Genomic DNA, 57,439 nt, shown 5'->3' with positions numbered 1-57,439 from the left:
CAGCAGGCCGCCACGACGGTCCCGAAGCCGTCGGCCGCCTGGTACGAGAACGTCTGGGAGTCGCTGCGGTTGGCAGGCAACCCGGGCGACGCGCCGCCGCCGGTCACCCCCGGTCTCGGCTCGTCCGGCACCAGCTCCAGCAGCACCCCCTAGCCCCCCAGCGCACCCCGAGAAGGCAGGCCGTGAGCTCGACCCCCGCCACCCAGGCCGATCTGGACAGCATCGCCGGCCGGCTGGGCCGGGTCCCGCGCGGTGTCGTCGGCATCGCCCACCGCTGCCGCTGCGGTCGCCCGGACGTCGTCGAGACCGCACCGCGACTGCCGGACGGCACGCCGTTCCCGACGACGTACTACCTCGTGGACCCGGTCGCCGCCGGGGCCATCAGCACCCTCGAGGCGTCGGGCCTCATGCGCGAGATGACCGACCGGATCGCCGCCGACCCCGAGCTCGCGGCCGCCTACCAGCGCGCCCACGAGGACCTGCTGCGCCGCCGCGCCGCGCTGGGCGACGCCGACGTCCCCGAGATCGCCGGGATCTCCTGCGGGGGGATGCCCACCCGCGTGAAGTGCCTGCACGCGCTCGTCGGGCACGCCCTCGCCGCGGGCCCGGGCGTCAACCCCATCGGGGACGAGACGCTGGAACGGCTCGCCGCCGACGGCGGCTGGCCCGCCACCTGCCCGCACACCCCGTCCGACGCGTGAGCGCCGTCCGTCGCGTCGCGGCCGTGGACTGCGGCACGAACTCCCTGCGCCTGCTCGTCGCCGACGTCGACCCCGCCACGGGGGCCGCCCACGAGCTGGAACGGACGATGGAGGTCGTCCGCCTCGGTCAGGGCGTCGACCGCACCGGCGCGTTCGCGCCCGAGGCGCTCGAGCGCACCTTCGCCGCCCTCGACCGCGCCGCGGAGCTCGTGGCCCGGCACGCACCCGAGGCCGTCCGCTTCGTCGCGACGTCGGCGTCGCGGGACGTGTCCAACCGCGAGGAGTTCGCCGCAGGCGTCCGCACCCGGCTGGGGGTCGACCCCGACGTCGTCACCGGGGAGGAGGAGGCGGCGCTGAGCTTCGCGGGCGCCACGGCCGACCTCGCGCCCGAGGAGTCCCCGTACCTCGTCGTCGACCTCGGCGGCGGGTCCACCGAGCTCGTCCTCGGCGACGACGTCGTCCGCGCGGCCCGGTCCCTCGACATGGGCTCGGTCCGGATGACCGAGCGCCACCTGCACGGCGACCCGCCCACGCCGGACGAGGTCGCCGCCGCCCGTGCCGACGTGCGGGCCGTCCTCGCCGGCAGCGACGTCCCCGTCGAGCGGACGCGCACGCTCGTCGGCGTCGCCGGGTCCGTCACGACGCTCACCGCCGCGGCCGTCGACCTCACCGAGTACGTGCCCGGCTGCCTGCACGGCGTCCGGCTGCCGCTGGAGCAGGTGCTCGCGGCGTGCGAACGGCTGCTGCACGCCACCCGCGCCGAGCGCGCCGCGATGCCCTTCGTCCACCCCGGCCGCGTCGACGTCATCGGCGCCGGTGCCCTCGTCTGGGCGAGCGTCCTCGAGCACGTGGCCGGACGGGCGGGCGTCACCGAGGTCGTCACCAGCGAGCACGACATCCTCGACGGCATCGCCGTCGCCCTCGCCCGCACCCTCTGATCAGCGCCGGGGCAGCAGGGCGCGCAGGTGGTCGGGGAGGGCGAGCTGCAGGCGCTTGCCCGCCGTCCGGCGCCACGCCTCCAGGACGACCGACCGCAGCTCCACGGGGTCGGCGCTCGCGAGCCGCACCTGCACCCAGCCGAAGCGGCCGACGTGGGAGGCGATCCCGTACGTCCCGCCGTCGCCGGCGATGAGCTCGGCCTGGTCGGCCTTCGACGCCTTCACGGACGCCGTGCCGTCCTCCTCGCGGAGGATGACGAAGATCTTCGCGCCGACGCGGAACGTCGCCGCGCCCCACGTCTCCTCCTCGTGCGTCCCGGGGGGCTCGAGCGCCCAGCCGCGCAACGTGCCGCTCGTCACCATGCCGTGGAGCCAACCGCAGTTCTGGCAGGGTGGGAAGCATGAGCACCGTGACCGCCACGACCACTCGACGCATCGACGCGCCCGCCGCGCGCGTCCTCGCCGCACTGGCCGACTACCGCGGCACGCGGCCCCGCCTCCTGCCCGAGCAGTTCACCGACTACGAGGTGGTCGAGGGCGGGCAGGGACCGGGCACGCAGGTGCGGTGGAAGCTGCACGCCACGAAGAAGCGCGTCCGCGACGTGCACGCGACGGTCAGCGCCACCGACCGGCACGCCCTGGTGGAGAGCGACGCGAACTCCACGCTCGTCACGACGTGGCGCGTGGAGGACGACGGACCGGACGCGGCCGAGGTCGTCGTGACGAGCGAGTGGAACGGCGCGTCGGGCATCGGCGGCTTCTTCGAGCGCACCTTCGCCCCCCGCGGGCTGGACCGCATCTACGGCGAGCTCCTCGACAACCTCGCGGACGCCGTGGCCCGCTGACCGCCCGCTGACCCCGCCCCGTGACGATCCCCGCCGAGCACCCCGGGACAGGGGAGCCGTACGCGTCCCCCGTCCCGCCGGGGACCGGGTGGCCGGGGGACCCGTCGTCCCCGCGGACGCCGGTGGCGCGCTCGGCCGAGGACGTCCGCGAGCTCGCGCGGACCGACCTCGCGGAGCTGTCCGCGCGGACCTGCGTCTGCCGCGCCTGCCCGCGACTCGTCACGTGGCGCGAGGACGTGGCGCGCACGAAGCGGCGGGCGTTCCGGTCCGAGCCGTACTGGGGTCGTCCCGTCCCCAGCCTGGGGGTCGCGGACCCCCGCGTCCTCGTCTGGGGACTGGCCCCCGCGGCGCACGGCGGGAACCGCACCGGACGGGTGTTCACGGGCGACCGGTCCGGCGACTGGATCGTCCGGGCCCTGTTCCGGGCCGGCCTGGCGAACCAGCCGACGTCGGTCCACGCGGCGGACGGCTTGGAGCTGCTGGACACCCGGATCGTCGCCCCCGTCCGGTGCGCGCCCCCGGACAACCAGCCGTCCCCCGCCGAACGCGACACCTGCGCCGGGTGGCTGGACGCCGAGCTCGCCCTCGTCGCGGGCGACCTGCGGGTCGTGCTGGCCCTCGGCGCCTTCGCCTGGGCCAGCGTGCTGGCGGCGGCCCGCCGCGGCGGGTGGCACGTCCCCCGCCCGCAGCCACGGTTCGGCCACGGTGCCGAGGCCGAGCTCGGCGGGCCGCACGGACCCGTCCGGCTGCTGGGCAGCTACCACGTCAGCCAGCAGAACACCTCCACGGGACGGCTCACCGAGGCCATGCTCGACGCCGTCGTCGCCCGGGCCGCCGTGCTCGGCCGCGGGCCGCGCGAGCGGCACGGTGCCGGCTCGTAGGCTCTGGCCGTGCCCCGGTCCGCCCCCACCCGCGTCCTCGTGGTGGGCGGCGGCCACGTCGGGCTCACCACGACGCTGCGGCTCCTGCGCCGGGCCCGGCCCGGCGACCTGCGCGTGACGGTCGTGGACCCCCGCGGCTACATGACGTACCACCCGTTCCTGCCCGAGGCGGCCGCCGGCTCGATCGACGCCCGCAACGTCGTCGTCTCGTTGCGGCGCAGCCTGTCCGGCGTGGGGGACGGAGCCGAGGTCGTGACCGGGGACGTCGTCCGGCTCGACCACGCGCAGCGGCGGGCGGTCGTCCGGACCGGCGACGGCGCCGAGCGCGACCTCGACTACGACGTCGTCGTGCTGGCGCCGGGTTCGGTGGCGCGGACGGCCCCTGTGCCCGGCCTGGCCGAGCACGCCGTCGGCTTCAAGACCGTCGAGGAGGCCGTGCACCTGAGGAACCACGTCCTCGGCCCGCTCGACCTCGCCGAGGCGGCGACGGACCCGGCCGTGCGGGAGCGTGCGCTCACCTTCGTCTTCGTCGGCGGCGGGTACGCGGGGGTGGAGGCCGTCGGGGAGCTCGAGGACATGGCCCGCTACGCGCTGCGCCTGCACCCGGGCCTGACGGCGGCGGACCTGCGGTTCGTCCTCGTCGAGGCCACGGGCCGGATCCTGCCGGAGGTCGGGGAGGGGCTCGGGCGCTACGCCCTGGGCGTGCTGGCCTCCCGGGGGATCGAGGTGGCGCTCGGCACGACCATGACGTCCTGCACGGGCGGTCGCGTCGTGCTGTCCGACGGGCGGGTCTTCGAGGCCGGCACCGTCGTGTGGACGGCGGGGGTCAAGGCCCACCCCGTGCTGGAGGCGACCGACCTGCCCCTCGACGAGCACCACCGGCTGCGGGTGGGGGCCGACCTGCGCGTCCAGGGGGTCGAGGGCGCCTGGGGTGCGGGCGACAGCGCCGCCGTGCCGGACCTCACCCGGCCCGGCGCGACGTGCGCACCGAACGCCCAGCACGCCGTGCGGCAGGCCCGCCGACTGGCGGACAACGTCCTCGCCGTGCTGCGCGGCGGACGGCCCCGCGAGTACCGGCACGCCGACGTGGGGTCCGTGGCCTCGTTGGGCCTGCACCAGGGCGTCGCCGAGCTGCGGGGGGTCCGCGTGCGCGGGTACCCGGCCTGGCTGGTGCACCGGCTCTACCACCTGTCGAAGGTGCCGACCCCGAGCCGCAAGGCCGGGGTGCTGCTCGGCTGGGTGCAGGCCGCGCTCTTCCACCGCGAGGCCGTGGCGATGACGGCGCTGTCGCACCCCTTCGCCGAGTTCGAGCGCGCGGCCCGGTCCTGACGACCCCTGCCCGGTGGCACGACCGCGGCTGGCAGGATGACGGCACGCGGTGGTGGGCGTGAGCCCGGGTGGTGTGACTGGTAGGCGCACGGGGCTTGCACCCCCGCGCCGTCCGCGGCGGCACGCCGGGTGCCAGGATGAGGCCGACGCGGTGGGTGGGCGTGAGCCCGGGTGGCGTAACTGGTAGGCGCACGGGGCTTAAACCCCCGGGCCGTTCGCGGCGTGCGGGTTCGATCCCCGTCCCGGGTACTCCATCGTGATGATCCTGTGACCGGACTCCGGAACCGTTCCAGGGTTCGGGGCGTTGGCACGGACAACAGCACCCGCTCCGGAGGGGAGCCATGGAGAGCAAGAACCCGGTCTTCGCGCGCAGCAACGAGTGGAAGCGGAACGGTTACGCCACGTTCGACGCGCCCAGCTCGGCGCAGCGTCGCCCCGTCGACGCGCCCGACGCCTCCGCGCGCACGCTCGAGGACTGGTACCAGAAGCCGTCCGCCACCGCTGCGCAGTCGCGCCGCATGACCCTCGACGACGTCGTCCTGCGGACCGCGTCGCTCTTCGCCGTCCTGCTCGTGGGCGCGGGCGTCGGGTACCTCGGTGTGACGCGCACCGACCTCGGGTTCGGGCTCGTCATCGTGCCGGCCCTCGTCGCCATGGTCCTCGGGATCTGGGCGCAGGTGTCCAAGAAGGTCCGCCCGGGCGTCATGTTCGCCTACGCGGCCCTCGAGGGCGTGTTCGTCGGCGCCATCTCGACGTTCTACGCGTCCCTGTACAACGGGATCGTCCAGCAGGCCGTCCTCGGCACGCTGGCGGCGTTCGCCGGGATGCTCATCGCCTACAAGACGGGCGTCATCCGCAACAGCCCGAAGTTCACCAAGGTCCTGCTCATCGCGGGTGTCGGGTACCTGGTCTTCGGCCTCGTGAACCTCGGGTTCGCGCTCCTCGGCGGTACGAGCATCTACTCCGGCGGCGGTCCGCTGGCAGTCCTCGTCAGCGCCTTCGGCGTCGTCCTGGCCTCGCTGTTCCTCGTCCTGGACTTCGACTACATCGAGCAGGGCATCAAGAACGGCCTGCCGGTCAAGGAGTCCTGGCGCGCGGGCTTCGGCCTCATGGTGACGCTGGTCTGGCTGTACCTGGAGATCCTGCGCCTCATCGCCATCCTGCGGGGCAACGACTGACGCCCAGTCGCGTGAGCACCACCGACGAGCTCGGTGCGCCGGAGTCCCGGCGCACCGAGCTCTCGCGTCTCCTGGCCCTGCAGACCGACCGCATCCGCGGGCTCCCTCTCACCCGCCTGGACCGCGCGCGACCCGGCGAGGACGCCTCGGCCGCCGACGTCGTCCGCGCGGCCGCGCAGGAGTTGGCCGACCTCGCGGCCGACGCCGAGGGACGGCCGCGGCGGACGGTGCCGCGGCTGGCGACGCACGGCCTCGGGGACCAGCTCGCGGTCCTCGGCGCGGACGTCCTGCGCTGCGGGGACACCACCGCGCTGGAGGCGGCCCACGACGTGCTCGTCCGCGTGCGGAGGGCCCTGTAGCTCCTGGGATGATGGGGCCATGCGCTACGCCGAGACCGTCGTGGACCTCGTGGGCGGAACCCCGCTGGTCAAGCTCAACAAGGTGACCGAGGGCCTGGCCTGCACCGTCCTCGCGAAGGTCGAGTACCTCAACCCGGGCGGCTCCGTGAAGGACCGCATCGCCACCCGCATGATCGAGGCCGCCGAAGCCGAGGGGTCCCTCAAGCCCGGTGGGACGATCGTCGAGCCGACGAGCGGGAACACCGGTGTCGGCCTCGCGCTCGTCGCCCAGCAGCGCGGGTACAAGTGCGTCTTCGTCTGCCCCGACAAGGTCAGCGTCGACAAGCGCAACGTCCTCAAGGCCTACGGCGCCGAGGTCGTCGTCTGCCCGACGGCCGTGCCGCCGGAGGACCCGCAGTCCTACTACTCGGTCTCCGACCGCCTCGTCCGCGAGATCGAGGGCGCCTGGAAGCCGGACCAGTACAGCAACGTCCACGGCCCCCGCAGCCACTACGAGACGACCGGTCCGGAGATCTGGGCCGACACCGAGGGCAAGGTCACGCACTTCGTCACGGGGGTGGGCACCGGCGGGACCATCACGGGCACCGGGCGCTACCTCAAGGAGCAGGGGCCGGTCCGCGTCGTCGGCGCCGACCCCGAGGGGTCGGTCTACTCCGGCGGCACCGGCCGCCCGTACCTCGTCGAGGGCGTGGGGGAGGACTTCTGGCCCACGGCGTACGACCCGTCCGTCCCGGACGAGATCATCGCCGTCTCCGACGCGGACTCCTTCCAGATGACCCGCCGCCTGGCCCGTGAGGAGGGCCTGCTCGTCGGCGGCTCCTGCGGCATGGCGGTCGTGGCGGCCCTGCGCGCGGCGAAGGACCTCGGACCGGACGACGTCGTCGTCGTGCTGCTGCCGGACTCCGGTCGCGGGTACCTCGGCAAGATCTTCAACGACGACTGGATGGCGTCGTACGGCTTCCTCGACTCCGAGGAGGGCGGAACGGTCGCGGACGTGCTGCAGCAGAAGACGTCCGGCTTGCCCGCCCTGGTGCACACGCACCCGACGGAGACCGTCCACGACGTCATCGAGATCATGCGCGAGTACGGCGTGTCCCAGCTGCCGGTCGTCGGCGCCGAACCGCCCGTGATGGCGGGGGAGATCGCCGGCTCGGTGAACGAGCGCGCCGTCCTGGACGCGCTGTTCACGGGCAAGGCGAAGATGTCGGACGCGGTCAGCGCCCACATGGGCCCGCCGCTGCCGCTCGTCGGTGCGGGCCAGTCCGTCGCCGACGCGCGCGAGGTGTTCTCCACCGCGGACGCGGCCGTCGTGGTCGAGGACGGCAAGCCCGTCGGCGTCATCACCCGCCACGACCTGCTGGCCTACCTGGCGCTCTCGCACTGACGCGCGGGCTGCGGCCCGCCCCGGCTCAGCCGGGCGCGGGCCGCAGTCGCGGGCGCTTCACGGGCGCCGGTCCGATCGACTCGCGGGGCAGGAACGTGTGCACCGACCGCGGGTCCGGGGCGGGAGGTTCCTCCCCGCGGATCAGCGCCACCAGCCGCTGCACCGCCTCGCGGCCCTGGCGCTCGACGTCGTTGGCCACCGTCGACAGGGGCGGTGTGCTGAACCGCCCGCAGTCGTGGTCGTCCCAGCCGAAGACGCTGAGGTCGCGCGGCACGCGCCACCCGCGCTCGACCGCGGCACGCATCGCCCCGAGGCCGGAGTGGTCGTTGCCGGCGACGACGGCCGTGACGGGGGTGTCCCGCGGCAGACCCATCACGGCGTCGTACCCCGAGCGACCCTTCCAGTCGCCCGCGACGACTGTGGCGGACAGGCCCAGCTCGGCCGTGGTCTGCAGGAAGACCTGCTGGCGGTTGCGGGCCGAGGCGTACTCCGCCGGGCCGCTGACGTGCAGGAAGTGCCGGTGCCCGAGGTCGGCCAGCGCCCGCACGATCTGCCCGCAGACGGCGCCGTCGGCCAGGGCGCCGCGGGTGCGCATCTCGTCGTCGTAGTGGGCCACCGCCACGACGGCCGTGGTGCCCGTGGCCTGGGGGGTGTGCGGTCCGGACCCCAGGGTGAGGACCCCCTCGAACTCACCGGAGTCGGCGACGTCCTGCCAGTGGTCGGCGCCCGCGCCGGCCGTGCCCGCCGCGCCTTCGCGGCCGATGAGGTCGACGGCGTAGCCGGCGTCGTGGGCGCCCGCCACCACGGCCGAGATCAGCCGCAGCGGGAGCCCCGTCGTGGACGGCACGAGCAGGGCGAGGCGCCCGGTGCGGCGCGTGCGCATCGACCGGGCGATGAGGTTCGGCCGGTAGTTCAGCTGGCCGATGGCGGCCTCGACCCGCTCGGACGTGTCCGGTCGCAACCCGCCGTTGCCACGCAGGTAGCGGGAGACCGTCTGGTGCGAGACCCCGGCCAGCGCCGCGACCTCGTAGATCGTCGGCTTCTTCGCCGGCGTGCTGGTCTGCGTGCTCTGTCGCACCACGGCCATCCTCTCGGGAAACCGCTTCCCGAATGTCGTTGACACCTCGAGTGATCGATAACTACAGTACCCGCAGTCAACGAAGATTATCGATCACTCTGGTGGTCGACACCGCCTCCGAGATGGGACCCACGGTGAGCACTCCTCCCCAGGACCGACCCCTGCGGTTCGCTGCGGTCGGTCTGGACCACCCCCACGCGCTCGGGCAGATCGCCGGCCTGCTCGGCCAGGGCTGCGAGCTCGTGGGGTTCGCCTCCGACGACCCCGCCGCGGCCGTCGCCCGCACCGTCGCGCAGCGCTGGCCCGACGTGCCGTGGTTCGACGACGCCGACGCGCTGCTGACCGATCCCGACGTCGACCTGGTCGTCACCGCGGCCGTCCCCGACCGCCGCGGCCCCATCGCCGTCCGGGCGCTGCGGAACGGCAAGGACGTCGTCGCCGACAAACCCGGCTGCGTCACCCTCGAGCAGCTCGAGGAGGTCGAGAAGGCCGTCGCCGAGTCGGGCCGGTTCTGGTCGGTGACGTTCTCGGAGCGGTTCGAGGTCCGCGCCGCGGTCAAGGCCGGGGAACTGGTGCACGCCGGGCGGATCGGCCGTGTCGTGCAGACGATCGGGCTGGGTCCGCACCGCGAGGGCGACCGGGCCCACCTCGCCGGCGGGAACGGCCGGCCGGAGTGGTTCTACGACCGGCACCGCACCGGCGGGATCCTCACCGACATCGCCAGCCACCAGGTCGACCAGTTCCTCTTCTACACCGGCTCGAGCACCGGCGAGGTCGTCGCGAGCACGGTCGCGAACTACACCCACCCCGAGTCCCCGGGGATGCAGGACTTCGGTGAGATGACGCTCGCCTCCGACCGCGCCCACGGGTACGTCCGGGTGGACTGGTACACCCCGCAGGGGTTGCCGACGTGGGGCGACGGGCGGATGACGATCCTGGGCACCGAGGGGTTCATCGAGCTGCGCAAGTACGTCGACCTCGCCGGCCGCGAGGGCGGGGACCACCTGTTCCTCGTCGACGGCGAGACGACGCAGCGGATCGACTGCTCGGACGTGGACCTGCCGTACTACCCGGCCCTCGTCCACGACGTGCGCCACCGCACCGAGACGGCCTGCCCGCAGGCCCACACGTTCGAGGTGATGCGCATCGCCCTCACGGCACAGCGCGACGCCCGGATGACGGGGGCGGCGCAGTGAGCGCCGGGGGGGACGACGTGCTCCGTGTCGGGATCGTCGGGTGCGGCGGCATCGCCCGCTCGCACGGCCGCGCCTACGCCGCCGACCCGCGCGTCGAACTCGTCGCGGTGCACGACGTCGACCCGTCGGCGGCGGAGACCTTCGCGGCCGAGGTGGGTGCCCGCGCCTGCTCCTCGGTGGCCGACCTCGTCGCCCAGGACGTCCAGCTGGTCTCCGTCTGCACCCCGCCCGGCACGCACACCGACACCACGGTCGAACTGCTCGGGCTCGGCACCTCGGTGCTGCTGGAGAAGCCCCCGACGGTCAACCTCGCCGACATGGACCGGATCGCGCAGGCCGAGTCGACGAGCGCGGGCGCGGTGTTCGTGGTCTTCCAGCACCGTCACGGGTCCGGGGCCAAGCGGGCCCACCGGCTCCTGGCCGAGGGGACCCTCGGGGTTCCGCAGGTCGCCGTGTGCGAAACCCTCTGGTACCGGCCGGACAGCTACTTCGACCCCGCCTGGCGGGGGAACTGGGCCGGGGAGGGGGGCGGTCCCACGCTGGGGCACGGCATCCACCAGATCGACCTCCTGCTGCACCTGCTGGGGGAGTGGCGGACGGTCGACGCCCGCGCGACCCGCGTCGCGCGGCCCGTGGAGTTCGAGGACGTCTCCACCGCCTCGGTGACGTTCGCCAGCGGGGCCGTCGCCTCGGTGACCACGAGCCTGCTGTCCCCGCGCGAGACGAGCCGGATCCGGATCGACACGACGGGGGGAACCCTGGAGGTGGAGCACCTCTACGGGTACACCGACGCCGACTGGTCCTGGTACCCGCTGCCGGACGCGCGGACCGCGGCGGCCAACGGCACCGACCCCGGTGCCGGGCAGCGTTCCACCGGCGCCTCGGACGCGACCGACGTCTGGGCCGCCTCGGCCGGGCAGGACGTGCCGTCGAACCACGCCGCGCAGATCCACGACCTCGTCGGCGACCTGCTCGCGGGCCGCCCGCACCCGACGACCCTGGCGAGCACCCGTCCCACGATGGAGTTCGTCACGGCGCTGTACGCCTCCTCCCTCGAGGGCGAGACCGTCGCCCGCGAGGACCTCACGAGCGACCGCGCGTTCTACCACCGCCTCGACGGCGGGTTGCCCGCCGAACGGGTCTCCGCCCGGATGTCCCGGGCCTGAGACCTCCGTCCCACCCAGCACGCGCACCCCAGCCCCACCCCCTCGACTCGACGACGACCGGAGAGGTGTGTCCATGTCCCACAGTCGGTCCCAGCGACCGTCCGTCCTGGCGCGCGGGAGGTGTCCGCGGTGAGCGCCATCTCCGAACTGTCCACCCTGCGCTCGGGGCGCGGGCGGGCCCGCACGCCGCAGGAGAAGGCGGCGCTGCGCCGGGAGAACAACCGCGACAACAAGGCCGCGTACCTGTTCCTCGCACCCTGGTTCCTCGGCCTGGCCGTCATCACCATCGGGCCGATGCTGGCCAGCCTGTACCTGTCGTTCACCAAGTACAGCCTGCTGCAGCCGCCGGAGTGGATCGGCGTCCAGAACTACGTGGACATGCTGAACGACGACCGGCTGCACCACTCGCTGAAGGTCACGTTCACCTACGTCGTCGTGGGCGTGCCGCTGCAGCTGGCCTTCGCCCTGGCGGTGGCGATCGTCCTGGACCGGGGGATGCGCGGGCTGGCGCTGTACCGGTCGATCTTCTACCTGCCCTCGATGCTGGGCGGGTCGGTCGCGATCGCCCTGCTGTGGCGGCAGATGTTCGGCACCGAGGGGCTGGTGAACCAGCTCCTGGGGGCGGTGGGGGTCCAGACGTCCATCGGATGGGTCTCGGACCCCAGCTACGCGCTGTGGACGATCATCCTGCTGCACGTCTGGACGTTCGGGTCCCCGATGGTGATCTTCCTGGCCGGTCTGCGGCAGATCCCCGTCATGTACCACGAGGCGGCGGCCGTCGACGGGGCGACGCGGTGGACGCGGTTCCGCCGCATCACGCTGCCGCTGCTGTCGCCGATCATCTTCTTCAACCTCGTGCTGCAGCTCATCAACGCCTTCCAGTCCTTCACCCAGGCGTTCGTCGTCTCGGGCGGGACCGGTGGGCCGGCGGACTCCACGATGTTCTACTCGCTGTACCTGTACCAGAAGGGCTTCGGCCAGTTCGAGATGGGGTACGCCGCCGCGATGGCGTGGCTGCTCGTCCTCATCGTCGGCGTGCTGACGGCTCTCAACTTCCTGCTGTCGAGGTTCTGGGTGTTCTACGATGACTGATCTCCAGGAGAGCCCCGCCCCGCTCGCGGCGGTGCCCCAGCCGCCCGCCCCCCGCCGCCGTCCCGGCCGGTCACTGGCGCGCTCTACCGTGAAGCACCTGGTGCTGATCGCGGTGAGCGTCGTCATGATCTACCCGCTGCTGTGGTTGCTCGTGTCGAGCTTCCGCCCCACCGACGTCATCTTCCGGACGCCGGGGTTGTGGATCAACGGCCTCGTGCTGGAGAACTACACCGGTGGCTGGACGGCCCTGGCCCAGCCGTTCGGGCACTACATCGTGAACTCGGCGATCGTCGTCGTCGGTGCCGTGGCCGGGAACCTGTTCGCGTGCTCGCTGGCGGCCTACGCCTTCGCCCGCTGCCGGTTCCGGTTCCGGACGCTGTGGTTCGCGATCATGCTGATCACCGTCATGGTGCCGATCCACGTCGTCCTGGTGCCGCAGTACATCCTGTTCAACAACCTGGGCTGGACGAACACGTTCGTCCCGCTGATCCTGCCGAAGTTCCTGGCGACGGACTCGTTCTTCATCTTCCTCATGGTGCAGTTCATCCGCGGGATCCCGCGGGAGCTGGACGAGGCAGCGCGCATCGACGGCTGCGGCCACGGCCGCATCTTCCTGCGGGTGATGCTGCCGCTCATGGGGCCGGCGCTGGCGACGACGGCGATCTTCACGTTCATCTGGACGTGGTCGGACTTCTTCACCCCGCTGATCTACCTGACCGACCCGAACGCCTACACCGTCCCGGTCGCCCTCAAGCAGTTCCTGGACGCCACGAGCGGCAGCAACTGGGGTGCGATGTTCGCGATGTCCATCGTGACGCTCGTGCCGCTGTTCCTGGTGTTCCTGTTCGGTCAGCGCTTCCTCGTCAAGGGGATCGCCACGACCGGCGGCAAGTGATCCCTGCTCCGCACCTCCCGCACGACCCACCGCACCGCTCACCCTCGACGAGAACGGCCTCGCTGACATGACCGACGTGCCCCAGAACCCCTCCACCTCCTCCACCTCCACGTCCGGCCCCTCCCGCCGCCAGGCTGTCACCGCCCTGGCCGCCGCGGGGTCCCTCACCGCCCTCGCGGCCTGCGCCCCCGGCAGCTCGGGTGGGTCCTCGGCCTCCGGGGACGGCACCCTGCGCGTCTCGACGTGGGGCAACGACTCGCGCCTGAAGCTGACGCAGCAGGCGGCGGCCGCGTTCGAGAAGGCCAACCCGGGCATCAAGGTGTCCGTCGAGAACTCCGAGTGGACCTCGTACTGGGACAAGCTCGCGACGAGCACGGCCGCCAACGACTCGCCCGACGTGATCCAGATGGACGAGGCGTACATCGCGGCCTACGGCACGCGCGGCGCCCTGCTGGACCTCGGGACCGTCGGGGACGACCTGGACCTGTCGGAGATGGACTCCAAGGTGCTCGACACCGGCAAGGTCGACGGCAAGCTCGTCGGCGCGCCCATCGGCGTCGGCAACTTCTCCGTGGGGGTGAACCCGGTCCTGCTGCAGCAGGCCGGCATCGCGATGCCCGACGACAAGACCTGGACCTGGGAGCAGTTCCGCGACATCGCGGCCCAGGTCTCGGCCAAGCTGGGGGCGCAGGGCGTGGTGGGCTTCGACATGTACGGGGCCGGTGCGGCCGAGTTCGGCGCGTGGATCCGCCAGTTCGAGCAGGAGGTCTTCCCCCGCGACGACGAGACGCCCGCCTCGGTCGCCAACGCGCAGACCTACTTCGACTACGCCGACTCCCTCGTCTCCTCCGGCGCCTGCCCGCAGGCCTCGGTCCAGAGCGAGAACACCACGGCCGCCCTCGACGCGTCGCTCTTCGCGACGAACAAGTCCGCCTTCCACCTGCAGTTCCACACGCAGATCTCCGCCTACGCGGCGGCGAGCGGGAACGAGCTGAAGCTCCTGCGGCTGCCGGCCCAGAAGTCCGGGGAGTCCCCGCGCATGGTGAACAAGGCGTCGATGTACTGGTCGGTCTCGGCGCGCAGCAAGCAGAGCGCGGCCGCCGCCAAGTTCATCGACTTCATGCTGACCAACCCCGAGGCGACGAAGATCCTCACCACCGAGCGCGGCATCCCCGCCATCCCGAAGGTGCAGGAGGACATCGCCTCCGTGCTGACGCCCCAGTCCAAGATCGCCCTGGAGTTCTCCCAGGCCATCGCCTCCGAGGTCGTCGACCCGCCGCAGGTCACCCCGGCCGGGGCCTCGGCCTGGAACACCGAGTTCACGACCCTGGGCACGGAGCAGCTGTTCGGCCGCACGAGCCCGGCCGACGCCGCCCAGAACGCGGTGACGACCTCGAAGGGGATGCTCTGACCACCTCGGGGACCACGATCACCGACGCCCGGGTGGTCGTGAGCTCACCCGGGCGCAACTACGTGACGCTCGTCGTCGAGACGAGCGACGGTGTCGTCGGGGTGGGGGACGCGACCCTCAACGGACGTGAACTCGCGGTCGCGAGCTACCTGCGCGACCACGTCTGCCCGCTGCTGATCGGTCGTGACCCCGCCCGCATCGAGGACACCTGGCAGTACCTCTACAAGGGCGCGTACTGGCGGCGGGGGCCGGTCACCATGACGGCCGTCGCCGCGGTCGACGTCGCGCTGTGGGACGTCAAGGGCAAGACCGCCGGGCTGCCGCTGTACCAGCTGCTCGGCGGCGCCTCCCGCGACGGCGTCCTCGTCTACGGGCACGCCGACGGCCGGGACGTCCCCGAACTCCTCGACCGCGTCGCGGCGCACCTGGAGCAGGGGTACCGCGCGGTGCGGATCCAGGCCGCCGTCCCCGGCGTCGTCGGCACGTACGGCGTCAGCAAGCACGACGGGCGCATCTACGAACCGGCCAGCGGCGCGCGACCGGAGGAGACGACGTGGGAGACCACGTCCTACCTCGACTTCGCGCCCACGGTGTTCGAGGCCGTCCGGGAGCGGTTCGGGTTCGGCGTGCACCTGCTGCACGACGTCCACCACCGGCTGACGCCCATCGAGGCGGCCCGGCTCGGCAAGTCCCTGGAGCCCTACCGGCCGTTCTGGATCGAGGACGCGACGCCGGCCGAGGACCAGACGGCGTTCCGGACCATCCGCGCCCACACGACCACCCCGCTGGCCGTGGGGGAGGTGCTGAACTCGATCTGGGACGTCCAGACCCTCATCACCGAACGGCTCGTCGACTACGTCCGCACGTCCGTCTCGCACACCGGCGGCATCTCGCACCTGCGCAAGGTCTACGCGCTGGCCGAGCTGTACGGGGTGCGCTCGGGTGCGCACGGGGCGGGGGACCTGTCCCCGGTCGCGCACGCCGCGGCCCTGCACCTGGACCTGGCGATCCCGAACTTCGGGATCCAGGAGCACATGGGCCACCGCGACCCGGCGGGGGAGGTGTTCCGCTCGTCGTACTCCTTCGCCGACGGGTCCATGCACCCCGGGGACGCCCCGGGCCTCGGGGTGGAGTTCGACGAGCGGGCCGCGGCCCGGTTCCCCTACGAACCGCGCTACCTGCCCGTCGCCCGACGGCTGGACGGGACCCTGCACGACTGGTGAGGGTCCCGCCCGGACGGCATCGGCGCGGTCAGTAGCGGATCGCGTCGATGACCTTCGCCCGCACGGCCATCGTCGCCGGGACGAGCCCCGCGAGGGCCCCGACGGCGGTGGCCGCCAGCAGCCCCTCGACGGCCGCCGAGAGCGGGAACGGCGGCACGTCCTCCAGGGTGACCCCCGCGGGCAGCACGGCGTCCAGCGGGAAGTTCGACACGAGGATGATCGAGAGCATCACCGCGAGGAAGCCCGCGACGAAGGTCGCGGCCACCGACTCCAGCAGCACGGCGAAGAACACCCGCGCGCCCGTCGCGCCGAAGCTGCGGCGCACCCCGATCTCGCGGATCCGCTGCCGCACGGTGACCAGGCCGACGTTCAGGACGCCGATGCCCCCGAGCAGCAGGGCGAACACCCCGACGCCGCGGACGCCGTAGGCCAGCACCGTGTCCATGATCCCGAGTTCCTCGCCCGAGTCCTGGCGCCAGACCGAGACGGAGTACCCCGGCAGGCTCGCCTGGACCTCGGTCTGCAGCGCCGCGACGAGGGCGTCGGCGTCGGCGTTCGGCACCCACATCTCCAGGGTCGGCGGTGACGTGTTCGCCGGGTCGCCGGTGAGGTTCCACCGGCTGACGTCGGCGTTCAGGACGTAGGCGCCGGGCGTCTGCGCGTCGTAGCTCGCCCCCGCGGAGATCCCGACGACGGTCGCCGTGACGGGCGTCTGGCCGCCGAGGACGACCGTGGGCGGGCGGGCCGGGTCGAACCCGCCGAGCTGGTCGGCGAACGCCTGGTTGACGACCAGGCGCGGCGAGAACGCCTGCGTGTCGGCGCCGGTAAACCAGCGACCCTGGTCGGTGATGACGCGGTGCATGGTGCCGTAGCTGGGGTCGACGCTGTTGGCCTGCACGAGCTGCGTCCCGGCCGGGAACCGGACGGTCAGCTGCCCGCCGCCCTGCGAGGCCAGGCCCCACCACGCCGTCTCGTGCCGGACGGCCGCCTCCCGCAGCGCGGTCTGCGCCGTCCGCGTCGTGTCCGCGGACACCGCCCCGTTCGGGTAGGCGTTGACGTTGAGCGTCGCCGGCCGGCCGGCCGCGCGTTCGCTGCTCTCGCCGACCATCTGCCGGGCCATGTTCCCCACGGCCGTGATGGTCGTCATCGCGAACACCGCCAGGAACACCCCGACCAGGGAGAGCACGACCCGGACCCGGTGGACCCGGATCTCGCTCCACGCCTCGGTGACGGCGGCCAGCAGGCCGGTCAGCACCGACGTCACGCCTCCCATCAGAGCGTCTCCCGGTGTGCGGTGGCGGTCGCCACGGCGTCGGCCGTGATCTCGGTCAGGACGCCGTGGTCGAGCCGGAACTGCCGGTCGGCCCGCGCGGCGACGGACAGGTCGTGGGTGATGGTGACGAGGGTCGTCCCGTCGACGCGCACGAGTTCCTCGAGCACGTCCATGACGGCCGACCCCGTGTCGACGTCGAGGGCGCCGGTGGGTTCGTCGGCCAGCAGGACGCGGGGGCGGCGGACGAGGCTGCGGGCGAGCGCCACGCGCTGCTGCTCCCCGCCGGACAGCTTCTCGGGCATGGTGTCCAGCCGGTGGCCCAGCCCCACGCGGTCGAGCATGTCGCGGGCGGTGCGCCGGCGACGCAGGAACTCCCGGCCCGTCCCGTACAGGAGGGGGTTGGCGACGTTCTCCGTCGCCGAACGCCCGGGCAGCAGGTTGAACTGCTGGAACACGAACCCGAACGTCTGCCCCCGCAGCTTCGCGGTCCGGCGCGCGGACCGTCCCGTGACGGGGGCGCCGTCGAGCAGGTACCGCCCGCTCGTGGGGGCGTCGAGCAGGCCGATGATGTTCAGCAGCGTCGACTTCCCGGACCCCGACCGGCCGACGACCGCGACGTGCTCGCCGCGGGCGACGTGCAGGTCGACGCCGGTGAGGATGTGCAGGTCCGAACCGTCCGGGAGCCGGACGCTGCGCGAGACGTCCGTCAGAGAGACGACCGGTCCGGCCGGACCGGTCCCGGGCGATCCCATCAGAAACCCATCCCGTACATGCCGTTCGGGTCGGTGGGGGTGTCGGTGCCCGGGACGAACTGCAGGACCTGCTGGCCCTCGGTGACGCCGCCGGTGATCTCGACGTTCTGGCCGTCGGTCAGGCCCAGCGTCACGGGGGCCTCGGTCGTGCTGCCGTCCTCGGCGACGGTCCAGACCTTCCCGGTGCCGACGGTGCCCTGGACGGCGGTCACCGGGGCGAGCAGGACGCCGCTGGCCTGGCCGGCCGTGACGTCGACCGCGGCCGACAGGCCCGGGAACACCTGGACCCCGTCCGGGACGGCGCAGGTGACGGTCGCACCCGTCGTGGTGCTCGAGGGGTCCACCGGCATGCCGGAGTACGGGTCGACGCCGCCGGAGCCGCCCGTGGACCCGCCCTCGCCGGTGGCCGGGGTGCCGGTGCGCAGGCCGGTGCACTCGAAGGCCCCCGGGCCGCCGGGGACGGTGACCTGGGCCGACGTCGGGGGCTTGAGCAGGCGGTACTGCTGGGCCTGCGTCAGCGGGGCGGACACCGTCAGGGTCCCGGGGCTCACCGTCGCGACGGCCTGCCCGACCGTGACGTCCTGACCGGCGAGGACGTCGAGGGTGGCCAGGGTGCCGGCCACGGTCGACGTCACGGTGACGGTCTTCGTCGTGGCGGTGGGTGCGGGGGCCGGGGTCGCGGGGTCCCCTGTCGTGGTCGTGGTGGTGGTCGTGGGTTCGACCGTCACGACGACGGTGAACAGCGGGGTGCCCTTCTCGACGGCGTCGCCGACCTCCGCGCGCACCTTGCCGACCTGACCCGCGGCCGTCGCCTTGACGGTCGTGGCCGGGTCCGCCTGGATCGTGCCCTGCAGGTCCACGGTGTTCACCACGTCGCCCTTGGTGATGGCTGTGGCGGGCGGCTGCACGACGGCCGAGGGGCTCGCGGCGGCGTCGGCGTCCCGGCCCGAGGGGCGCACGAACGCGATCCACAGCAGGGCGAGCGCGATGAGCGCCCAGACGACGAGCCTGAGCGCGGGTAAGACGACGGTCCGGACGACACCCACGGCGACACCTCTCTCGAACAGCCGGGGGTCGCTGGTGCACGGTGCGTTCGCCGTTCCCCCGAGCGGCTGGGCCGGAACGTAGCAGCGGCTGTGAGGGGGGTGGGGGAGGAACAGGGTCCCTGAAGTCAGCGCGTCGGCCGTGCGGCGCTCAACCACTCCCGCAGCGCCGACGCCTCGCGGTCGAGCACCTCCGGGTCGTCGCCGGGCACGAACTCCAGCAGGACGTCGTGGTCGCGCCCGTGGCCCGCCAGCGCGTCGGCCACGCGCGTCCAGAGCGGTTCCCTGCTGCGCAACGGGTTGCGCGTCGTGCCGGGTCCCCAGGAGAACGCGTGGACGGTGCTCACGCGGTCGGCGAGCTCCGCCAGTTCGGCCAGCGCCTCCTCGTCGGTCGCGTCGACGGTCGGCTGCCAGTACGTGGTGAGGGTCGGCCGCCCGACGAGGTCGTCGACCTCCTCCAGGAGCTGCAGGGTGGAGGCCGTCGTGTCGGTCAGGGTCCCGCCGTGCGACTCCGTGCCGAGCTGGAGGCCGAGGTCCTCGGCGCGCCGGACGGCGTCGGCCAGGGCACGGACGACGGGGGTCCGGTCGCCCGTGCCGGCCGAGCCGGTCTCCCCGGCCCACACCCGCACCCGGGGCGCGCCCAGGGCCCGGGCGGTCGCCAGCACCGGCCCGACGTCCTCGGGGCCGGCGCGCCAGTAGGAGCCGTAGGAGGCGACGGCCAGCCCGGCGTCGGCGGTGCGGGCCGCGACGTCGCGGGCGGTGGCGAGGTCGCCGACGGGCACGTGGACGTCCGCACCCCACTCGACGGCGGCCAGGCCCGCGCGGGCGGCGAGGTCGAGGAGGGCGGGCGGGTCGAGCTGTCGGAAGGTCACCGAGCACAGTCCCGGGGTCAGCACGCGATCGATCCTTGCACGCACGCGGTCTGCTGGCCTAGCCTCTGGAAAGCGCATTCCCAACGGAACAGGAGGAGGCCGCGATGACGCAACGCCTCGGGGTGGTCATGAACGGCGTGACGGGTCGCATGGGGTACCGGCAGCACCTGCTGCGGTCCGTCCTGGCGATCCGCGAACAGGGCGGGGTCGAACTGCCCGACGGTTCCCGCGTGCAGCTCGAACCGCTGCTCGTCGGCCGGTCGGAGGAGAAGCTGCGCGACATCGCCCGGCGCCACGGCCTGGAGAACTTCACCACCGACGTCGACGGCGCCCTCGCTGACGACGACTACCCGCTCTACTTCGACGCCCAGCTGACCTCGGCGCGGCAGGAGTCGATCCTCAAGGCGATCGCCGCCGGGCGCCACGTCTACACCGAGAAGCCGACGGCCGAGACCCTCGAGGGGGCCGTCGCCCTGGCCCGCGCCGCGACGAGCGCCGGGGTGAAGAACGGCGTCGTGCACGACAAGATCTTCCTGCCCGGGCTGGTGAAGCTGCGCCGTCTCGTGGAGTCGGGGTTCTTCGGCGAGATCCTCTCCGTCCGCGGGGAGTTCGGGTACTGGGTGTTCGAGGGGGACTGGCAGCCCGCGCAGCGGCCGAGCTGGAACTACCGGGCCGAGGACGGCGGCGGGATCGTCGCGGACATGTTCTGCCACTGGAACTACGTCCTGGAGCAGACCATCGCCCCCGTCGAGGCCGTCACCGCGCGCGCCGTCACGCACGTCCCGGTCCGCCACGACGAGAAGGGTGAGGCGTACAAGGCCACCGCCGACGACGCCGCCTACGCCATCTTCGAGCTCGAGGGCGGCATCGTCGCCCAGCTGAACTCCTCCTGGGCCGTGCGCGTCGACCGCGACGAACTCGTCGAGTTCCAGGTCGACGGGACCCTGGGCAGCGCCGTCGCCGGGTTGTTCGGCTGCAAGGTGCAACCCCGCTCGGCCACGCCCAAGGCCGTGTGGAACCCCGACCTGCCCGAGGCGCACCGCTACCGCGACGACTGGCTGCCCGTCCCGGACAACACGACGTTCGACAACGGGTTCAAGACGCAGTGGGAGCAGTTCGTCTCCCACGTCGTCGCCGACACCCCGCACCCCTACGACTTCCTCTCCGGCGCCCGCGGGGTCCGGCTGGCCGAGGCCGGACTGGCCTCGTCCGCGCAGGGCCGCCGCGTCGAGCTCGAGGAGATCGTGCTGTGACGATCACCGCGGACCGGGCGCTGCTCGGCGAGGTCGTGCGGGTGCCGCGGCGCTCGCCCTCGGGCGCCGTGGAACTCGTCGACCACGCCGTCTCCGCGCCCGTGGCCTGGGAGGTCCCGACCGGACCGGCGGCCTCGCGCACGGTGTTCGCCGCGGCGCACGTCGTCCCGCGGGTGGACGCCGAGAACGTCCCGGGCGCCCCCGCGGTGCTCGACTGGGACGCCACCCTGGCCTTCCGGCACCGGCTGTGGTCCCTGGGGCTCGGCGTCGCCGAGGCGATGGACACCGCGCAGCGGGGGATGGGCCTGGACTTCGCAGCGACGGCGGACCTGGTGCGCCGCAGCGCCTCGGAGGCCGCCTCGGTCGGCGGGCGGATCGCGGCCGGCGTCGGCACCGACCAGCTCGCACCCGGCCTGCACCCCCTCGCGGCGGTCCGTTCCGCCTACGAGGAGCAGCTGGCGCTGGTCGAGGACGCGGGCGCCCAGCCGATCCTCATGGCCTCGCGCCACCTGGCGGCCGCCGCGGCCGGCCCCGAGGAGTACCTCGAGGTCTACTCCGGACTGCTCGCGCAGGTGCGCCGTCCCGCGGTCCTGCACTGGCTGGGTGAGGTGTTCGACCCGGCCCTGGCCGGGTACTGGGGCTCGCGCGACGTCGCCGCCGCCACGGACGCGTTCTGCGACCTGGTGCAGGCCAACGCCTCCCGCGTCGACGGGGTGAAGGTCTCGCTGCTGGACGCCGACCACGAGCGGGCGCTGCGGCGCCGGCTGCCCGCGGGCGTCCGGCTCTACACCGGCGACGACTTCAACTACCCCGACCTCATCGCGGGCGACGGGGAGTTCCACAGCGACGCCCTCCTCGGGATCTTCGCGGGCATCCCGCAGGTCGCGGCGGCCGCGCTCACGCGGCTCGACGACGGCGACACTTCGGGGTTCCGGGCCGCGCTCGACCCGACGGTCCCGCTGGCCCGGCACGTGTTCGGGGCGCCGACCCCGTACTACAAGGCGGGCATCGCGTTCCTCAACTGGCTCGACGGCCGCCAGCCCGGGTACGCCATGGTCGGGGGCCTGCACGCGGCCCGCAGCGCCGTGCACCAGGCGCAGACGTTCGTGCTCGCCGACGAGGCCGGGGTCCTCACCGACCCCGCCGGGGCGGCGCGGCGGATGCGGCAGTACCTCGCGGTGCACGGGCTGGGCTGAGGGGCTGAGGGACTTCGCCCCGCGTCAGGGCACCGGACGGGGCTCGGGCGCGGGGCGCAGTTCCGCCCACAGGGAGCCGGTGCCGCCCTCGGTGTGCAGGTCGGTCTCGACGAGCAGCCCGACCCCGCGCAGGTGCCCCAGGCGCAGGGCGGCGGCGACGGCGTCCGCCTCCTGCGCCGACCCGTCGACCGACAGCGTCGCCCACCGCCCCTGCGGCGGCAGGCGCAGCGTCACCCGCGCCGTGCCGCACGCGTCGAGCACGGGGGCCAGGACGGTGCGCAGCTCGGCCGTGAAACCGGGCGGTGGACCGTCGCCGCGGGGGACGTCGGCCGGGCCCGCCGTGGCGCGCCGGTCGTCGACGACGTCCACCTCGCACCCGCGGTCGCGCGCCCGCCGCAACGCCGCGCGCACGTCCTCGTCGAGGAGTTCGCGCGCCCGCAGGTCGTCGCGCAACCGGCGTTCCACCGTGACCGCCGCGCGCGACAACGTGGGCCAGACGGGTTCGCCGGGACCGGTGAGCGCGACCCGCCGCAGGAGCGGGACGACGTCGTGCTCGAGGTCCTCGCGCCGTTGGCGCGCGCTGCGTCCCCGGGCCTCGGTCGCCGCGCGCTCGGCGACCGACACGCCCTCGTCCACCGTGTAGCGGGCCACGTCGCGGGCCGTCCGGTCGAACAGCAGGCGCACGCCGACGCTGGCGCTGAACCACACGATGGCGGGCTGGTTGAGCGCCGCGAACGCCACGGCGGGGTTCGGCAGGTCCGAGGAGAGGATGCAGGCGCCGAGCACGGCGGCCGAGGCGAGCTCGGCGACCAGGGCGACGAACGGGCGGCGCCGGACGACGAGGGCGGCGACGACGATCTGCGTCAGCCCGGGCCACCAGTTCCCGTACGTGCGCCACAGGCTCTCGTCGAGGAACGGGGTGACGGCCAGTCCGCTCAGCGGGACGACGACGGCCATGGCGACCGCCGCCCGCCGGGACAGCTCGATGGGCCCGCCCAGCAGCGGCCGGACGGCGGCGGCGCTGACGGCCAGCACCGCGAGGAGGGCCGTCACGGCCAGCCACGGTTGCCGGTGCTGGTGCAGCGACAGCAGCGCGACGAGCGGGCCGTGGGAGAACAACCAGATGACGGTGCCCAGCAGGCACGCCCGCTGCACCCGCGTCACGCGCGGACCCCGGCCGCCGTCAGCGGGACGCTGAGCAGGACGACGGTCCCCACCCCCGGCGCGGACCGGACGAGGGCCCGGCCCCCGACGACGGCCGCGCGCCGCCGCACCGACACGGCCAGCCCCAGGCGCGGGCTGGACCGGCGGGTGTCGAAGCCGACCCCGTCGTCGCGCACCTCGACGCTGAGCCGCCCCGGGAGCCGTCCAGCGTCCGTGGGGCCCAGCGGTCCCGGTTCCGGGCTCGTGCGCACCCGCACGCGCAGCGCCGGCGGCACACCCTGCCGGGCCCCGTGCCGCAGGGCGTTGCGGCACGCCTCCACCGTCGCGGCCTGCAGCGCCTCGAGGACCTCCGCGGACAGCAGGGCCTCGGTCCGCCCGGGCGCGAGCTGCAGGTCGGCGGCCGGGTGCTGGGTGAGGACGGCGTCGCCGAGGCGGCGGACCGCGTCGGCGACGAGGACGGGGCCGGTCGCGCCGGCCTCGCCGTCGGCCTCGCGCGCCACGCTGGTCAGGGCGCGCCCCGCGGCGAGCCGGGCCCGGGCGCGGTCGCCCTCGTCCCGTGCGTGCGCCGTCAGCGACAGTGACGCGAGGACGTCGTCGTGGACGATGCCGTCCCACCGGGAGTTCTCCCGCTCCACGGCCTCGGCGGCCGCCGCCTCGGCCGCGGCCCGTTCGGCGGCCGAGCGGGCCGTCTCCAGCTGCAGGGCCGATCCCCGGACGGCCAGCACGGCGACGGAGGCGGCGATGGCGATGACCACGAGCCCGATCGCCTCCAGGGCCGCGACGTCGGTCGGCACCGTCCAGACCCCCGACGTCTGCAGCGCCAGCCGGAGCAGCAGGTGCACGCCCGTCAGGACGAGCGCCCCCCACAGGGACGACACCGCGACCGCCCCCGCCCCGACCGTCACCGGGGACAGCGACAGCACCCACGGGACGTCGTCCTCGGGCCCGCGGCTGACGAGCGGGAAGGTGGCCAGGGCGAGGTCGCCGAGCACGACGAGCGCCCAGACCGGCCCGGTGACGCCGCCGGCCCGGGCCGCCGGTCCCGCGGGGCGCAACGCCTGCAGCAGCAGCACGACCAGGACGGCGGCGTACCCGGCCAGGACCGGCACGGCCCACCCCGCCGGGGCGTGCGCGCGCCCACCCGCGACGTTGGCCGCCACCGTCGGGGCGACGGAGACGACGGCCAGGGCGAGCACGAGGGCCAGCAGGCGCTGGACCCCGCGCCGCGTCACCGGCGGCCCACGTCAGTCGCCGGCGCGGGGGAGGGGGCCCCCGGGCGAGGCGGTGCCGGGCGCCGGCAGCGGGGCCAGGACCCCGTCCTCCACCGCCCGGCGGTACAGCTCCATCCGCGTGTAGGCCGGCCGGTCCACGGCCGCGTACTTCGCACGGATGCGCTTGAGGTAGCTCTTGGCCGTCTCCAGCGTCACCCCCAGCCGCAGCGCGACCGAGCGCGCGGGCATCCCGCCGGCGTAGAGCTCCAGGACGCGGCGCTCCTGCGGGGACAGGTGGGAGGTCAGGGTGTCGTCGACCTGCAGGGCCGCCGCCGTCTCGGCCGAGGAGACGGTGTCCCCGTCGGCCACCGAGCGCAGGGCCTCGGCCACCGTCGCGACGGGCCGGTCCTTCAGCAGCACGCCCTGCGCTCCGGCCTGCATCGCCTCCAGGGCCTCGGCGTGCTGGCGGCCCTCGGTGTAGACGAGGACGCGCGACCCGCCGTCGACGAGCGCGGTGACGTTCTCGGCGGGCGTGGACCCGTCGCCCAGGCGCAGGTCCAGCAGCACGACGTCGGGGGCCGGCCCGCCAGCGAGCTCGGTCAGCAGGTGCGGGACCGTCGGCGCCGTCGCGACGAACACGAGGGAGTCGTCCAGCCTGGCCAGCTCCAGCTGGAGCCCGGCGAGCAGGGCCGGGTGGTCGTCCACGGCGGCGATGCGCAGCACCGGCAGCGGTGCGGCCGCGTGCTCCGCACCGTCCGGGCCCGCACCTGGACCCTCAGTCAGCCCCACAGGACCTCCTTCCCCCGACGTGAGAGTAGCGAGGTCGGAGCCGTCCGGCGGGCCGGACGCCCGAGTCGCCGCCCCCGAAAGGGGGGTGGCTGCGCGGTGTCCCGTGCCGCGACGGTCTGTCAGGATTCCTGTGGGCACCCCGCCGGGGGGACGGGTGGCCCGGCATGCGCTGGGGGGCGTACGCAGGAGAGAGGGGACGGTGCCCGCGGGCACCGTCCCCTCTCCGCGTCCCCGGCCGTGCCGGCGGCGCTCAGTCGTCGGTCGTGACCAGCCCGATCTGGCAGGTCAGGCCGTTGGGGCCGTGGTTGCAGTAGCCGTTGGGAATCTTGTCCAGGTACTGCTGGTGGTACTCGTCGGCGTACCAGAACGGCCCCGCCTCCGCGGCCTTCCGGATCTCCGTCGTGATGCGGCCGTGGCCGTGCTCGGTCAGCTCGCGCTGGAAGGTCTCCCGGGTGCGCTGCGCCGCCTCGAACTGCTCGTCCGTCGTCGTGTAGACCGCCGAGCGGTACTCCGTGCCGCGGTCGTTGCCCTGGCGGTAGCCCTGCGTCGGGTCGTGGTTCTCCCAGAACACCTTCAGCAGCTGCTCGGGGCTCGTCACCGTCGGGTCGTAGGCCACGAGGACGGTCTCGGCGTGACCCGTGCGGCCCGTCGTCGACTCCTCGTACGTCGGGTTCTTCGTGAACCCGCCCTGGAAGCCGACCGCCGTCGTCACCACGCCCGGCTGCTGCCAGAAGATGCGCTCGGCGCCCCAGTAGCAGCCCATCCCGAAGGAGATCACTTCGGTGCCCTCGGGCCACGGGCCCTCGAGCGGGGTGCCGAGGACGGTGTGGGTCGCCGGGACCTCGAAGCGGCGCGTCTCCGAGCCCTGCAGGGCCTCCTCGGCGGGGACCATGGTCGTCTTGTACGGGTTGCCGAACAGCATCCGTCACTCCCTTCGAACGGTGTCGGTCAGGTCAACCACGACGGGCCCCTTAGCCTTCCCGGTGTGACTTCCGACCAGCTCCCCGGTTTCTCCACGCGCGCGCTGCACGCCGGTCAGGAGGCCGACCCCGCCACCGGTGCCGTCGTGACCCCCATCTACCAGGTGTCCACGTACAAGCAGGACGGCGTGGGCGCGCTGCGGACCGGGCTCGGCACGGGCTACGAGTACTCGCGGTCGGGCAACCCGACCCGCACGTCGCTGGAGACGCAGCTCGCCTCCCTCGAGCAGGGTGCGGCGGGCTTCGCGTTCGCCTCGGGCCTCGCGGCCGAGGACGGCATCCTGCGGGCGCTGCTGAAGCCCGGCGACCACGTCGTCATCCCGAACGACGCGTACGGCGGGACGTACCGGCTCATCAAGCGGGTCTTCGAGCCGTGGGGCGTCGAGCACACCCCCGCCGACCTCGCCTCCGTCGACGCCGTCCGGGCCGCTCTGCAGCCGACCACCCGGCTGGTGTGGGTCGAGACCCCCACCAACCCGCTGCTGACGGTGGCCGACATCGCCGCGCTCGCCGAGCTCGCGCACTCCGTCGGCGCGCTGCTCGTCGTCGACAACACCTTCGCCACGCCGTACCTGCAGACGCCGCTGACCCTCGGCGCCGACCTCGTCGTGCACTCCACGACGAAGTACGCCGGCGGGCACTCGGACGTCGTCGGGGGAGCGGTCGTCGTGCGCGACGGCGAGGACGGCCGGGGGAACTCCCTGGCCGAGCGGATCGGGTTCCACCAGAACTCGATGGGCGCCGTGCCGGGGCCGTTCGACTCCTGGCTCGTCCAGCGCGGCCTCAAGACGCTCGCCGTGCGGATGGAACGGCACTGCGACAACGCCGAGCGCGTCGTGGAGTTCCTGCAGTCGCACCCGCGGGTGACGTCGATCCTCTACCCGGGCCTGGCCGAGCACCGCAACCACGACGTCGCGGCGCGGCAGATGAAGCGCTTCGGCGGGATGATCAGCTTCCGGCTCGCCTCGGTCGAGGACGCGCTGACGGTGTGCGGGGCCACCGAGCTCTTCACCCTGGGGGAGTCCCTCGGCGGCGTGGAGTCCCTCGTGGAGCACCCCGGCAAGATGACGCACGCCTCCGTCGCGGGGTCCCTGCTGGAGGTGCCGGACGACCTCGTGCGCCTGTCCGTCGGCATCGAGGACGCCGACGACCTCGTCGCCGACCTCGCGCAGGCGCTCGGCTGAGGCCCGGCCTGCGCCCGTTCACGCGGGCGCCGGCGCGTCCTGCGCCTCGTCGGCGTGGGCGACGTGGCGCAGCGAGCGCCAGACGAGGACGACGAACACCGCCGACCCCGCGAAGGCGAACCAGAACGGGGCCGTGACCCCGTGCTGCTGGGCGAGGACCCCGCCGACCCCGCTGCCGACGGCGAGACCGCCGAACGTCCCGACGGTGTTGACGGCGGTCACCCGCCCCTGCAGCGCCTGCGGGACGGCGCGCTGGCGCACCGTGATCGACGTCGACCCCCACACGAAGGCGTGGGCGCCGAAGACGAAGAACACCGGCAGCGCGAGCCACGGCGTCCGGACGAGGGCCAGGGCGAGGTGGGTCAGCGTCTCCACGACGAGCCCGATCCGCAGGAGGTTCCCCAGCGAGACGTGCCGGGTGATCCAGCCGTAGGCGAGGACGCCGACGATCCCGCCCAGGGCCCCCGTCGTCGTCACGAGCCCGAAGCCGACCGACCCCAGGCCGAGCCGTTGCGTCGCGTACAGGACGAGGACCGACCAGGCCGCGCCGAACGTGATGTTGAAGATGAAGATCGTCGCGACGAGGACGCGCACGGCCGGGTGGTGCGCCGTCCAGCGGATCCCCTCGAGCACGTCGTGCCAGGGGGTGCTCGACCCGCGCTCACCCTGCGGCGCAGGCAGTCTCAGGCGGCTGACCAGGACCGCCGCGAGCGCGCACAACCCCGCCTGCGCCGCGAAGGGGGACGCGGCGCCCGCGGTGAACAGCGCCGCCCCCAGCGGGGGACCGGCGAGCTGGTTGACGGTGACGAACCCCGTCTGCAGCCGGGCGTTCGCGACCGCGAGGTCGGCGCGGGCGACGAGCATGGGCGTCAGCGTCGAGGCCGTGTTGTCGGCGAACACCTCGGCTGTGGCCAGCAGGAACAGCGCGGCGAGCACGAGGGGGACCGTCGCCGCCCCCGCCAGCACGAGCGCGGCGAGCCCGGCCAGCAGGACCGCCCGGACGAGGTCGACGACGAGGACGATGAGCCGCCGGTCCACGCGGTCGGACAGGACGCCGGCGCTGAGGCCGAACAGCAGCGGCGGCAGCCACGACGCGAGGGCGGCCAGCGCGACCGGCAGCGGGTCGTGGGTCAGCGAGGCGACGAGCAGGGGACCGGCGGCGAGCGCGAGCCCGTCCCCGAGGTTGCTCGCCCAGCTGGAGGCGATGAGCCAGCGGAAGCCGGTGCCGAGCCGCCGGGGGAGGACGACCTCGACGACCCGGGCGGCGGTGCTCACCCGGGCACGCTGCCACAGCCCCGCCCCGCCCGGCCACGCCGTTTCCCCGGCCCCGGCCGCCGGGGGATCGTTGACGCGACGAGCTCGTAGGGTGAGCCGGTTGCGTCGACGATCCCACCCGCCAGAGGCGCCGGCCCGGGTGCGGCGGGCCGGGTCAGGAGGCGCGGCGGGCGCGGCGACCGGCGCGCGAGCGCAGGTAGTCGTCGACGACGTACTGCCCGAGGCGGTCCGGGCTCGGGGACAGGACGCGGCCGCCGTTGCGGCGCGCGACGGCCTCGACGAACCGGCGCAGGCCCGGGTCCTCACCGAGCATGAACAGGTTGATCGTCGCGCCGAACCGCGTCAGCAGGTCGACCTCCTGGACGGTCGCGCGGATCGTCGCCGCCGTCGGGGGCCACTGGAAGAACGACTCCGTCGCGTCACGGCCCTCGACGAGGTGGGCCGTCGGCTCACCGTCGGTGATGACGAGGACGACCGGTTCGAGGTCGGGGTGCCGGCGCAGGTGCCGGCGGGCGATGCTCAACGCGTGCTGCAGGTTCGTCCCCTGCACGAAGTCCGGTTCCACCTCGGCCAGTTCCCCGACCGTCATGGGCAGGGCGTGCAGACCGAACCCGATGATCTGCAGCTCGTCGTAGGGGAACTTCGTGGAGATGAGGTGCGACAGCGCGAGCGCGGTCTCCTTCATCGGTCCCCAGCGGCCTTCCGCGGCCATGGAGAACGACAGGTCGACGCACAGCGCGACGGCCGCTCCCGCGCGCCGTTCGGTCTCGACGACCTCGAAGTCCTCCCAGGACAACCGGACGGCGCCCCCCGCGCCGGTCGCAGCCCCGCGCTGCAGCGCGTTGGCGACGGTGCGGACGACGTCGAGCGGCTGCTCGTCGCCGAACTGCCAGCGCCGCGTCGCCCCCGTGGGTTCGCCGCCGGCGCCCGCGTCGGTGTTCTCGTGGTCGCCGCGGCCACCGGTGTCCAGGCGTCCCAGCACCTCCCGCAACGCCGTCTGCCCCAGACGTCGCAACGCCTTGGGGGACAGCGTGAGTCCGTCGGCCGACCGGGACAGCCAGCCCTGCCGCTGCAGTTCGCGCTCCAGGTCGCGCAGCCGTTGCAGCTCGTCGGCCGCACCGCGACCGAGCTGCCGTTCCAGGGCGTCGACGTCCACGTCGTCCAGGGTCGCGCCGGGGTGCTCCTGCCCGAGCTGGTCGAGGAGGTCGTCGAGCTCGGAGATGTCCTGCAGGGCGTCGGCGGCCTCGCCGTAGCCGAGGGGTTCGCCCTGGCCGCGGACGCGCTCGCCGCGCGCGAAGTCCAGGTCCGGGCGCAGGGCGCGGAGGTTGTCGTTGAGCTGGGCCATCTGCGCCTGCAGGTCGAGGTCGGAGCCGAGGGCCTGCTGCATGAGCGAGGACAGCTCGTCGCGCTGCTGCGGCGACAGCGAGCGCATGAGGCGGGACGCGGCGGCGGCGCGCCGGGCGAGTGCGTCGACGAGGTCGTCGAGGTTCTCCACGCCCTCCTCGCCGAGGGTGTCCCCGTGCTTCGCCATGAACTCCGCGAAGTCCTCCGGGGTGTCCTCGCCCCGGGCCTTCTTGGCCAGCAGGTCGTTGAGGTCGCCCATCATCTCCTTGAGCGCCTGCATCGTCTCCGGGCTGCCGTTCTGCAGCGCGTCCTTCATGCCCTGGAACTGCTGGCCCACGACGTCGTCGCGCAGCCGGTCGAGGATCTGCTGGTACTGCCGGCGCGCCTGCTCGCTGGCCCAGCGGTAGTCCTCCAGGTCCCGCACGGCCTGGGCCGTGGACCGGGGGAGCGCGTCGAGGCGCGTCTCGGCGAAGCGGGCGTCGTCGTCGTCGCGGCCGGCGAGCTCGTCGCGTTCGGCGGCCAGGGCCTGGTCGAGCTGGGCGCGGGCCTGGGTCAGGGCTCCGTCGAGGTCTCCGCGGCGGGCGGCCTCGCGCCGCAGGCGGGCGGCCCGGGCGCGCCGCTCGTCCAGGCCGGACCGGCCGTCCGGACCGCGGCGCAGCATGTCCCGCAGCGCGTCGCGCAGGGAGCCGCCGGAGAGCACCTCGCGGCCAACGCGGTCCAGCGCCGAGCGCACGTCGTAGGGCGGGGCCAGCGGGTCGGGGCCACCCGCCCACTCCCCGTACCGGTACCGGCCACCCCGTCGCCTGCTCCACGCGTCTCGAGCCACGTCCGCACGCTACGTCGGGGGTCCGGCACACGCCACGGGTCCAGGCGCCGGAGCGTCGGTCGCGGCGCCACACGCATGACAGTTTGTCTGGACAAAGGGGGTCGTCCGGGTGGCATGATGGCCCCCGACCACCCGGTGGGCAGCGACCCGCCGACCAGCTCCGCGTCAACGACGTCCGAGGAGGGCATCCCGTGACCACCACCACCGCCAGCACCGAAGCCGCCGCTGGTGCCACCGGCTCGAACGGGGAGCTGCCGCACGTCGAGCACTGGATCGCCGGTGCCACCGCGGCCGGTTCCGGTGACCGGTCCGCGGACGTCTACGACCCCGCCACGGGCAAGCGCACCAAGACCCTCGCCCTCGCCTCCGAGGCCGACGTCGACGCCGCCGTCGCCGCGGCGAAGGCCGCCTTCCCGGCCTGGCGCGACACCTCGCTGGCCCGCCGCACGACGGTCCTGTTCAAGTTCCGCGAGCTGCTGAACGAGCGCAAGCCCGAGCTGGCCGAGATCATCACCGCCGAGCACGGCAAGGTCCTGTCCGACGCCCTCGGTGAGGTCTCGCGCGGCCAGGAGATCGTCGAACTGGCCTGCGGCGTCAACCACCTGCTCAAGGGCGCCTTCACCGAGAACGCCTCCACCAAGGTCGACGTGTACTCGGTCCGCCAGCCGCTCGGCGTCGTCTCGATCATCTCCCCGTTCAACTTCCCGGCGATGGTCCCGATGTGGTTCTTCCCCCTGGCCATCGCGACGGGGAACACCGTCGTGCTCAAGCCCAGCGAGAAGGACCCGTCGGCGGCGAACTTCATCGCCCAGCTGTGGAAGGACGCGGGGCTGCCCGACGGCGTCTTCAACGTCCTGCACGGCGACAAGGTCGCCGTCGACGGGCTGCTGACCCACCCCGACGTGGCCTCGGTCTCCTTCGTCGGCTCCACGCCGATCGCCCAGTACGTCTACGAGACGGGGACGAGGCACGGCAAGCGCGTCCAGGCCCTCGGCGGGGCGAAGAACCACATGCTCGTCCTGCCCGACGCCGACCTCGACCTGGCCGCCGACGCCGCCGTCAACGGCGGGTTCGGTTCGGCCGGCGAGCGGTGCATGGCCATCTCCGCGCTCGTCGCGGTCGACTCCGTCGCCGACGAGCTCATCGGCAAGATCAAGGAGCGCGTGTCGACGCTGCGCACCGGCGACGGCCGCCGCGGCTGCGACATGGGGCCCCTGGTCACGGGCCCGCACCGCGACAAGGTCACCGGGTACGTCGACGCCGGCGTGTCCGAGGGCGCAGAACTCGTCATCGACGGCCGGGAGGTCGTCCCGGACGGGGACGCGGACGGGTTCTGGTTGGGCCCCACGCTCTTCGACAAGGTCGGCACCGACATGTCGATCTACACCGACGAGATCTTCGGGCCCGTCCTGTCCGTCGTGCGCGTCGCCGGTTACGACGAGGGCCTGGACCTCATCAACCGCAACCGGTACGGCAACGGCGTGGCCATCTTCACCAACGACGGCGGCGCCGCGCGCAAGTTCCGCAACGAGGTCCAGGTCGGGATGGTCGGCATCAACGTGCCCGTCCCGGTCCCGGTGGGGTACTTCTCCTTCGGCGGCTGGAAGCAGTCGCTGTTCGGCGACACCCACGCCCACGGCGTCGAGGGCGTGCACTTCTTCACCCGCGGCAAGGTCGTCACCGAGCGCTGGCTGGACCCCTCGCACGGTGGCCTCAACCTCGGGTTCCCGCAGAACGACTGACGCCCCTCGCAGGGTGGCCACCGACCGGGAGGGCCTGCTGGCCCGGTACCGCGAACTCGTCGAGCACGACCTGCCCGACGCCGCGGCCCGGGACCGGTGGACCCTGCGGGCGAACCACTGCTTCGGCCGCGTCCTGCTGGACGCGGCCGTCGGTGGGTGCTGGTACGACGTCCTGGACCGCCGGGCCGGGGCGGCCTACCGCCAGCTCGACGACGACCGCCTGGCCGCGGCCGTCGCCCTCGGCGAACGCGTGCTGGCCGAGGGCGACGGGTTGCTGCGGGACCTGGACGCCCAGTCGTTGCGCTGGCGCGGGAAGGCGCCGAAGGGGCCGCGCCCGTCGTGACGGCGGAACCGGGGGGCGCTCGCCGGGTGCGCGGGGTGCCGGTGGTCGACACTGACCCGGTGCCCACCCTCCAGCGGTGGCGCGGTCGCGTCCACGGGGTTCCCCGCGGCGTCGACCTCGCCGTCCTCTACGTCCTCGTCGTGCTGGGCGTCTTCGTCGCCCTGCACACCCAGTCCCACCCCGACCGGGCCCGTTTCGTGCAGGAGTCGAGCACGAACCTCGTGAACCTGCGGCGCTCGCCGTTCCGGGTCATCGTCCTGTCCTCGGTGGTCGTGCCGGGCAAGGCCGGGTTGCTCATCCTCGTCCCGCTCGCGGCGGGACTGGTCCTCGTGCAGCGCTGGCTGGGCCGGGCGGCCACCGTCGTCGCGTTCGGCTTCGGGCACGTCGGGGCCACCCTCGTCGTCGCCACCGTCCTCGCGGCCGGGCTGACGCACGGCCGGCTCGACCCGTCAGTGGCGCGCGCCCCGGACGTCGGCGTCAGCTACGGGCTGGCCTGCCTGCTGGGGCTGCTCGTGGCGCGCGTCCCGCGCTGGGCGCGGCTGCCCACCTCCCTGCTGCCGCTCGCCGGGCTCGTGGCGGTCCTGCTCGCCGAACCCGACTTCACGGCGCTGGGGCACATCGTCGCGCTCGTCATCGGGTTCGGCCTCGCGGTCCTCGTGCACCGCGGGGCCGAACCCGTGGCCCGGTCCCGGCCCGCCGGGACCGGGGCCGGGGCCGGGGCCGGGGCCGTGGCGGACTAGCTGCCGTAGACCGTCCGGCCGTCGTCGAGGACGAGCTTGTCGAGGCGTCGGGTCAGGTGCAGCGCCTCCAGGACGAACTCCACCCCGGCCGCCGCCCGGCCCGGCGTGGCGTCGGCCAGCCCGAGCCGCTCCAGCACCTGCGCCAGCCCGGCCACCGTCCCGACCTGCTCCAGGAGCCGTTCGGCGGGCACGAGGTCCCCGGTCTCGATGGTCCGGCCCTCGGTGACGAGCTCGGAGAACCCGGACAGCTCCGCGCCGCCCAGCAGCGAGCGGTACGTCTCGGCGATCGCCGTGCGCAGCAGGTGCTCGAGGACCTCGACCTCCCGCCCCTCCTCGCCCTGCTCGAACTCCACCTTGCCGCCGAGGACGCTGACGACGGTGTGCAGGTCCCCGACGCGGGCCACCGGGTCGGTCCGCTCGCCGGACAGCGCGTGCCGACGCAGCGCGGCGGCCGAGACCGTCTCGGCGGCCGCGATGGAGAACCGCGCCGAGACGCCCGAGGCGGGGTCGACCGACGGGGACTCGCGCACGCCGCGCGTGAAGCGGGCGATCACCTCGAGCAGGTGCTCGGGGACCTCGGCCACCGTCGCGGCCTCCTGCCGGACGAGGTCCACCTCCATCGACAGCTCGAGCGGGTAGTGGGTGCGGACCTCGGCCCCGAACCGGTCCTTCAACGGGGTGATGATCCGGCCGCGGTTGGTGTAGTCCTCCGGGTTGGCGCTGGCGACGAGCAGCAGGTCCAGCGGCAGCCGCAACTGGTAGCCGCGGACCTGGATGTCGCGCTCCTCCAGCACGTTGAGCAGGGCGACCTGGATGCGCTCGGCGAGGTCGGGCAGCTCGTTGATGGCGAAGACGCCGCGGTTGGTGCGCGGGACGAGCCCGAAGTGGATCGTCTCGGGGTCCCCGAGGGTGCGGCCCTCGGCGACCTTGACGGGGTCGACGTCACCGATGAGGTCGCCGACGGAGGTGTCGGGCGTGGCGAGCTTCTCCCCGTAGCGCAGCGACCGGTGCAGCCAGCCGACGGGCAGGTCGTCGCCCTCGGCGACGACGCGACGCCGGGACGCGGGCGTCAGCGGGGCGTAGGGGTGCTCGTTGAGCTCGGAGCCCTCGATGACGGGGGTCCACTCGTCGAGCAGGCCGACGAGGGAGCGCAGCAGACGCGTCTTGCCCTGGCCGCGTTCGCCGAGCAGGACGACGTCGTGGCCGGCCAGCAGGGCGCGCTCGAGCTCGGGGGCGACGGTGTCCTCGTAGCCGACGACACCGGGGAATCGGTCCTCGCCGGCGCGCAGGCGCTCGACGAGGTTGGCCCGCAGCTCCTCCTTGACGGAGCGGTGCTCGTGGCCGGAGGCGCGCAGCGCCCCGAGCGTGCGGGGGAGGTCGGCGGGTGGTTGCAGGGGGAGCGTGGGAGTCTCGCGGGTGCTCACACGGGCGAACCTACGTCCGCCCGCGGCGATCGGCTACGGGTGCCGGTTCGCCGGGTCCGCGCGGGCGCGTGTGACGGAGTCGTGCCGGTGCGTGCCACGTCGCGCTCCGGGCCCCGCGGACGGGCAGGATGATCCTCGTGCAACCGTCGCCGCCCGCCCAGCGTCCGTACGTCAGCCCCGCGATGCGGCTGGCCGCGGACTGGTCCTGGCGGTTCATCGTGGTCGTCGCCGCGGTCGTGCTGCTGGCCTACGGCCTGAGCTTCGTCTCCGAGATCGTCATCCCGGTCCTCATCGCGCTGCTCGTCACCGCCCTGCTCTCGCCGTTGGTCAACCTGCTGCACCGCCGCACGCGGATGCCCCGCGGCCTGTCCGTCCTCGTGACGCTGCTCGTGGCGGCCGGCGTCGTCGCCGGCCTCGTGACCATCGTGAGCTCGCAGGCCTCCGAGCAGTTCCCCCAGCTGCAGCGACAGGCCGTCCAGGGCGTCACCGAGGTGGAGAACTGGCTGTCCACCGGCCCCCTGCACCTGACGTCGACGGCGATCTCGGACTACGTCCAGCAGGCGGAGAACGCCATCTCGGCGAACCGGGAGACCCTCATCGCCGGGGCCACCGGGGTCGTCGCGACGGCCACGCACGTCATCGCGGGCTTCTTCATCTGCCTGTTCGCCTCGTTCTTCTTCCTGCTCGAGGGCCGGCGCATCTGGTCCTGGCTGCTGCACCTGCTGCCGGTGCCCGCACGCGACCCGCTCGACGGGGCGTCGCGGCAGTCGTGGGTGACGCTGACGCACTACATGCGCGCGACCATCATCGTCGCCTTCACCGACGGGGTCGGGGTGGCGATCGGCGCGGCGATCCTGCAGGTGCCGCTGGCCACCTCGCTGGGTCTGGTCGTCTTCCTCGGCGCGTTCATCCCCATCGTGGGGGCGCTGCTGTCGGGGACGGTGGCGGTGCTCGTCGCGCTCGTCGCCCACGACTTCGTGACCGCGCTCATCATGCTCGGCGTCGTCATCCTCGTGCAGCAGATCGAGAGCCACCTGCTGCAGCCGTTCCTCATGGGCCGCGCCGTCGCGGTGCACCCGCTGGCGGTCATCCTCGCGGTGGCCGGTGGGGCGTCGGTCTTCGGGATCGTGGGCGCCCTCTTCGCGGTGCCCATGGTGGCGGTGCTGAAGTCGGGGGTCTCGGCGCTGGCCCGTGGCGGCCGGCCCGACTCCGAGACCGCGCAGATCGCCGATTCCGAGGCGCCCCTGGCACCGGACGAACCGGACCCGAACGACGGGACCGAGCACGAGGACGCCGAGGGCGGCACGGAGGGCGAGGCCGTCAAGCGCTGAGCGTTCCGGCGACCACGACGTCGTCCGGGCGGTGCGAGCGCCCGGACGACCTCCGGACGCGGTGTCCGGGTCAGCCGCTGTAGGGCTTGGTGTCCACGACCTTGACCGGGAACTCCTTGCCGTTCGGGGCGGTGTAGGCGACCTCGTCGCCCGGCTTCTTCCCCAGGATCGCCGAGCCGAGCGGCGACTTCTCCGAGTAGACGTCGAGACCGGCGGCGTCGCCCATCTCGCGGCTGCCCAGCAGGAACGTCATCGCGTCCCCGGCCAGCTCGACCGTCACGACGTGGCCGAGGCCGACCTCGCCGGAGGCGGACACCGGTGCCTCGCCGACCTGCGCGGTCTCGAGCAGGTGCCGCAGCTGGCGGATGCGCAGCTCCTGCTTGCCCTGCTCCTCCTTGGCCGCGTGGTAGCCCGCGTTCTCCTTGAGGTCGCCCTCCTCGCGCGCCTGCTCGATGCGCTTGGCGAGCTCCGTGCGGCCCTCACCCGAGAGGTGCTCGTACTCGCCCTTGAGCCGGTCGTAGGCGTCCTGGGTCAGCCACGTGGTGCTGCCGGTGGTCGTCTCGCTCACGGTCTGCTCCCTGTCACGTACCTGTCGGGGTGCCTCCTGCGCCCCGGCGCAAAAAACCGAGTCGCCCGGCCCCGCGACCGCGGGAGCGAGCGACTCGAAACGCCAAGCCTAGCTCCGGAACGCTCAGCGCTCCACCGCTGAGCAGGACTCCACGCCCACGGTGACGGCCCGCGACGTGGTCCTGACCTGCACCGACTCCTGCACGTCGGTCGCCGAGGAGGCCGGCACGTCGACCTGGACGAGGCCGACCTCGGAGGAGGACGCGTCGAGGGCGTGGACCTGGCAGCGCACCTCCGTCCCGGCGGGCCGCGTGACGCTGAAGCGGATCTCGGCCGTGCGGTCGTCGACGACCTGGTGGCTGATCTCGGTGAACGAGGGCCCCTGGGACTGCGACACCGCGAGCCACGCGCCGTAGGCCAGGACCAGCACCCCACCGACCACCGCCGCCGCGAGGCGGACAGGACGCCGGTACCAGCGGCGGTCCGGGCGGGGACGTCGGCCGTAGCGCGCGGCCAGCACGTCGGGCGGCACGTCGGCGGGTGCGTTCGGCCCGGACGGACTCACAGGGTGGCTCCCGAGGTGGAGGGCGGTGCTGGTGCGGCGCCGCGGATCGGCGAGGATGGACGTCGAACGGTTGAGGATCGGTATCCACAGATGGTCGCACCCCGCCCGTGGGGGCCGCGACGCTGGACAGTGTGAGAGGAGCCACGGTGGCGGAGACGTTGCGGCTCATGGCTGTGCACGCCCACCCGGACGACGAGTCCAGCAAGGGTGCGGCGTCCACGGCCAGGTACGTGGCCGAGGGCGTCGAGGTGCTCGTCGTGTCGTGCACGGGCGGGGAGCGCGGGGACGTGCTCAACCCGCGCCTGAAGGAGAACGCGCAGCTCAAGCGCGACATGGGGGAGTACCGGCGCCACGAGATGGCCGAGGCGGCGCGCATCCTCGGGGTGCGGCACCGCTGGCTGGGGTACGTCGACTCCGGTCTGCCCGAGGGCGACCCGCTGCCGCCGCTGCCGGCCGGGTGCTTCGCGCTGACGCCGGAGCAGTTCACGGTGGACGCCCTCGTCCACGTCGTGCGCGAGTTCCGGCCGCACGTCATGACGACGTACGACGAGTCCGGCGGGTACCCCCACCCGGACCACATCATGACCCACACGGTGTCCTTCGCGGCCTTCCACGCCGCCGCCGACGCCGACCAGTTCCCGCAGGCCGGGCCGGCGTGGCGGACCTCCAAGCTCTACTACCACGCGAGCTTCTCGCGCGACCGGATGAGGACCTTCCACGAGGCGCTCCTCGCGCAGGGCAAGGAGTCCCCGTTCGCGGAGTGGATGAAGCGCATCGCCGAGGAGGAGCCCGGCCAGCGCAAGGAGCTGGAGATCACCACGCGCGTGCAGTGCGGCGAGTTCTTCGAGACGCGCGACCGCGCGCTGCTGGCGCACGCCACGCAGATCGACCCCGACGGCTGGTTCTTCGGCGTCCCGCTGGACCTGCAGCGCGAGCTGTGGCCGACGGAGGACTACCACCTCGCGATCAGCCACGTGCCGACGACGACGCCCGAGGACGACCTGTTCGCCGGACTGCGGGAGCGGTCGTGATCACGGCCCTCGTGCTGGCCGCGACACCGACGCCCACCGGCACCGCCTCGGGCACCGCCTCGACCACGCCGAAGGTGGACGCCGACCTCGTCACCCCGGGCCTGTCGGGTTTCGTGATGCTGTTCGTCCTGGCCGTGGCCGTGTACTTCCTGGGCCGCAGCATGGCCCGGCGCATCCGCCGGGTGAACCACCGGGCCCGGCTCGAGGAGCAGGAGCGCGCGGCGGCCGCCGCCGGTGCCTCCGCCCCGGCCCCGTCCGACGGGCGGGACCGGCCGGCTCAGGACTGAGGGGGGCGCACCGGGGTCGTGCCGTCGGGGCGCTGCAGGTGCGCTTCGACGGCCGCCAGCACCGCGACCGCGTCCCGGCCGTTCCGCGCGTCGAGGGCGTCCGGGACACCCGTCGCGGCCGCCGTGCGGAGCCGGTCGACGGCGCGCGCGAAACCCTCCGCGGCCGTGTCGTGGAACCGAGGCAGGTCGTGCCGGCCACCCGGGCCCCACACCGTCGCGAACGACCCGCCCGCGCCCTCGGGGGCCGTGAGCGTCAGGGACAGCGTCGTCGCGGCGCCGCCCCGGTGCTGCAGCGTCGCCCCGACCGCGTCGCGCGGGCCGCGGGCGGCGGCCACGGCGACGACGTCGTCGAACAGGGACCGCACGATCGACAGCGCGTGCGGCCCGGTGTCCCACAGACCGCCGCGTTCGCGCCGCCAGCGCGACTGGCCGTAGGGGTTCCCGGGTGCGTCGATCGAGCCCGCCCACCGGAACACCCCGCCCTCCCACGGACCGTGCTCGGCGGCGAGCGCGGCCATCTCCTCCAGCCACGTCGTGATCTCCGGCATGAACAGGTAGGTCAGGAACTCCACCGACGCGGTCCTGTTGCGCTGCAGCGCCTGCACCACCCGGTCGGCGGTGGCGAGGTCGGTCGCGACGGGTTTGTCGAGCAGGACGTGCACCCCGGCGTCGCTCGCCCGGACCGCGAGGTCGGCCTGCACGTCCGGGGGCAGCGCGAGGGTGACGGCGTCGACCTGCGCGAGGAGGTCGGCCAGGCCCTCGTCCCCGCTCCAGGACCCCGCGCCGAACTCCGCCGCGGCGGCCGCGGCGTGGCCGGCGTCGCGGCCCCAGAACCCGGCGAACTCCACGTCGGGGTGGTCGGCCAGGGCGCGGGCGTGGGTGGTGCGGGCCCAGTGACCGGTGCCGAGGACGGCGAAGCGGGTGGGCGCCGGGCGGGGCGGGGGGGCGGAGGGCACGGCCGGACGCTACCGGTCCCGGGCGGCCCGTGTCGGAGGTCCGTGGCACGGTGACGACGTGCCGAACCGACTCGCCCGGTCCACCAGCCCGTACCTGCTGCAGCACGCCGACAACCCCGTCGACTGGTTCGAGTGGGGTCCGGAGGCGTTCGCCGAGGCACGCCGGCGCGACGTGCCCGTGCTGGTCTCGACGGGGTACGCCGCCTGCCACTGGTGCCACGTCATGGCGCACGAGTCGTTCGAGGACCCGACGACGGCGGCGGAGATGAACGCCGGGTTCGTCTGCGTGAAGGTCGACCGCGAGGAACGGCCGGACGTCGACGCCGTGCACATGGCCGCGACGACGGCCATGACGGGTCAGGGTGGCTGGCCCATGACGACGTTCTGCACGCCCGACGGCGCGGTGTTCTTCGCCGGCACGTACTTCCCGGACCGACCGCACCCGCAGCTGCCCTCGTTCCGGCAGGTGCTGGCCGCGGTCGGCGACGCGTGGCGCGAGCGGCGCGAGGAGGTGCTGGCCAGTTCCGGGCGCATCGCGGCGGCCCTGGGCGCGATGGCCCCGCCCGCCGGGAACGTCCCCGACGCGGCCGCGCTGGACGCGGCCGTCGCGGCGCTCGCGGCCGAGGAGGACACCGTCCACGGCGGGTTCGGGGGCGCCCCGAAGTTCCCGCCGTCGATGGTGTGCGAGTTCCTCCTGCGGCACGCCGCGCGGACGGGGTCGGAGCAGGCGGCGGGGCTGGTGGACCGGACCCTGACGGCGATGGCCCGCAGCGGCACGGCCGACCAGGTCGGCGGGGGGTTCGCGCGGTACGCGGTCGACGCGGGCTGGGTCGTCCCGCACTTCGAGAAGATGCTGTACGACAACGCGTTGCTGGCCCGCGTCTACCTGCACTCCTTCCGCGCCACCGGGAACGCCGAGCACCGCCGGGTCGCCGAGCTCACGTGCGAGTTCCTGCTGCGGGACCTGCGGACGCCGCAGGGCGCGTTCGCGGCCTCCCTCGACGCCGACACCCCGGTCCCGGACGCCGACGGCACCCCGCACGCGGTCGAGGGCGCGACGTACGTGTGGACGCCCGGCGACCTCGTGGAGGTCCTCGGGATCGACGACGGGCCGTGGGCGGTGGACCTGCTGGGCGTCACCGACGCGGGGACGTTCGAGCACGGCACGTCGACGGCGCGGCTGACGCGCGACCCCGGTCCGGAGCGCGAGCGCTGGGAGCGGGTCCGGGAGCGCCTGGCCGCCGCCCGCGCCGACCGGCCGCAGCCGGCCCGGGACGACAAGGTCGTCCTGGCCTGGAACGGGCTCGCCGTCGCCGCGCTCGCCGAGGCCGGCGCGCTGCTGGCCCGCCCCGACCTGCTGCTCGCGGCGCGGGAGGCGGCGTCGTTCCTGCTCGACGTGCACCGTGTGGACGGGCGCTGGCGGCGGGTCTCGCGCGACGGGGTGGTGGGTGCACCCGCGGCCGTGCTGGAGGACCTCGCCGACCTCGCCGAGGGTCTGCTGGCCCTGCACGCCGCGACGGGGGAGGAGCGCTGGTCCACGGTGGCGGCCGAGCTCGGTCGGGAGGTCCGCGAGCGCTTCACCACGGCGGACGGCCTCGTCGACGTCGCGGACGTCGACCCCGCCCTGTCGGCCGCCCGCGCGGGCGCCGGGTCGCCCTCGGACCCCTCCGACGGGGCGACGCCGTCGGGCACGTCCGCCGCCGCGGGGGCGCTGCTCTCGCTCGCCGCGCTGACGGGCGACGCGGGGTTCCGGGAGGCGGCGGAGCGGGCGCTGTCGGTGTTCGGTGCGGTGGCCGAGGCGGCCCCCCGCTTCGCGGGGTGGGGGCTGGCGGTGGCCGAGGCGTTCGTCGACGGCCCCCGGGAGGTCGCCGTGGTCGGCGCCGCCGGGGACGCGGGAACGGCTGCGCTGCACCGCACGGCGCTCGCGGGCACCGCGCCGGGGCTCGTCGTGACCCGCGGCACCCCGGGCACGACCGTGCCCGAGCTCCTGGCCCACCGCGGGCTCGTCGACGGTCGGGCCGCGGCCTACGTGTGCCGCGGGCAGGTGTGCCAGGCCCCGACGACGGACCCGGCCGACCTCGCCCGGCAGGTGGGTGCGCGGGGGTGAGGCGTCAGCGCAGGTGGACGGTGGCCACCAGGACGGCGGCCACGTGCGCCGCGAACCCGAGCACGGTGAAGGCGTGGAAGACCTCGTGGAACCCGAACCAGCGGGGGCTGGGGTTGGGGCGTTTCGTGCCGTAGGCGACCGCGCCCAGCGAGTACGCGAGCCCGCCCGCCGCGACGAGCACCGCGACGGCCGTCCCGCCGCCCCGGGCGAACGCCGGCAGGTAGCCCACCGCGACCCAGCCGAGGGCGACGTAGACGGGGGTGTAGAGCCAGCGCGGGGCGCCGATCCAGAACACGCGGAACGCCACCCCGGCGAGGGCGCCGGCCCACACGAGCGTCAGCAGGAACCGCGCCCGGTCGCCCGGCAGCGTCGTGACCGCCAGCGGCGTGTACGTCCCGGCGATGATGAGGAAGATGTTGCTGTGGTCCAGGCGCCGCAGCACCGCGGCCTGGGACGGGGTCCACGTGCCGCGGTGGTACAGCGCGCTCGTGCCGAAGAGGGCGGCCGCCGTGACGGCGAAGACGACGGCCGCGATCCGGGTCGCCGTCGTGGGGGACAGCGCCACCAGGACCGCGCCCGCCGCCAGCGCGGCGGGGAACGTCCCGGCGTGCAACCACCCGCGCAGCTTCGGCTTCAGGTGCGCGCCCGCGTCCGCCAGCGACGGGGCCAGGGAGCGGGAGGCGTCGTGGGGGTGCTCGGCCGTCATGTCCCGACGGTAACCGGGGCGACCCGGCGGCCGGGAGCTACCGGGGTACCACCCGCCGGTGGTACCCCGGCCCCGGGTGGGCGCCTCAGGCCGGGGTGATCGAGGCGTTCATGGCCGTCGCGAACTCCTCCGGCGTGATGGACAGGCCGAACAGCTTGGCGATGTTGTCGAGCAGCGTCTCGGCCTGGGTGGGGGACAGCGCCTGGTCCCACGACTGCTGGAAGGACGCCGCGCCGGAGGCCGTGTCGTAGACGAACTGCAGCCACTCCTCGTCCTCGGATCCCGCGAACATGCTGTCCGACCCGTTGACGATCGGAACCGACCCGGACTCGACCCACGCCTTCGTCGTGGCGTCCGTGACGAGCCCCTCGGCGAAGTACTTCTTGGCCGCCGCCTTCGCCTCGTCGCTCGCCGTGGAGGACAGCGCGTAGTAGGAGGAGGGGTTGCCGACGGTGTCGGTCGGGTCGCCCTTGCCGCCGGCGACGGTCGGGAACGTCGACCAGGCCAGGTGCCCTCCCGTGACGAAGTCGCCGCCGTCGCTCTTCATGGCCCCGTACGTCCAGGCGCCGTGCAGCATCATGGCGGCCTTGTCGCTGTAGAGCAGGGCCTGGTCGGCGTTGGAGTCGGCCGTCACCGACGCGAACCCGGTGATGAACCCGTTGGCGCGCACCAGGTCCTGCACCGCCGTCAGGGCGGCGATCGAGTCCGGGTGCGACCAGGCGTCGGGGGTCCCGGCGTAGATCGACTGGAACAGCTCGGCCCCACCGATGCGGTCGTACAGGAACTCCAGCCACATCATGTTGGTCCACCGGGACTGCCCGCCGAGGGAGAACGGCGCGACCCCGGCCGCGTTGAACCGCGGGACGAGGGCCATGACCTCCTCCCACGTCGTGGGGATCTGCGCCCCGACCTTCTCGAAGACCCGCTTGTTGTAGAACATGACGATCGGGGAGACGTTCTCGCAGGGGACCGCGTAGACCTTGTCGTCCACCGTCGCCGCGCCGAAGGCGCTGGTGAACAGCTTCTCCTTCAACGCCGCGTTCTCGGAGAAGAACGACGTGAGGTCCTCGACCTGCCCGTTCCCCACGTAGTCCCGCAGGCCCCCGCCGCCCCAGGTCCAGATGATCGTCGGGCTCTGGTCGGCGCCGATCGCGGTGCGGATCTTGGCCTTGAACGCGTCGTTCTGGAAGCTCGACAGAGCGAGTTCGGAGTCGGAGTTCGCCTCGTTGAACGCGTTCACGCTGTCGGTGCGGATCCCCTCGCCGGGCTGACCGGTGAGGATCCAGATCGACGCCCCGCTGCCGGAGCTGCCGGCCGGGCCGGAGTCGCCGCACGCCGCGAGCACGGTGCCGGCCAGCGGCGCGGACAGGGCGAGGGCGAGCAGGGAACGGCGGGACGGCTGGGCGGTGGCGGGCACGAGGACCTCCTGGGCGGGCCGCTCCGTCGCGGCGGTCGGACCCCGGACGGTGCCGGGACCACCGACGACGTCGTCGGTGGCCTGAACGTACGAAGAACTCGGGACCCGGTCAAGGATGTCTGGCGCACGTTCGGCCGAGTGTGTCGCGAGCCCCGGGGGAGCCCGTGCGGGGCGGGTATACGGTGAGCGCCGATGGGCCTCCGCGATCTCCTCTACGGCGCGTACGGGCGGCGGCTGGAACGGTCGCTGGACCCGGACGTGCTGCCCCGCCACGTGGGGATCATCCTCGACGGCAACCGCCGCTGGGCCAAGGCGTTCGGTGCCTCGAGCTCGCACGGCCACCGCGCCGGCGCGGACAAGGTCCTCGAGGTCATGGGCTGGTGCGCCGACGAGGGCATCGAGGTCGTCACCCTCTACCTGCTGTCCACGGACAACCTCAGCCGCCCCGCGGACGAGCTCGAACCCCTCATCGCCATCGTCCAGGACGCCGTGGCCCGGGTGGCCGCGACGGGCCGGTGGAAGGTGCACCCCGTCGGGGCCCTGGACCTGCTGCCCGAACCGACCGCCGGACGCCTGCGCGCACTGGCCGAGCAGACGGCCGGGATCACCACGGGCGTCGTCAACGTCGCCATCGGCTACGGCGGCCGTCAGGAGATCGCCGCGGCCGTCCGGTCGCTGCTGCTCGAGCACGCCCAGCGCGGCACGTCGCTGGAGGAGCTGGCGGAGGTGCTCGACGTCGAGCACATCGCCGCGCACCTCTACACCAAGGGCCAGCCCGACCCGGACCTCGTCATCCGGACGTCGGGGGAGCAGCGGCTGTCGGGGTTCCTGCTGTGGCAGACCGCGCACTCGGAGTTCTTCTTCACCGAGGTGCTGTGGCCCGACTTCCGCAAGGTCGACTTCCTGCGGGCGCTGCGCTCCTACGCCGCCCGCGAGCGCCGCTACGGCGCGTGACCCCCGCCCGCGCCGGGCGCGGAGGGTGAGGGCGGGGGAGCGCGTCACCCAGACGTCACCCGTTCGTCAGACGGCAGTGCGTGTTCGTCCCGTGCGCGGGCCTCGCGGCGGCTAGCGTCGTCCTCAGACGGGGAGCGTCCGCCCCCCGCTCGGGAGGTCGCCGTGCGAGCTGTCCAGCGCAGCGGGGAGGCCCGGTCCCGGGTCGCCCGTGCACCGCGACCTGAGGTCCCGGTCCACCGCTGAGGGGGGTCCGGGCGCGGACGCGTCCCGGGCTCCCGAGAACGGGAGACGTTCGTGGTCGACATCGCCAGTTCGCAGGCCAGTTCGCAGGCCAGTTCGCAGGCCAGTTCCCAGACCAGCTCCGTGCCGACCCCCGCCCGCGCGGGCGCGTTGCAGCCCGATCCCGACCGCCAGACCTTCGTCCTGGACACCTCCGTCCTCCTGTCCGACCCCGGCGCGCTCTTCCGCTTCGCCGAGCACGACGTCGTCCTGCCGCTCGTCGTCGTCAGCGAGCTCGAGGGCAAGCGCCACCACCCCGAGCTCGGGTACTTCGCCCGCGAGGCCCTGCGCCGGCTCGACGACCTGCGCGTCGAGCACGGCCGCCTCGACGCCCCGATGCCCATCGGGGAGACCGGCGGGACCCTGCGGGTGGAGCTGAACCACTCCGACACCGCCGGGCTGCCGTCCTCGCTGCGCTCCGGACCGCTGGCCACCGCCGGCGACACCCGGATCCTCGCCGTCGCCGCGAACCTGGCCGCGGAGGGGCACCGCGTCACCGTCGTCTCCAAGGACGTCCCGCTGCGCGTCAAGGCGTCGGCCATCGGGCTGACGGCCGACGAGTACCGCGCCGAGCTGGCCCCCGACTCCGGCTGGACGGGCGTCGTGGAGCTCACCGCGACGGCCGAGGACGTCGCGACTCTCTACGACACCGGCACGCTGGAGACGGCCGAGCTGCGCGACCTGCCCGTGAACACGGGCGTCGTGCTGTCGTCCCCGCGCGGTCACGCGCTCGGCCGCACGAGCGCGGACAAGACGCTGCGCGTCATCAAGGGCGACCGCGAGGCCTTCGGTGTCCGGGGCCGCTCGGCCGAGCAGCGCATCGCCCTGGACGCCCTGCTCGACTCGACCGTCAGCATCGTCTCCCTCGGGGGCCGCGCGGGGACGGGGAAGTCGGCGCTCGCGCTCGCCGCGGGCCTCGAGGCGGTCATGGAACGCCGCGAGCACCGCAAGATCGTCGTGTTCCGGCCCCTGTACGCCGTCGGCGGTCAGGACCTCGGGTACCTGCCGGGGACGGAGGCCGAGAAGATGGGGCCCTGGGGCCAGGCCGTCTTCGACACCCTCGAGGCCGTCGTCGACCCGCGCGTGGTCGAGGAGGTCTTCGCCCGGGGGATGCTCGAGGTCCTGCCCCTGACGCACATCCGCGGCCGGTCGCTGCACGACTCCTACGTCGTCGTCGACGAGGCGCAGTCGCTGGAGCGCAACGTCCTGCTGACGGTCCTGTCGCGCATCGGGCAGGGGTCCAAGGTCGTCCTGACGCACGACGTGGCCCAGCGCGACAACCTGCGGGTGGGCCGGCACGACGGTGTCGCGGCGGTCGTCGAGGCGCTCAAGGGGCACCCGCTGTTCGCCCACGTCACGCTCACGCGGTCCGAGCGCTCGCCGGTCGCGGCGCTCGTCACCGAACTGCTGGCGGACTTCGGCGCCTGAGCCGGGGCGCCTGGGACGGCTGGGACAGGTGGGTTCCGGGTCGGGGTCGGCGGAGGTTCCGGCCCCTGACCCGGAACCGGGCCGCCCTCGGGTGCGTCGAAACACCGTCGAGACCACCTCGTGGTGTGAGATGTTCCACAAAAGTCGACAGAACGTCGCCAGTTCGTGACCTCACCGTGACGAAACGGGCTCTGGGCGTTTGCCCAGGCACGGCCCGTCGAGGCAGCGTGCCCTCCTGACAGCACCTGTTGGCCGTCGCCGCGAGCCACCGCTCCGGAGACGTCGACCGACCGGCCGCACGACGTGGCCGACGGGTCGTCCGGGTCCCACGGCGGCGCTCCCCGGAGCGCCGCGGCCCTGCCGGCAGGTGGTCGAGCTCGACCGGGCGTGGGCCGGGAGAACGTCGGAAGGCCCGGCTTGCCGCCCCACCGCACCAACGCGCTCACGGACGAGCAGACCAGCACCCCGCAGACCCCCGAGCAGCCTCGGCGCCCCCGGCGCACGCGCGGCCGCCTCGCGGCCCGTCTGGCCGCACCGGCCGTCGTCGCCGTCTCGGCGTCCGTCCTGGCCGGCGCCGCCCTCACGTCGGGCCCGGCCCCCGAGGCCGAGGCCGCCGTCCCCGACCGGCTCCTGCAGGCCGCGCAGGCGGACCGCCAGCTGACGTCGTCGGCCGCCTGGTTCGACCAGGTCGGCGTGCGCGCCGTCGCCGACCAGCGCGTGGCCGCCGAGAAGGCCGCCGCGGAGGCCGCTGCCGCGGCTGAAGCCGCCCGGCTCGCCGAGGAGGCCCGCCAGCAGGCCGCCGCCGAGGCCACCCGCAACGCCCAGCGCGACCCCCGGGGCATCGCCCGGATGATGGTCGCCGACCGCGGCTGGAACGACGCGCAGTTCTCCTGCCTGGACTCGCTGTGGACCAAGGAGAGCGGCTGGGACTACACGGCCGACAACCCCAGCTCCAGCGCCTACGGCATCCCGCAGGCCCTGCCCGGCAGCAAGATGAGCTCCGTCGGGGCCGACTGGGAGACCAACCCCGTCACCCAGATCACGTGGGGCCTGAACTACATCGAGAGCCGCTACGGCAGCCCGTGCAGCGCCTGGTCGCACTCCAAGGCGAGCAACTGGTACTGAGCACCCCCCGCCTGACGCACGAGAGCGCGTGACCCCGAAGGGGTCAAGCGCTATCCTGCGTTCCTGGGCAGTACGGCTAGTGGCCCTCGGGACCCGTTGCGCGGCAGGGGCACCCGAACACCCCGCACAGCGCGCGGACGACGTCGCGCGGCGCGCGCACCGGCTCGGCGAACGACGCCCGCAGCGTCGTCGTGCCCGAGCCCACGGTCACGAGCACGTCGAGGCCGTGGCGGTCGGCGCCGACGACGGCGACCTCCCGCGTCCGCTGGGCGTCCTCGGCGGGCAGGGTGTCCAGGACCCAGCCGACGAGGGCGTCGCGGTGGTTGGCCTCCAGGTGCGCGACGAGGCCGTCCTCGTCGTCGTACAGCGGGTCGGGGGCGGCGGCGGTGAACTCCTCCTCGGGAACCAGGTGCACCCCGTCGGCGGTCGTGACGCGCACGTCGGCGACCTCGAGCCGCCACACCGAGCGGGTGCTGCCGACGTCCAGGAGCGCCCCCAGCGGACGGACGGCCGCCGCGGTCTGGGCGACCCGGCGCTGGTCGGCGGGCAGGATCGACTCGACCCACCCGGTCACGCTGAGCCGGGCGCGCGGCAGGGCCGCCTGGCCCGGGGGCACGTCGAGGACGTCGAGGACCACCGGGACACCGGTCCACCGCGCGTCGGCCGCCAGGACGCGCAGGTGCGCGTGCAGGGCCGAGTCGTCGTCGACGAGCAGCAGCAGGCCGCCCCAGGCGTCGGTGAGGTGCTGCACGGCGTAGGGCTGCGTCCGCGGTTCGGCGCCGCGGCGGGCGGTGGGGGCGGGGGCGAACGGGTCGAGGTGCCCGCAGGAGTGCGCCTCCCGCGGCAGGTGGAGCGTGCCGGCGACGGTGCCGACGGCGAGCGTGCGACCCCACTGCGCCGGGGTGGGGCGCCGGGGAGCGGGCGGCTGCGTGGTCGGAGGCACCGCCTCGGAGGCCGTAGGCTTGGACTCGGTGCGCTCCGGAGCCCCCGAACGTCGGGGGTCGGGTGCCGTGGCCCGGTCGATCCCCTGGATCCGGTGGTTCACAGTGCCTCCTCGGTGCGCGATCGTCCTGGCCAGTCGGGTCCACCCCGACTTTGGCTAGGCTCACCTTACGATCAGGAGAGTGGAATGAACAACGCCCGACCCAAGGTGCGCATCAGCCGCGCGCTCGGGGTGGCCCTCACGCCGAAGGCCGCCCGCTTCATGGACCGCCGTCCGTACCCCCCGGGGATGCACGGCCGCAAGCAGAAGAAGGCGTCGGACTACGCGACGCAGCTGCGCGAGAAGCAGCGTCTGCGCTACCAGTACGACGTCAGCGAGACCCAGCTGCGTCGTGCGTACGACCTCGCCAAGCGCAAGCCGGGCAAGACGGGTCAGAACCTGGTGCAGCTGCTCGAGACGCGTCTGGACGCCGTCGTGTGGCGTGCCGGCTTCGCGCGGACCATCTACCAGGCCCGCCAGATGGTCGTGCACCGCCACATCGTCGTCGACGGCCGTCGCGTCGACCGTCCGTCGTTCCGCGTCGTCCCCGGCCAGGTCGTCGAGGTCGCCCCTCGCTCCAAGGCCAAGACGCCGTTCATCGTCGCCCGTGAGGGCGGCTGGAGCGACAACGAGATCCCGGGCTGGCTGTCCGTCGAGCGCGAGGACCTCACCGCCACGGTGAACGCCCTCCCGGTCCGCGAGCAGATCCCCGTGACCTGCGACGAGCAGCTCGTCGTCGAGTACTACTCGCGCTGAGCTTGCCGCACCACCCGATCGACGCCACAGGGCGCCGGTCCCCGCGAGGGGGCCGGCGCCCTGTGCCGTTCCCGCCCCCTCACAGGCGGGAGGAGCCGCGGTGCACGAGCGAGGCCTCGTCGAGGTCGAGCTGCTCCAGGACCTCCCGGACGGCGTCCTCGTCGAGGTCGCCGGACTCCTCGGCCGCCACGAGGGCCTGCCGCTGCGCGACGAGGACGGCCCGGCGCAGCTCCACGGCGCGCCGGGCGCGGCTCGTGCGGCCCTCGACCTCCTCGGCGTCCGCGGCCCGGTCCTGCGCGCTGCGGTCGGCGCGCGCCAGGACGGTGTCGACCCACTGACGTTCGGTCTCGTCGGTCGTCTCCTCGCGCGCCGTCCGCAGGACCTCGACCATGCTGTCGCGCACGATGCGCTGCGCCTTGTGGTGCTCGGCGTCGCGCCAGGCCCGCTCGCGGGTGGTGTCGAGGTCGAGGTGCCGGATGAGGGCGGGCAGCGTCGAGCCCTGCAGCAGCAGCGTGCCCACCGCCACGACGAAGGCGAGGACCTGCAGGTCGGCGCGGTGGGGGAAGTCCTCGGGCAGACCGGCCGCGGCGGCGAGCGTCACGACGCCCCGCATCCCGGTCCAGGCCAGCACGACGTCCTCGGCCGGGGTGAAGTGCCGGCCGCCTGGGGAGAACCTGCCGTGCAACAGGTTCCGCATGACGAACCCGCCGGCGACGATCCACACGAGGCGCACCAGGACGACGGCCGCCAGCACGACAACCCCCGCGACGAGGAGTTCGACCGCCCGGGCGCCGTCGGTGACGGCGTCGGCGAGCAGGAAGTGGAACTGCAGCCCGAGGTAGGCGAAGACGAAGGCCTCGAGCAGGACGTCGAGGATGTTCCAGAACTCCCGCTCCGACATGCGCGTCGCGTACAGCGCGGCCAGGGAGTGCCGGGACAGGACGAAGCCGGCCGTCACGACGGCGAGCACCCCGGACCCCTCCACGACCTCGGCGAGGCCGTAGGCGGCGAAGGGGAGCAGGACCGCGAAGGCCGTCATGAGCGAGGCCTCGGTCAGCCGGGCGCGGACCCAGGCCGCGACGTGCCCCAGCGCGAACCCCGTCGCGACGCCGATGGCGGACGTCGCGAGGAAGAACAGCACGGGGTTGGACGGCAGGTGGTGGTCGCCGGCGGAGTGGGTCGCCGAGGCGACGGTGACCGAGAACAGCGTCAGGGCGGCGGCGTCGTTGACGAGGCTCTCGCCCTTCAGGGTGTTCAGGACGCGGGTGGGCAGTCCGAGCCGGCCCCCGATGGCGACGGCCGTCACGGCGTCCGGGGGGGAGACGACGGCCGCCAGCACCAGCGCCATCGACAGCGTGATCCAGGGGACGGCCAGGCTCGCGACGAGCCCCACGACGGCCGTCGTGACCACGACGAGGACGACCCCGAGGTTGGTGATGGAGCGCCAGCGGCGGACGAACCCGCTGAGGGAGAAGTCCTGCGTCGTGGAGAACAGCAGCGGGGGCAGGACGACGGAGAGGATGACCTCCGGCGACAGCATCACCCGCGGGACGCCGGGGACGAACGAGACGGCCGCCCCGGCGACGGCCAGCAGCAGCGGGGGCTGCCAGCCGCGCCGGGAGGCGACGATCGTCAGGGCGAGGGCGGCGAACACGACGACGAGGAGCTGGGCGAACACCGGGCCAGTCTCGTCCGCCGGTCCTCAGCGGTGGGTCAGGGGTGCGTCATCGACATGACGTCCAGGGCCTTGTCGAGCTGCTCCTCGCTCACCTCGCCGCGCTCGACGAAGCCGAGGTCGACGACGGCCTCACGCACCGTCGAGCCGGTCGCGACGGCGTGCTTGGCCACCTTGGCCGCCGCCTCGTAGCCGATGACGCGGTTCAGCGGGGTCACGATCGAGGGGGAGGACTCGGCGAAGCGGCGGCACGCCTCGACGTCGGCCTCGAGGCCGTCGACCGTCCGGTCGGCCAGGAGCCGGGAGGCGTTCCCGAGCAGCCGCGCCGACTCCAGCACGTTGCGGGCCATCACGGGGATCTGGACGTTGAGCTCGAAGGACCCGCTGGCGCCGGCCCACGCCACGGTGGCGTCGTTGCCGACGACCTGCGCGGCGACCATGAGGACCGCCTCGGGGACGACCGGGTTGACCTTGCCGGGCATGATCGAGGACCCCGGCTGCAGGTCCGGCAGCCGCAGCTCGCCCAGGCCCGTGCGGGGGCCGGACCCCATCCAGCGCAGGTCGTTGCAGATCTTCGTCAGGCTCACGGCGACGACCTTGAGGGCGCCGGACAGTTCGACGAGCGCGTCGCGGGCGCCCTGGGCCTCGAAGTGGTCGGCGGCCTCCGTCAGCGGCAGGCCGGTGTCCGCGGCCAGCAGTTCGATGACGCGCTGGGGGAACCCGGGCGGGGTGTTGATGCCCGTGCCGACGGCCGTCCCGCCCAGCGGCACCTCGGCGACGCGGACGACGGTGGCCTCGACGCGCTCGATGCCGCGGGTCAGCTGCGCGGCGTAGCCGGCGAACTCCTGGCCCAGGGTCACCGGGGTGGCGTCCATCAGGTGGGTGCGCCCGGACTTCACGACGTCGGCCCACTCGGTGGCCTTGCGCCGCAGCGCGTCCCGCAGGTGCGTCAGGGCCGGGACGAGGTCGTTGACCACCGCGGAGGTCGCGGCCACGTGCACCGACGTCGGGAAGACGTCGTTGGAGGACTGCGAGGCGTTGACGTGGTCGTTGGGGTGCACGGCCGAGCCGAGGCGCTCGGTGGCCAGCGTGGCGATGACCTCGTTGGCGTTCATGTTCGAGCTGGTTCCCGAGCCGGTCTGGAAGATGTCGACGGGGAACTCGCCGTCCCAGCGGCCGGTCGCCACCTCCTCGGCGGCGTCGGCGACGGCCTGGGCGAGGTCGCGCTCCAGGACGCCGAGCTCGGCGTTGGCCAGCGCGGCGGCCTTCTTGATGCGGGCGAGGGCCTCGATGTGCGCGCGCTCCAGCGGGGTGCCCGAGATCGGGAAGTTCTCCACGGCCCGCTGCGTCTGCGCGCGGTACTTCGCGGCGGCCGGGACCCTGACCTCCCCCATCGTGTCGTGCTCGATGCGGAACTGCGCCTCGCTGGGCGCGCCGGTCTGGGAGGGGGCTTCACTGGCCATGGGTCACATCCTGCCAACAGCCCGCCGCGCGGTGGGCACCCGGTGGTGTGGATCACGGTCCCTCAACGATCCGCCGAACGGGTCGCGCTCGGGGTGCGTGCTGTGCAGGACCGGTGTAGCTGTGGTCCACAGCAAGGTCACGAGCAAGGACGACGGAGTCGAGGGAGGGCCTGTGGCTGGCCGATGGCGGACCCGGCTGGGGATCCTGAGCGCCGCGACGGTGCTCGCGAGCGGTCTCACGGCGTGTGGCGGATCGAGCACGGCGTCGGGGACCCCGACGCTCAACTGGTACATCAACCCGGACAACGGCGGTCAGCAGAAGATCGCGGAGCAGTGCAGCGCTGCCTCGAACGGCGCCTACGACATCAACGTGTCCATCCTCCCCAGCGACGCGGCCGCCCAGCGCGAGCAGCTCATGCGGCGACTGGCGGGCAACGACTCCTCCATCGACCTCATGAGCCTGGACCCGGTGTTCGTGCCGGAGACGTCCGAGGCGGGGTTCCTGGCGAAGGTGCCGGCGGACCTGCAGCAGCAGTGGTCCGACGGTGTCGTCGACGGGGCGGTGCAGGGTGCCACCTGGAAGGACGAACTCGTCGCGGCGCCGTTCTGGGCCAACACGCAGCTGCTCTGGTACCGCAAGTCGGTCGCTCAGGCCGCGGGCCTGGACATGACCAAGCCGGTGACGTGGGAGCAGATCATCGAGGCGGCCAAGGCCCAGGGCACCGCGATCGGGGTCCAGGGCCAGCGCGCCGAGTCCATGACGGTGTGGGTCAACGCGATGATCGCCTCCGCGGGCGGCAAGGTCATCGAGAACCCGGACGCCAAGGGCCCGGACATCCGCCTCGGCATCGACTCCGACGCCGGCAAGGCGGCTGCGAAGGTGATGCAGGACATCACCGCCGCGGGGGTGGGCGGGCCCGGCATCGACAACCGCGACGAGGCCGCGACCGCGAACCTCTTCCAGCAGGGCGGCGCCGCGTTCATGGTGAACTGGCCGTTCGTCTACGCCCAGGGCAAGTCCGCGGCCGACGAGGGCACGATGGACAAGGCGATCTTCGAGGACTACGGCTGGACGACGTACCCCGAGATGACGGCGGGCACGGAGTCGAAGCCGCCGCTCGGCGGGATCGACATCGGGGTCAGCGCGTTCAGCGAGCACCAGGACCAGGCCTTCCAGGCCGTGTCCTGCATCGTCTCCGAGCAGAACCAGGCGGCCTACATGGTCTCCGACGGGAACCCGGCGGCGCTGGAGTCGGTGTACGACGACCCGACGGTGCAGGAGGCCTACCCGATGTACGACACGATCCGGACGTCCCTGCAGGCGGCGTCGCCCCGTCCGCAGACGGCGTACTACAACGAGGTCAGCCAGGGGATCGCGGACCGGTGGCAGCCGGTCTCGTCGGTCTCGCAGGACACCCCGGCCTCCTCCCAGGAGTACATCACCGAGGTCCTCCGAGGGGAGAAGCTGCTGTGAGTTCCCAGATGGAGACGCGCTCGGCCGGGGACGTGTCCGTCTCCCGGCCGGCGGCCAAGCGGCGGGGGACCGACAAGGCGCGCGCCGAGGCGCGCCTGGGCTGGTACCTCGCGGGTCCGGCGTTCGTCATCCTCGTGGCCGTCACGGGGTACCCGATCCTGCAGGCCCTCTACGAGTCGCTGTTCAGCTACCGGCTCACCGCGCCGGCGGACCGCGAGTTCATCGGGCTGAAGAACTACGGGGTCATCCTCTCCGACAGCCTGTGGTGGGGGGCGCTGGGGAACACCGCGCTCATCACCGTCGTCACGGTCGCGGTCGAGCTCGTCATCGGGTTCGCGCTCGCGATGGTGATGCACAAGGTGCTCGGGTGGCTGCGGCCCATCGTCCGCACCGCGATCCTCATCCCGTACGCCATCATCACCGTCGTCTCGGCCTACGCCTGGCAGTACGCCTTCGGTCTGACGACGGGGTTCATGAACAGCCTGCTCGGGCTCGGCGACTTCGACTGGTTCGCGAACAAGTGGTCGGCGCTGTTCGTCATCTGCCTCTCGGAGATCTGGAAGACGACGCCGTTCATCTCGCTGCTGCTGCTGGCCGGTCTGGCGCAGGTCCCTGCGGACATGACCGAGGCCGCCAAGGTCGACGGGGCCACGGCGTGGGAGCGGTTGTGGAAGGTGACGCTGCCGAACATGAAGGCGTCGATCATGGTGGCGCTCCTGTTCCGCGCCCTCGACGCCTTCCGCATCTTCGACAACGTCTACATCATGACCAACGGCGCGGCGGACACCCAGACCGTCTCGTCGCTGGCCTACAACCAGACGATCAGCCGGCTCGAGATCGGGCTGGGCTCGGCCGTGTCGGTCCTGCTGTTCGTCTGCGTCCTGCTGATCTGCTTCATCGCGATCAAGGTGTTCAAGGTCGACCTGGCCCGAGCGAGGGGTGAAGGCTGATGGGCGCGATGACGCGCAAGGAGAAGGTGCTCTGGTACGTGGGTGCCCTGGTCATCGTGCTGTACGCGGTGGTCCCGGTCGCCTACATCATCTCCATGAGCTTCAAGTCCGAGGCGGCGCTGTCGGACAAGCAGTTCTTCCCGTCGCAGTGGACGTGGGCGAACTACGACGGGATCTTCCGGGGCAACGGGTCGGACCTGTTCCTGCCGGCCCTGCGGAACTCGATCATCACCTGCCTGGTGGCGACGCTCATCGCCGTGGTGCTGTCGATGTTCGCCGCGTACGCCATCGCGCGCCTGAACTTCCCCGGCAAGCGGGTGGTCCTCACCAGCGCCCTGGCGGTGGCGGTGTTCCCCGTCATCACGATGGTTACGCCGCTGTTCAACCTGTGGCGGCAGATCGGGCTGTACGACACGATCCCCGGTCTCATCATCCCGTACCTGGCCCTCACGCTCCCGATCTCCATCTGGACGATGTCGGCGTTCTTCCGCGGCATCCCCTGGGACATGGAGCAGGCCGCGCAGGTGGACGGCGCGACCAGCTGGCAGGCGTTCCGCAAGGTCATCGTCCCGCTGGCGGCGCCCGGGGTGTTCACCACCGCGATCATCGCGTTCTTCATCGCCTGGAACGACTTCGTCTTCGGCATCTCGCTGACGTCGACGTCGGCCGCGCAGCCGGTGCCGGCGGCGCTGTCGAGCTTCACCGGGTCCAGCTACTTCGTCCAGCCGACGGGGGCCATCTCGGCCGCCGCCGTCATCGTCACCATCCCCGTCGTGGTCCTGGCGCTGGTGTTCCAGCGCCGCATCGTCGCGGGTCTCACCAACGGCGCGGTCAAGGGCTGACGCAGGAAAGGGTTGACCAGACATGGCTCGCATCGAACTCAAGAACATCGTCAAGAAGTACGGCGACGGCTTCCCCGCCGTGAACGACGTCAGCCTGGACATCGCCGACGGCGAGTTCGTCATCCTCGTCGGCCCCTCGGGCTGCGGGAAGTCGACGCTGCTGCGGATGATCGTGGGGCTGGAGGACATCACCGACGGCGACCTGCTCATCGACGGCAAGCGCGTCAACGACCTCGCCCCCCGCGACCGCGACCTGGCGATGGTGTTCCAGAACTACGCGCTCTACCCCCACCTGACGGTGGGGGAGAACATCGCCTTCCCGCTGCGGCTGAACCACTCCAAGGTGCCCGAGAGCGAGATCCGCGAACGCGTCCAGCGCGCGGCCGACATGCTCGAGCTGCACGAGCACCTCGACCGCAAGCCGGCGAACCTGTCCGGTGGGCAGCGCCAGCGCGTGGCCATGGGCCGCGCGATCGTCCGGGACGCCAAGGCGTTCCTCTTCGACGAGCCGCTGTCCAACCTCGACGCCAAGCTGCGCGGCCAGATGCGCACCGAGATCGCGCGCATGCAGCGGTCGCTGGCGACGACGACGGTCTACGTCACGCACGACCAGACCGAGGCCATGACGCTCGGCGACCGGGTCGCCGTCCTGCGCAAGGGCGTCCTGCAGCAGGTGGCGAGCCCGCGCGAGCTGTACGAACAGCCCGTCAACCTCTTCGTCGCCGGGTTCATCGGCTCCCCGCCCATGAACTTCCTGCCCGCGAGGGTCTCGGGGACGACGCTGCAGCTGCCGTTCGGCGAGGTGCCGCGCCCGGAGCAGGTCGACGGGTCCTACGAGGGGAAGCTCCTCATCGTCGGCGTGCGGCCCGAGCACTTCGACGACGCCGAGGTCACCGAGGCCCCCGAGGGTGCCGCCACGTTCCAGGCGGACGTCGACGTCACGGAGTGGCTGGGCAACGAGCTGTACGCCTACATCCCCTTCGAGGCCGCCGACGAGACGAAGGAGCAGCTCGCCGAGCTCGACCGCGAGCTCGACGGGGAGAGCCTGCGCTCCCAGCTCGTCGTCACGCTCGACGCCATGAGCGGTGTGCGCGACGGCGACCGGGCGACCCTGTGGTTCGACCCGAAGCGGATGCACGTCTTCGACCCCACGACGGGCGTGAACCTGACGCGCGACGAGGACAAGGCGAAGAAGATCGGCGAGCAGTCCGAGGCGCTGCGCAAGCGGTCCCTCGAGCGGGCGCAGGGGAGCGCGGGCCGCACGCCCGCCCACGCCGCCTCCTGACCTTCCGCTCCCGCCTCTGGTGGGGGTCTCGTTGACGCATCGGGCCGGGCCGGTTCTAGCGGTCCTCGCAACACCCTGAGATTGGGGAGTTGCGAGGACCGTGCCACGACAGCATCCAGTCAGGGTGAAGAAGAAGTTCTTGCGGGACCTGGCCCGCAACGGCGGGAACGTC

At 73.5% G+C, this 57,439-nt stretch carries 54 protein-coding genes and 1 tRNA gene (1 of these 55 cut by a window edge); 34 read left to right on the top strand and 21 right to left on the bottom strand.

Annotated features, from left to right (window positions below; translation table 11 throughout):
* The 3 genes in view from AB1207_RS19120 to AB1207_RS19110 are tightly spaced (at most 29 nt apart) and all read left to right on the top strand, a layout consistent with a single transcriptional unit that may run on beyond the window.
* Positions 1 to 153: the 3' portion of an FtsB family cell division protein gene (locus AB1207_RS19120; RefSeq protein WP_367640001.1), read on the top strand. 483 nt of this gene lie to the left of the window's left edge; the window shows 153 of its 636 coding nt (coding positions 484–636); its start codon lies beyond the left edge, outside the window; it ends in the stop codon at positions 151 to 153.
* A gap of 29 nt (positions 154 to 182) precedes the next feature.
* Positions 183 to 701 carry a DUF501 domain-containing protein gene (locus AB1207_RS19115; protein ID WP_367640000.1) on the top strand — a complete coding sequence of 173 codons (519 nt, stop codon included), beginning with the start codon at positions 183 to 185 and terminating at the stop codon, positions 699 to 701.
* The gene (locus tag AB1207_RS19110; RefSeq protein WP_367639999.1) at positions 698 to 1,639 is read left to right on the top strand and encodes a Ppx/GppA phosphatase family protein; all 942 of its coding nucleotides are present in this window, start codon (positions 698 to 700) and stop codon (positions 1,637 to 1,639) included. Before AB1207_RS19115 ends, AB1207_RS19110 begins: the two co-directional genes overlap by 4 nt.
* On the opposite strand, the gene AB1207_RS19105 is transcribed toward AB1207_RS19110, so the two are convergent.
* Positions 1,640 to 2,002, bottom strand: a complete 363-nt coding sequence (locus AB1207_RS19105; RefSeq protein ID WP_367639998.1) for an MmcQ/YjbR family DNA-binding protein — start codon at positions 2,000 to 2,002, stop codon at positions 1,640 to 1,642.
* 38 nt (positions 2,003 to 2,040) lie between these two features.
* Between AB1207_RS19105 and AB1207_RS19100 the strand changes: the two genes are divergently transcribed.
* The 7 genes from AB1207_RS19100 (at position 2,041) to AB1207_RS19070 (ending at position 7,615) form a co-directional block, all read left to right on the top strand.
* Positions 2,041 to 2,484: an SRPBCC family protein gene (locus AB1207_RS19100; protein ID WP_367639997.1), complete on the top strand. Its 444-nt coding sequence runs from the start codon at positions 2,041 to 2,043 to the stop codon at positions 2,482 to 2,484.
* A gap of 26 nt (positions 2,485 to 2,510) precedes the next feature.
* Complete coding sequence (locus tag AB1207_RS19095) at positions 2,511 to 3,365, top strand: uracil-DNA glycosylase (RefSeq protein ID WP_367640118.1); 855 nt, start codon at positions 2,511 to 2,513, stop codon at positions 3,363 to 3,365.
* Positions 3,366 to 3,374: 9 nt separating this feature from the next.
* Complete coding sequence (locus tag AB1207_RS19090; protein ID WP_367639996.1) at positions 3,375 to 4,694, top strand: NAD(P)/FAD-dependent oxidoreductase; 1,320 nt, start codon at positions 3,375 to 3,377, stop codon at positions 4,692 to 4,694.
* 165 nt (positions 4,695 to 4,859) lie between these two features.
* Positions 4,860 to 4,943 (top strand) — tRNA-Leu (locus AB1207_RS19085).
* Between the two features lie 92 nt (positions 4,944 to 5,035).
* The gene (locus AB1207_RS19080; RefSeq protein ID WP_367639995.1) at positions 5,036 to 5,872 is read left to right on the top strand and encodes a Bax inhibitor-1/YccA family protein; all 837 of its coding nucleotides are present in this window, start codon (positions 5,036 to 5,038) and stop codon (positions 5,870 to 5,872) included.
* 11 nt (positions 5,873 to 5,883) lie between these two features.
* Positions 5,884 to 6,231 (top strand): hypothetical protein, encoded by a 348-nt coding sequence (locus AB1207_RS19075; RefSeq protein ID WP_367639994.1) that lies wholly within the window; start codon positions 5,884 to 5,886, stop codon positions 6,229 to 6,231.
* A gap of 19 nt (positions 6,232 to 6,250) precedes the next feature.
* The gene (locus tag AB1207_RS19070; protein ID WP_367639993.1) at positions 6,251 to 7,615 is read left to right on the top strand and encodes a cystathionine beta-synthase; all 1,365 of its coding nucleotides are present in this window, start codon (positions 6,251 to 6,253) and stop codon (positions 7,613 to 7,615) included.
* A gap of 25 nt (positions 7,616 to 7,640) precedes the next feature.
* Here the strand turns inward: AB1207_RS19070 and AB1207_RS19065 are convergent, their stop codons facing one another.
* Positions 7,641 to 8,693 (bottom strand): LacI family DNA-binding transcriptional regulator, encoded by a 1,053-nt coding sequence (locus AB1207_RS19065; RefSeq protein ID WP_367639992.1) that lies wholly within the window; start codon positions 8,691 to 8,693, stop codon positions 7,641 to 7,643.
* A 134-nt stretch (positions 8,694 to 8,827) separates the two neighbouring features.
* Here AB1207_RS19065 and AB1207_RS19060 point away from each other — a divergent pair, with 134 nt between their 5' ends.
* From AB1207_RS19060 to manD, 6 genes are all read left to right on the top strand, one after another.
* Positions 8,828 to 9,889 (top strand): Gfo/Idh/MocA family protein, encoded by a 1,062-nt coding sequence (locus AB1207_RS19060; RefSeq protein ID WP_367639991.1) that lies wholly within the window; start codon positions 8,828 to 8,830, stop codon positions 9,887 to 9,889.
* 17 nt (positions 9,890 to 9,906) lie between these two features.
* Positions 9,907 to 11,055: a Gfo/Idh/MocA family protein gene (locus AB1207_RS19055; RefSeq protein WP_367639990.1), complete on the top strand. Its 1,149-nt coding sequence runs from the start codon at positions 9,907 to 9,909 to the stop codon at positions 11,053 to 11,055.
* Between the two features lie 129 nt (positions 11,056 to 11,184).
* Entirely contained in the window at positions 11,185 to 12,147 is a 963-nt protein-coding gene (locus AB1207_RS19050; RefSeq protein WP_367639989.1) for a carbohydrate ABC transporter permease, read from the top strand.
* Entirely contained in the window at positions 12,140 to 13,042 is a 903-nt protein-coding gene (locus tag AB1207_RS19045) for a carbohydrate ABC transporter permease (protein ID WP_367639988.1), read from the top strand. The genes AB1207_RS19050 and AB1207_RS19045 overlap by 8 nt, the downstream gene beginning before the upstream one ends.
* 67 nt (positions 13,043 to 13,109) lie before the next feature.
* A complete protein-coding gene (locus AB1207_RS19040) occupies positions 13,110 to 14,453 on the top strand; it encodes an ABC transporter substrate-binding protein (RefSeq protein ID WP_367639987.1) in 1,344 nt (447 codons plus the stop codon).
* Positions 14,454 to 14,470: 17 nt separating this feature from the next.
* Complete coding sequence (gene manD / locus AB1207_RS19035) at positions 14,471 to 15,676, top strand: D-mannonate dehydratase ManD (RefSeq protein ID WP_367640117.1); 1,206 nt, start codon at positions 14,471 to 14,473, stop codon at positions 15,674 to 15,676.
* 28 nt (positions 15,677 to 15,704) lie between these two features.
* On the opposite strand, the gene AB1207_RS19030 is transcribed toward manD, so the two are convergent.
* From AB1207_RS19030 to AB1207_RS19015, 4 genes are all read right to left on the bottom strand, one after another.
* The gene (locus AB1207_RS19030) at positions 15,705 to 16,940 is read right to left on the bottom strand and encodes an ABC transporter permease (RefSeq protein WP_367639986.1); all 1,236 of its coding nucleotides are present in this window, start codon (positions 16,938 to 16,940) and stop codon (positions 15,705 to 15,707) included.
* 8 nt (positions 16,941 to 16,948) lie between these two features.
* Complete coding sequence (locus AB1207_RS19025) at positions 16,949 to 17,701, bottom strand: ABC transporter ATP-binding protein (RefSeq protein WP_367639985.1); 753 nt, start codon at positions 17,699 to 17,701, stop codon at positions 16,949 to 16,951.
* On the bottom strand, positions 17,701 to 18,747 hold the full coding sequence (locus tag AB1207_RS19020) for a biotin/lipoyl-containing protein (protein ID WP_367639984.1): 1,047 nt from the start codon (positions 18,745 to 18,747) through the stop codon (positions 17,701 to 17,703). The genes AB1207_RS19025 and AB1207_RS19020 overlap by 1 nt, the downstream gene beginning before the upstream one ends.
* Positions 18,748 to 18,872: 125 nt before the next feature.
* Positions 18,873 to 19,640 (bottom strand): sugar phosphate isomerase/epimerase family protein, encoded by a 768-nt coding sequence (locus AB1207_RS19015; RefSeq protein WP_367639983.1) that lies wholly within the window; start codon positions 19,638 to 19,640, stop codon positions 18,873 to 18,875.
* An 80-nt stretch (positions 19,641 to 19,720) separates the two neighbouring features.
* Here AB1207_RS19015 and AB1207_RS19010 point away from each other — a divergent pair, with 80 nt between their 5' ends.
* Together AB1207_RS19010 and AB1207_RS19005 are read left to right on the top strand one after the other, a co-directional pair.
* Positions 19,721 to 20,869, top strand: a complete 1,149-nt coding sequence (locus AB1207_RS19010; RefSeq protein WP_367639982.1) for a Gfo/Idh/MocA family protein — start codon at positions 19,721 to 19,723, stop codon at positions 20,867 to 20,869.
* 2 nt (positions 20,870 to 20,871) lie between these two features.
* The gene (locus AB1207_RS19005; protein ID WP_437178989.1) at positions 20,872 to 22,065 is read left to right on the top strand and encodes a dihydrodipicolinate synthase family protein; all 1,194 of its coding nucleotides are present in this window, start codon (positions 20,872 to 20,874) and stop codon (positions 22,063 to 22,065) included.
* A 24-nt stretch (positions 22,066 to 22,089) separates the two neighbouring features.
* Here AB1207_RS19005 and AB1207_RS19000 read toward each other — a convergent pair whose 3' ends face one another.
* From AB1207_RS19000 to msrA, 4 genes are all read right to left on the bottom strand, one after another.
* Positions 22,090 to 23,229: a hypothetical protein gene (locus AB1207_RS19000; protein WP_367639981.1), complete on the bottom strand. Its 1,140-nt coding sequence runs from the start codon at positions 23,227 to 23,229 to the stop codon at positions 22,090 to 22,092.
* The gene (locus AB1207_RS18995) at positions 23,226 to 24,461 is read right to left on the bottom strand and encodes an ATP-binding protein (protein WP_367639980.1); all 1,236 of its coding nucleotides are present in this window, start codon (positions 24,459 to 24,461) and stop codon (positions 23,226 to 23,228) included. The genes AB1207_RS19000 and AB1207_RS18995 overlap by 4 nt, the downstream gene beginning before the upstream one ends.
* A gap of 12 nt (positions 24,462 to 24,473) precedes the next feature.
* Positions 24,474 to 25,229: a sigma factor-like helix-turn-helix DNA-binding protein gene (locus AB1207_RS18990; RefSeq protein WP_367639979.1), complete on the bottom strand. Its 756-nt coding sequence runs from the start codon at positions 25,227 to 25,229 to the stop codon at positions 24,474 to 24,476.
* 250 nt (positions 25,230 to 25,479) lie between these two features.
* Positions 25,480 to 26,151 carry a peptide-methionine (S)-S-oxide reductase MsrA gene (gene msrA / locus AB1207_RS18985; RefSeq protein WP_367639978.1) on the bottom strand — a complete coding sequence of 224 codons (672 nt, stop codon included), beginning with the start codon at positions 26,149 to 26,151 and terminating at the stop codon, positions 25,480 to 25,482.
* A 63-nt stretch (positions 26,152 to 26,214) separates the two neighbouring features.
* Here msrA and AB1207_RS18980 point away from each other — a divergent pair, with 63 nt between their 5' ends.
* A complete protein-coding gene (locus AB1207_RS18980) occupies positions 26,215 to 27,393 on the top strand; it encodes a cystathionine gamma-synthase (protein ID WP_367639977.1) in 1,179 nt (392 codons plus the stop codon).
* Positions 27,394 to 27,411: 18 nt separating this feature from the next.
* Here the strand turns inward: AB1207_RS18980 and AB1207_RS18975 are convergent, their stop codons facing one another.
* Both AB1207_RS18975 and AB1207_RS18970 read right to left on the bottom strand, forming a co-directional pair.
* Entirely contained in the window at positions 27,412 to 28,668 is a 1,257-nt protein-coding gene (locus AB1207_RS18975) for an MFS transporter (protein WP_367639976.1), read from the bottom strand.
* A gap of 154 nt (positions 28,669 to 28,822) precedes the next feature.
* Positions 28,823 to 30,838 carry a vWA domain-containing protein gene (locus AB1207_RS18970; RefSeq protein WP_367639975.1) on the bottom strand — a complete coding sequence of 672 codons (2,016 nt, stop codon included), beginning with the start codon at positions 30,836 to 30,838 and terminating at the stop codon, positions 28,823 to 28,825.
* Positions 30,839 to 31,110: 272 nt separating this feature from the next.
* Here AB1207_RS18970 and AB1207_RS18965 point away from each other — a divergent pair, with 272 nt between their 5' ends.
* From AB1207_RS18965 to AB1207_RS18955, 3 genes are read left to right on the top strand one after another with little or no spacing between them, the layout of a single operon-like run.
* Complete coding sequence (locus AB1207_RS18965; protein WP_437178988.1) at positions 31,111 to 32,580, top strand: CoA-acylating methylmalonate-semialdehyde dehydrogenase; 1,470 nt, start codon at positions 31,111 to 31,113, stop codon at positions 32,578 to 32,580.
* Between the two features lie 13 nt (positions 32,581 to 32,593).
* The gene (locus AB1207_RS18960; protein WP_367639974.1) at positions 32,594 to 32,923 is read left to right on the top strand and encodes a hypothetical protein; all 330 of its coding nucleotides are present in this window, start codon (positions 32,594 to 32,596) and stop codon (positions 32,921 to 32,923) included.
* 59 nt (positions 32,924 to 32,982) lie between these two features.
* A complete protein-coding gene (locus tag AB1207_RS18955) occupies positions 32,983 to 33,663 on the top strand; it encodes a rhomboid-like protein (protein WP_367639973.1) in 681 nt (226 codons plus the stop codon).
* Here the strand turns inward: AB1207_RS18955 and AB1207_RS18950 are convergent.
* Complete coding sequence (locus tag AB1207_RS18950) at positions 33,660 to 35,087, bottom strand: sigma 54-interacting transcriptional regulator (RefSeq protein WP_367639972.1); 1,428 nt, start codon at positions 35,085 to 35,087, stop codon at positions 33,660 to 33,662. The two genes, AB1207_RS18955 and AB1207_RS18950, sit on opposite strands and share 4 nt — an antisense overlap.
* Before the next feature lie 137 nt (positions 35,088 to 35,224).
* On the opposite strand from AB1207_RS18950, the gene AB1207_RS18945 reads away from it, so the two are divergent.
* Positions 35,225 to 36,418, top strand: a complete 1,194-nt coding sequence (locus AB1207_RS18945) for an AI-2E family transporter (RefSeq protein WP_367639971.1) — start codon at positions 35,225 to 35,227, stop codon at positions 36,416 to 36,418.
* 70 nt (positions 36,419 to 36,488) lie between these two features.
* Here AB1207_RS18945 and greA read toward each other — a convergent pair whose 3' ends face one another.
* Together greA and AB1207_RS18935 are read right to left on the bottom strand one after the other, a co-directional pair.
* Entirely contained in the window at positions 36,489 to 36,986 is a 498-nt protein-coding gene (gene greA / locus AB1207_RS18940; protein ID WP_367639970.1) for a transcription elongation factor GreA, read from the bottom strand.
* Between the two features lie 123 nt (positions 36,987 to 37,109).
* Positions 37,110 to 37,550, bottom strand: coding sequence for a DUF4307 domain-containing protein (locus AB1207_RS18935; RefSeq protein ID WP_367639969.1), 441 nt, complete (start codon positions 37,548 to 37,550; stop codon positions 37,110 to 37,112).
* A 146-nt stretch (positions 37,551 to 37,696) separates the two neighbouring features.
* On the opposite strand from AB1207_RS18935, the gene mca reads away from it, so the two are divergent.
* Together mca and AB1207_RS18925 are read left to right on the top strand one after the other, a co-directional pair.
* A complete protein-coding gene (gene mca, locus AB1207_RS18930) occupies positions 37,697 to 38,581 on the top strand; it encodes a mycothiol conjugate amidase Mca (protein WP_367639968.1) in 885 nt (294 codons plus the stop codon).
* Positions 38,578 to 38,868 carry a hypothetical protein gene (locus AB1207_RS18925; protein ID WP_367639967.1) on the top strand — a complete coding sequence of 97 codons (291 nt, stop codon included), beginning with the start codon at positions 38,578 to 38,580 and terminating at the stop codon, positions 38,866 to 38,868. The genes mca and AB1207_RS18925 overlap by 4 nt, the downstream gene beginning before the upstream one ends.
* On the opposite strand, the gene AB1207_RS18920 is transcribed toward AB1207_RS18925, so the two are convergent.
* Positions 38,859 to 39,824: a Gfo/Idh/MocA family protein gene (locus AB1207_RS18920; RefSeq protein WP_367639966.1), complete on the bottom strand. Its 966-nt coding sequence runs from the start codon at positions 39,822 to 39,824 to the stop codon at positions 38,859 to 38,861. The two genes, AB1207_RS18925 and AB1207_RS18920, sit on opposite strands and share 10 nt — an antisense overlap.
* A gap of 58 nt (positions 39,825 to 39,882) precedes the next feature.
* Between AB1207_RS18920 and AB1207_RS18915 the strand changes: the two genes are divergently transcribed.
* The gene (locus tag AB1207_RS18915) at positions 39,883 to 41,931 is read left to right on the top strand and encodes a thioredoxin domain-containing protein (RefSeq protein ID WP_367639965.1); all 2,049 of its coding nucleotides are present in this window, start codon (positions 39,883 to 39,885) and stop codon (positions 41,929 to 41,931) included.
* A 4-nt stretch (positions 41,932 to 41,935) separates the two neighbouring features.
* On the opposite strand, the gene trhA is transcribed toward AB1207_RS18915, so the two are convergent.
* Both trhA and AB1207_RS18905 read right to left on the bottom strand, forming a co-directional pair.
* Positions 41,936 to 42,637 (bottom strand): PAQR family membrane homeostasis protein TrhA, encoded by a 702-nt coding sequence (trhA, locus tag AB1207_RS18910; protein ID WP_367639964.1) that lies wholly within the window; start codon positions 42,635 to 42,637, stop codon positions 41,936 to 41,938.
* Between the two features lie 85 nt (positions 42,638 to 42,722).
* Positions 42,723 to 44,054 (bottom strand): extracellular solute-binding protein, encoded by a 1,332-nt coding sequence (locus tag AB1207_RS18905; RefSeq protein ID WP_367639963.1) that lies wholly within the window; start codon positions 44,052 to 44,054, stop codon positions 42,723 to 42,725.
* A gap of 192 nt (positions 44,055 to 44,246) precedes the next feature.
* Here AB1207_RS18905 and AB1207_RS18900 point away from each other — a divergent pair, with 192 nt between their 5' ends.
* The 3 genes from AB1207_RS18900 (at position 44,247) to AB1207_RS18890 (ending at position 47,840) form a co-directional block, all read left to right on the top strand.
* The gene (locus AB1207_RS18900) at positions 44,247 to 45,008 is read left to right on the top strand and encodes an isoprenyl transferase (RefSeq protein ID WP_367639962.1); all 762 of its coding nucleotides are present in this window, start codon (positions 44,247 to 44,249) and stop codon (positions 45,006 to 45,008) included.
* A 363-nt stretch (positions 45,009 to 45,371) separates the two neighbouring features.
* Positions 45,372 to 46,715 carry an RNA 5'-3' helicase PhoH2 gene (phoH2, locus tag AB1207_RS18895; protein ID WP_367640114.1) on the top strand — a complete coding sequence of 448 codons (1,344 nt, stop codon included), beginning with the start codon at positions 45,372 to 45,374 and terminating at the stop codon, positions 46,713 to 46,715.
* Positions 46,716 to 47,132: 417 nt separating this feature from the next.
* Positions 47,133 to 47,840, top strand: coding sequence for an aggregation-promoting factor C-terminal-like domain-containing protein (locus AB1207_RS18890; RefSeq protein WP_367639961.1), 708 nt, complete (start codon positions 47,133 to 47,135; stop codon positions 47,838 to 47,840).
* Between the two features lie 76 nt (positions 47,841 to 47,916).
* Here AB1207_RS18890 and AB1207_RS18885 read toward each other — a convergent pair whose 3' ends face one another.
* Positions 47,917 to 48,783, bottom strand: coding sequence for a DUF2470 domain-containing protein (locus tag AB1207_RS18885; protein WP_367639960.1), 867 nt, complete (start codon positions 48,781 to 48,783; stop codon positions 47,917 to 47,919).
* A 186-nt stretch (positions 48,784 to 48,969) separates the two neighbouring features.
* Between AB1207_RS18885 and rpsD the strand changes: the two genes are divergently transcribed.
* Positions 48,970 to 49,578, top strand: coding sequence for a 30S ribosomal protein S4 (rpsD, locus tag AB1207_RS18880; RefSeq protein WP_367639959.1), 609 nt, complete (start codon positions 48,970 to 48,972; stop codon positions 49,576 to 49,578).
* 79 nt (positions 49,579 to 49,657) lie between these two features.
* Here rpsD and AB1207_RS18875 read toward each other — a convergent pair whose 3' ends face one another.
* Entirely contained in the window at positions 49,658 to 51,256 is a 1,599-nt protein-coding gene (locus AB1207_RS18875) for a cation:proton antiporter (protein ID WP_367639958.1), read from the bottom strand.
* 35 nt (positions 51,257 to 51,291) lie between these two features.
* Entirely contained in the window at positions 51,292 to 52,716 is a 1,425-nt protein-coding gene (locus AB1207_RS18870; protein WP_367639957.1) for a class II fumarate hydratase, read from the bottom strand.
* 172 nt (positions 52,717 to 52,888) lie between these two features.
* Between AB1207_RS18870 and AB1207_RS18865 the strand changes: the two genes are divergently transcribed.
* From AB1207_RS18865 to AB1207_RS18850, 4 genes are read left to right on the top strand one after another with little or no spacing between them, the layout of a single operon-like run.
* Positions 52,889 to 54,190, top strand: coding sequence for an extracellular solute-binding protein (locus AB1207_RS18865; protein ID WP_367639956.1), 1,302 nt, complete (start codon positions 52,889 to 52,891; stop codon positions 54,188 to 54,190).
* 8 nt (positions 54,191 to 54,198) lie between these two features.
* Positions 54,199 to 55,140 carry a carbohydrate ABC transporter permease gene (locus AB1207_RS18860; RefSeq protein WP_367640113.1) on the top strand — a complete coding sequence of 314 codons (942 nt, stop codon included), beginning with the start codon at positions 54,199 to 54,201 and terminating at the stop codon, positions 55,138 to 55,140.
* Between the two features lie 8 nt (positions 55,141 to 55,148).
* Positions 55,149 to 55,982, top strand: a complete 834-nt coding sequence (locus AB1207_RS18855) for a carbohydrate ABC transporter permease (protein ID WP_367640111.1) — start codon at positions 55,149 to 55,151, stop codon at positions 55,980 to 55,982.
* A 22-nt stretch (positions 55,983 to 56,004) separates the two neighbouring features.
* Positions 56,005 to 57,267, top strand: a complete 1,263-nt coding sequence (locus AB1207_RS18850; protein WP_367639955.1) for an ABC transporter ATP-binding protein — start codon at positions 56,005 to 56,007, stop codon at positions 57,265 to 57,267.
* Positions 57,268 to 57,439: the final 172 nt, after the last annotated feature.

This window comes from Kineococcus endophyticus (assembly GCF_040796495.1).
GTDB lineage: Bacteria > Actinomycetota > Actinomycetes > Actinomycetales > Kineococcaceae > Kineococcus > Kineococcus endophyticus.
Note: the sequence above shows the minus strand (reverse complement) of the source record. Positions and strands in the feature narration are given on the sequence as shown.

Bases quoted from the DNA above. Each gene is read 5' to 3' on its own strand.
- AB1207_RS19105 (WP_367639998.1), bottom strand. From the start codon at position 2,002: ATGGTGACGAGCGGCACGTTGCGCGGCTGGGCGCTCGAGCCCCCCGGG.
- AB1207_RS19100 (WP_367639997.1), top strand. From the start codon at position 2,041: ATGAGCACCGTGACCGCCACGACCACTCGACGCATCGACGCGCCCGCC.
- AB1207_RS19080 (WP_367639995.1), top strand. From the start codon at position 5,036: ATGGAGAGCAAGAACCCGGTCTTCGCGCGCAGCAACGAGTGGAAGCGG.
- AB1207_RS19070 (WP_367639993.1), top strand. From the start codon at position 6,251: ATGCGCTACGCCGAGACCGTCGTGGACCTCGTGGGCGGAACCCCGCTG.
- AB1207_RS19045 (WP_367639988.1), top strand. From the start codon at position 12,140: ATGACTGATCTCCAGGAGAGCCCCGCCCCGCTCGCGGCGGTGCCCCAG.
- AB1207_RS19040 (WP_367639987.1), top strand. From the start codon at position 13,110: ATGACCGACGTGCCCCAGAACCCCTCCACCTCCTCCACCTCCACGTCC.
- AB1207_RS19025 (WP_367639985.1), bottom strand. From the start codon at position 17,701: ATGGGATCGCCCGGGACCGGTCCGGCCGGACCGGTCGTCTCTCTGACG.
- AB1207_RS19010 (WP_367639982.1), top strand. From the start codon at position 19,721: ATGACGCAACGCCTCGGGGTGGTCATGAACGGCGTGACGGGTCGCATG.
- msrA (WP_367639978.1), bottom strand. From the start codon at position 26,151: ATGCTGTTCGGCAACCCGTACAAGACGACCATGGTCCCCGCCGAGGAG.
- trhA (WP_367639964.1), bottom strand. From the start codon at position 42,637: ATGACGGCCGAGCACCCCCACGACGCCTCCCGCTCCCTGGCCCCGTCG.
- AB1207_RS18900 (WP_367639962.1), top strand. From the start codon at position 44,247: ATGGGCCTCCGCGATCTCCTCTACGGCGCGTACGGGCGGCGGCTGGAA.
- rpsD (WP_367639959.1), top strand. From the start codon at position 48,970: ATGAACAACGCCCGACCCAAGGTGCGCATCAGCCGCGCGCTCGGGGTG.
- AB1207_RS18870 (WP_367639957.1), bottom strand. From the start codon at position 52,716: ATGGCCAGTGAAGCCCCCTCCCAGACCGGCGCGCCCAGCGAGGCGCAG.
- AB1207_RS18860 (WP_367640113.1), top strand. From the start codon at position 54,199: ATGGAGACGCGCTCGGCCGGGGACGTGTCCGTCTCCCGGCCGGCGGCC.
- AB1207_RS18855 (WP_367640111.1), top strand. From the start codon at position 55,149: ATGACGCGCAAGGAGAAGGTGCTCTGGTACGTGGGTGCCCTGGTCATC.
- AB1207_RS18850 (WP_367639955.1), top strand. From the start codon at position 56,005: ATGGCTCGCATCGAACTCAAGAACATCGTCAAGAAGTACGGCGACGGC.